At 61.8% G+C, this 57,671-nt stretch carries 48 protein-coding genes (1 of these 48 running past the window's edge); 21 read left to right on the top strand and 27 right to left on the bottom strand.

Annotated elements, in window-relative coordinates:
• From VSX56_RS17475 to VSX56_RS17455, 5 genes are all read right to left on the bottom strand, one after another.
• Positions 1-489, bottom strand: the 5' portion of a protein-coding gene (locus VSX56_RS17475) for a sugar phosphate isomerase/epimerase family protein (RefSeq protein ID WP_339115206.1). 408 nt of this gene lie to the left of the window's left edge; 489 of the gene's 897 nt are visible here — the first part of the coding sequence; its start codon is at positions 487-489; the stop codon falls past the left edge of the window.
• Between the two features lie 70 nt (positions 490-559).
• The gene (locus VSX56_RS17470) at positions 560-1,378 is read right to left on the bottom strand and encodes an ATP-binding cassette domain-containing protein (RefSeq protein ID WP_350938951.1); all 819 of its coding nucleotides are present in this window, start codon (positions 1,376-1,378) and stop codon (positions 560-562) included.
• Positions 1,379-1,389: 11 nt separating this feature from the next.
• A complete protein-coding gene (locus tag VSX56_RS17465; protein WP_350938949.1) occupies positions 1,390-2,391 on the bottom strand; it encodes an ABC transporter permease in 1,002 nt (333 codons plus the stop codon).
• A gap of 10 nt (positions 2,392-2,401) precedes the next feature.
• The gene (locus VSX56_RS17460; protein ID WP_339115209.1) at positions 2,402-3,445 is read right to left on the bottom strand and encodes an ABC transporter permease; all 1,044 of its coding nucleotides are present in this window, start codon (positions 3,443-3,445) and stop codon (positions 2,402-2,404) included.
• 130 nt (positions 3,446-3,575) lie between these two features.
• Positions 3,576-4,460 carry a sugar ABC transporter substrate-binding protein gene (locus VSX56_RS17455; protein ID WP_350938947.1) on the bottom strand — a complete coding sequence of 295 codons (885 nt, stop codon included), beginning with the start codon at positions 4,458-4,460 and terminating at the stop codon, positions 3,576-3,578.
• Between the two features lie 241 nt (positions 4,461-4,701).
• On the opposite strand from VSX56_RS17455, the gene VSX56_RS17450 reads away from it, so the two are divergent.
• Complete coding sequence (locus VSX56_RS17450) at positions 4,702-5,739, top strand: LacI family DNA-binding transcriptional regulator (RefSeq protein ID WP_350938945.1); 1,038 nt, start codon at positions 4,702-4,704, stop codon at positions 5,737-5,739.
• A gap of 19 nt (positions 5,740-5,758) precedes the next feature.
• On the opposite strand, the gene VSX56_RS17445 is transcribed toward VSX56_RS17450, so the two are convergent.
• The 4 genes from VSX56_RS17445 to VSX56_RS17430 all read right to left on the bottom strand — a co-directional run bounded on the left by VSX56_RS17445 (position 5,759) and on the right by VSX56_RS17430 (position 13,162).
• A complete protein-coding gene (locus VSX56_RS17445; protein ID WP_350938943.1) occupies positions 5,759-6,715 on the bottom strand; it encodes a sulfotransferase family 2 domain-containing protein in 957 nt (318 codons plus the stop codon).
• Complete coding sequence (locus tag VSX56_RS17440) at positions 6,712-9,276, bottom strand: glycosyltransferase (protein ID WP_339115213.1); 2,565 nt, start codon at positions 9,274-9,276, stop codon at positions 6,712-6,714. Before VSX56_RS17440 ends, VSX56_RS17445 begins: the two co-directional genes overlap by 4 nt.
• Before the next feature lie 28 nt (positions 9,277-9,304).
• Entirely contained in the window at positions 9,305-10,333 is a 1,029-nt protein-coding gene (gene gmd, locus VSX56_RS17435) for a GDP-mannose 4,6-dehydratase (protein ID WP_350938941.1), read from the bottom strand.
• A 144-nt stretch (positions 10,334-10,477) separates the two neighbouring features.
• Positions 10,478-13,162, bottom strand: a complete 2,685-nt coding sequence (locus VSX56_RS17430; RefSeq protein ID WP_350938939.1) for a DUF4214 domain-containing protein — start codon at positions 13,160-13,162, stop codon at positions 10,478-10,480.
• A 267-nt stretch (positions 13,163-13,429) separates the two neighbouring features.
• Between VSX56_RS17430 and VSX56_RS17425 the strand changes: the two genes are divergently transcribed.
• Positions 13,430-14,407: a glycosyltransferase gene (locus VSX56_RS17425; RefSeq protein WP_339115216.1), complete on the top strand. Its 978-nt coding sequence runs from the start codon at positions 13,430-13,432 to the stop codon at positions 14,405-14,407.
• Here VSX56_RS17425 and VSX56_RS17420 read toward each other — a convergent pair.
• Complete coding sequence (locus VSX56_RS17420) at positions 14,404-15,447, bottom strand: helix-turn-helix transcriptional regulator (RefSeq protein ID WP_350938937.1); 1,044 nt, start codon at positions 15,445-15,447, stop codon at positions 14,404-14,406. The genes VSX56_RS17425 and VSX56_RS17420 overlap by 4 nt on opposite strands.
• Positions 15,448-15,551: 104 nt before the next feature.
• Between VSX56_RS17420 and cysD the strand changes: the two genes are divergently transcribed.
• Both cysD and cysN read left to right on the top strand, forming a co-directional pair.
• Positions 15,552-16,457 carry a sulfate adenylyltransferase subunit CysD gene (cysD, locus tag VSX56_RS17415; protein WP_339115218.1) on the top strand — a complete coding sequence of 302 codons (906 nt, stop codon included), beginning with the start codon at positions 15,552-15,554 and terminating at the stop codon, positions 16,455-16,457.
• Positions 16,458-16,523: 66 nt separating this feature from the next.
• Positions 16,524-18,440: a sulfate adenylyltransferase subunit CysN gene (gene cysN / locus VSX56_RS17410; protein ID WP_350938935.1), complete on the top strand. Its 1,917-nt coding sequence runs from the start codon at positions 16,524-16,526 to the stop codon at positions 18,438-18,440.
• Positions 18,441-18,496: 56 nt separating this feature from the next.
• On the opposite strand, the gene VSX56_RS17405 is transcribed toward cysN, so the two are convergent.
• Positions 18,497-19,510, bottom strand: coding sequence for a LacI family DNA-binding transcriptional regulator (locus VSX56_RS17405; protein ID WP_350938933.1), 1,014 nt, complete (start codon positions 19,508-19,510; stop codon positions 18,497-18,499).
• 346 nt (positions 19,511-19,856) lie between these two features.
• Here VSX56_RS17405 and VSX56_RS17400 point away from each other — a divergent pair, with 346 nt between their 5' ends.
• The 5 genes from VSX56_RS17400 (at position 19,857) to VSX56_RS17380 (ending at position 24,803) form a co-directional block, all read left to right on the top strand.
• A complete protein-coding gene (locus VSX56_RS17400; protein WP_339115221.1) occupies positions 19,857-20,816 on the top strand; it encodes a substrate-binding domain-containing protein in 960 nt (319 codons plus the stop codon).
• 75 nt (positions 20,817-20,891) lie between these two features.
• Positions 20,892-21,917 carry an ABC transporter permease gene (locus VSX56_RS17395; protein WP_339115222.1) on the top strand — a complete coding sequence of 342 codons (1,026 nt, stop codon included), beginning with the start codon at positions 20,892-20,894 and terminating at the stop codon, positions 21,915-21,917.
• A gap of 12 nt (positions 21,918-21,929) precedes the next feature.
• Positions 21,930-22,748: an ATP-binding cassette domain-containing protein gene (locus VSX56_RS17390; protein ID WP_339115223.1), complete on the top strand. Its 819-nt coding sequence runs from the start codon at positions 21,930-21,932 to the stop codon at positions 22,746-22,748.
• Between the two features lie 73 nt (positions 22,749-22,821).
• Entirely contained in the window at positions 22,822-23,847 is a 1,026-nt protein-coding gene (locus tag VSX56_RS17385; RefSeq protein ID WP_350938930.1) for a Gfo/Idh/MocA family oxidoreductase, read from the top strand.
• On the top strand, positions 23,844-24,803 hold the full coding sequence (locus VSX56_RS17380; protein WP_350938928.1) for a sugar phosphate isomerase/epimerase family protein: 960 nt from the start codon (positions 23,844-23,846) through the stop codon (positions 24,801-24,803). Before VSX56_RS17385 ends, VSX56_RS17380 begins: the two co-directional genes overlap by 4 nt.
• A gap of 5 nt (positions 24,804-24,808) precedes the next feature.
• On the opposite strand, the gene VSX56_RS17375 is transcribed toward VSX56_RS17380, so the two are convergent.
• Positions 24,809-25,699 (bottom strand): LysR family transcriptional regulator, encoded by an 891-nt coding sequence (locus tag VSX56_RS17375; RefSeq protein WP_350938926.1) that lies wholly within the window; start codon positions 25,697-25,699, stop codon positions 24,809-24,811.
• Positions 25,700-25,819: 120 nt separating this feature from the next.
• Between VSX56_RS17375 and VSX56_RS17370 the strand changes: the two genes are divergently transcribed.
• The 9 genes from VSX56_RS17370 (at position 25,820) to VSX56_RS17330 (ending at position 35,089) form a co-directional block, all read left to right on the top strand.
• Positions 25,820-26,620 carry a transporter substrate-binding domain-containing protein gene (locus VSX56_RS17370; protein WP_350938924.1) on the top strand — a complete coding sequence of 267 codons (801 nt, stop codon included), beginning with the start codon at positions 25,820-25,822 and terminating at the stop codon, positions 26,618-26,620.
• A complete protein-coding gene (locus VSX56_RS17365; RefSeq protein ID WP_339115228.1) occupies positions 26,617-27,402 on the top strand; it encodes an amino acid ABC transporter ATP-binding protein in 786 nt (261 codons plus the stop codon). Before VSX56_RS17370 ends, VSX56_RS17365 begins: the two co-directional genes overlap by 4 nt.
• The gene (locus VSX56_RS17360) at positions 27,399-28,073 is read left to right on the top strand and encodes an amino acid ABC transporter permease (protein WP_350938921.1); all 675 of its coding nucleotides are present in this window, start codon (positions 27,399-27,401) and stop codon (positions 28,071-28,073) included. Before VSX56_RS17365 ends, VSX56_RS17360 begins: the two co-directional genes overlap by 4 nt.
• A 3-nt stretch (positions 28,074-28,076) precedes the next feature.
• Positions 28,077-29,504 (top strand): MmgE/PrpD family protein, encoded by a 1,428-nt coding sequence (locus tag VSX56_RS17355; RefSeq protein ID WP_350938919.1) that lies wholly within the window; start codon positions 28,077-28,079, stop codon positions 29,502-29,504.
• A gap of 345 nt (positions 29,505-29,849) precedes the next feature.
• Positions 29,850-31,442, top strand: coding sequence for an ABC transporter substrate-binding protein (locus VSX56_RS17350; RefSeq protein ID WP_350938953.1), 1,593 nt, complete (start codon positions 29,850-29,852; stop codon positions 31,440-31,442).
• 67 nt (positions 31,443-31,509) lie between these two features.
• Entirely contained in the window at positions 31,510-32,517 is a 1,008-nt protein-coding gene (locus VSX56_RS17345; RefSeq protein WP_350938917.1) for an ABC transporter permease subunit, read from the top strand.
• A 14-nt stretch (positions 32,518-32,531) separates the two neighbouring features.
• On the top strand, positions 32,532-33,413 hold the full coding sequence (locus tag VSX56_RS17340; protein WP_434096052.1) for an ABC transporter permease subunit: 882 nt from the start codon (positions 32,532-32,534) through the stop codon (positions 33,411-33,413).
• A 3-nt stretch (positions 33,414-33,416) separates the two neighbouring features.
• Positions 33,417-34,253 carry an ABC transporter ATP-binding protein gene (locus tag VSX56_RS17335; RefSeq protein WP_350938913.1) on the top strand — a complete coding sequence of 279 codons (837 nt, stop codon included), beginning with the start codon at positions 33,417-33,419 and terminating at the stop codon, positions 34,251-34,253.
• Positions 34,250-35,089, top strand: a complete 840-nt coding sequence (locus VSX56_RS17330; protein WP_350938911.1) for an ATP-binding cassette domain-containing protein — start codon at positions 34,250-34,252, stop codon at positions 35,087-35,089. Before VSX56_RS17335 ends, VSX56_RS17330 begins: the two co-directional genes overlap by 4 nt.
• Here the strand turns inward: VSX56_RS17330 and VSX56_RS17325 are convergent, their stop codons facing one another.
• The 13 genes from VSX56_RS17325 to VSX56_RS17265 all read right to left on the bottom strand — a co-directional run bounded on the left by VSX56_RS17325 (position 35,090) and on the right by VSX56_RS17265 (position 52,126).
• Positions 35,090-36,439 carry an aspartate aminotransferase family protein gene (locus VSX56_RS17325; protein ID WP_350938909.1) on the bottom strand — a complete coding sequence of 450 codons (1,350 nt, stop codon included), beginning with the start codon at positions 36,437-36,439 and terminating at the stop codon, positions 35,090-35,092.
• A complete protein-coding gene (locus tag VSX56_RS17320; RefSeq protein WP_350938907.1) occupies positions 36,436-37,506 on the bottom strand; it encodes a phosphotransferase in 1,071 nt (356 codons plus the stop codon). Before VSX56_RS17320 ends, VSX56_RS17325 begins: the two co-directional genes overlap by 4 nt.
• A gap of 49 nt (positions 37,507-37,555) precedes the next feature.
• Complete coding sequence (locus VSX56_RS17315; protein WP_350938905.1) at positions 37,556-38,977, bottom strand: amidase; 1,422 nt, start codon at positions 38,975-38,977, stop codon at positions 37,556-37,558.
• A 4-nt stretch (positions 38,978-38,981) separates the two neighbouring features.
• Positions 38,982-40,364, bottom strand: a complete 1,383-nt coding sequence (locus tag VSX56_RS17310) for an aspartate aminotransferase family protein (protein ID WP_350938903.1) — start codon at positions 40,362-40,364, stop codon at positions 38,982-38,984.
• A 41-nt stretch (positions 40,365-40,405) separates the two neighbouring features.
• Positions 40,406-42,031 carry an ABC transporter ATP-binding protein gene (locus VSX56_RS17305; protein WP_350938901.1) on the bottom strand — a complete coding sequence of 542 codons (1,626 nt, stop codon included), beginning with the start codon at positions 42,029-42,031 and terminating at the stop codon, positions 40,406-40,408.
• Positions 42,031-42,870: an ABC transporter permease gene (locus VSX56_RS17300; RefSeq protein WP_350938899.1), complete on the bottom strand. Its 840-nt coding sequence runs from the start codon at positions 42,868-42,870 to the stop codon at positions 42,031-42,033. Before VSX56_RS17300 ends, VSX56_RS17305 begins: the two co-directional genes overlap by 1 nt.
• Positions 42,871-42,881: 11 nt before the next feature.
• Entirely contained in the window at positions 42,882-43,850 is a 969-nt protein-coding gene (locus VSX56_RS17295; protein WP_350938897.1) for an ABC transporter permease, read from the bottom strand.
• 63 nt (positions 43,851-43,913) lie between these two features.
• Positions 43,914-45,482, bottom strand: a complete 1,569-nt coding sequence (locus VSX56_RS17290; protein ID WP_350938895.1) for an ABC transporter substrate-binding protein — start codon at positions 45,480-45,482, stop codon at positions 43,914-43,916.
• 233 nt (positions 45,483-45,715) lie between these two features.
• Positions 45,716-46,675: a LysR family transcriptional regulator gene (locus VSX56_RS17285; RefSeq protein ID WP_350938893.1), complete on the bottom strand. Its 960-nt coding sequence runs from the start codon at positions 46,673-46,675 to the stop codon at positions 45,716-45,718.
• 176 nt (positions 46,676-46,851) lie between these two features.
• Positions 46,852-48,099 (bottom strand): Zn-dependent hydrolase, encoded by a 1,248-nt coding sequence (locus tag VSX56_RS17280; protein WP_350938891.1) that lies wholly within the window; start codon positions 48,097-48,099, stop codon positions 46,852-46,854.
• A 168-nt stretch (positions 48,100-48,267) separates the two neighbouring features.
• Positions 48,268-49,581 carry a c-type cytochrome gene (locus VSX56_RS17275; protein WP_339115245.1) on the bottom strand — a complete coding sequence of 438 codons (1,314 nt, stop codon included), beginning with the start codon at positions 49,579-49,581 and terminating at the stop codon, positions 48,268-48,270.
• Positions 49,582-49,584: 3 nt separating this feature from the next.
• On the bottom strand, positions 49,585-51,369 hold the full coding sequence (locus tag VSX56_RS17270) for a GMC family oxidoreductase (protein WP_350938889.1): 1,785 nt from the start codon (positions 51,367-51,369) through the stop codon (positions 49,585-49,587).
• A gap of 19 nt (positions 51,370-51,388) precedes the next feature.
• Positions 51,389-52,126: a gluconate 2-dehydrogenase subunit 3 family protein gene (locus tag VSX56_RS17265; protein WP_339115247.1), complete on the bottom strand. Its 738-nt coding sequence runs from the start codon at positions 52,124-52,126 to the stop codon at positions 51,389-51,391.
• A 441-nt stretch (positions 52,127-52,567) separates the two neighbouring features.
• On the opposite strand from VSX56_RS17265, the gene VSX56_RS17260 reads away from it, so the two are divergent.
• Positions 52,568-53,596, top strand: coding sequence for a LacI family DNA-binding transcriptional regulator (locus tag VSX56_RS17260; RefSeq protein ID WP_339115248.1), 1,029 nt, complete (start codon positions 52,568-52,570; stop codon positions 53,594-53,596).
• Here VSX56_RS17260 and VSX56_RS17255 read toward each other — a convergent pair.
• Positions 53,580-54,629, bottom strand: coding sequence for a LacI family DNA-binding transcriptional regulator (locus tag VSX56_RS17255; RefSeq protein ID WP_339115249.1), 1,050 nt, complete (start codon positions 54,627-54,629; stop codon positions 53,580-53,582). The genes VSX56_RS17260 and VSX56_RS17255 overlap by 17 nt on opposite strands.
• An 88-nt stretch (positions 54,630-54,717) precedes the next feature.
• Here VSX56_RS17255 and VSX56_RS17250 point away from each other — a divergent pair, with 88 nt between their 5' ends.
• Together VSX56_RS17250 and VSX56_RS17245 are read left to right on the top strand one after the other, a co-directional pair.
• Positions 54,718-55,887, top strand: coding sequence for a phytanoyl-CoA dioxygenase family protein (locus VSX56_RS17250; RefSeq protein ID WP_350938886.1), 1,170 nt, complete (start codon positions 54,718-54,720; stop codon positions 55,885-55,887).
• A 55-nt stretch (positions 55,888-55,942) separates the two neighbouring features.
• Positions 55,943-56,755, top strand: coding sequence for an SDR family oxidoreductase (locus VSX56_RS17245; protein ID WP_350938884.1), 813 nt, complete (start codon positions 55,943-55,945; stop codon positions 56,753-56,755).
• Between the two features lie 48 nt (positions 56,756-56,803).
• Here VSX56_RS17245 and VSX56_RS17240 read toward each other — a convergent pair whose 3' ends face one another.
• Complete coding sequence (locus VSX56_RS17240) at positions 56,804-57,583, bottom strand: TIM barrel protein (RefSeq protein ID WP_339115252.1); 780 nt, start codon at positions 57,581-57,583, stop codon at positions 56,804-56,806.
• Between the last annotated feature and the right edge of the window lie 88 nt (positions 57,584-57,671).

Here is a 57,671-nt window from a genome sequence, read left to right as displayed (position 1 = left end):
GACCCAGTCCTCGGGATGCGCTTCAAGCGACAGCTTGATGCCCTCTTTCTCCAAGAGCGGCACGATGATGTCCATTGCACGGAAGAACTGCATCTCGCAGGTCTCGGGGCGGTGCAGGCCCGAACGGTCGTTCAGCGAGCGGTTCGGCGAGCCACCGCGGCCGAATTCGGAAACGAACATCGGGCATTCCAGCTCGACGGCGAACTCGATCGCGCGTTTCCAGTTGTCGATCGCGTTATCCCATTCGTCCTGATAGGGGCTGGCCCAGCGATACATCGGCTGGATCGTAGCGAGGCCGACATTATTGTCGCGCAACGCCTGTTTGAAGCTCTTGATACGCTCCGGGTAAAGCTTCGGTCGGGTCCACCATGCGAAGAAGTCGGGACGGGGCGACATTTCGACATAGTCATAGCCCAGTTCGGCGACCTTGCGCACCGTGTCTTCCAAAGACAGGTGACGGATCATATGCGGGTCGAGCGTGTGTTTCATGGTCAGGACCTTTAAGAAGCGTTCGAACGGGGCGTCCCTCCTCCGGACGCCCTATCCATTTTCATAGGGCTCAGGCGACAACCTGCGGCGGATGGCCGTCATGGGTTGCCATATGGCTTTCCATTGCCTCGCCCAGATCGGCCAATGCCTCACCGCCTGCCATCAGGTCGGTAATTTCCTCACGGGTTTTCTCGCCGCGTTTGAAGTTTGCGGCAACCGCGCCGCGGATCAAAACCGCGTAATGATCGCCAACGGCCATCGCGTGGGTCACCTGGTGGGTGATGAAGATCACCGCGATGCCGCGACGCTTGGCTTCCATGATGATGCGTAGGACGTGGCTTGCCTGTTTGACACCAAGGGCTGCGGTCGGCTCGTCGAGGATAAGGACGCGGGCGCCGAAATGGACGGCCCGTGCGATGGCGAGCGACTGGCGCTCCCCGCCCGACAGACCACCGATCAGACGGTCGCCATCATCGATACGGGTGATGCCGAAGCTCTGGACCGCTTTGACGGCAACTTCATTCGCGGTCTTGCGGTCGAAGAACTTGAAGGGGCCGATCTTTTTGACGGGCTCGACACCCACGAAGAAGCTGCGGCCGATGGTCATCAGCGGGAAGGTGCCGCCGAACTGGTGCACTGTGGCGATCCCACGATCGGCGGCGTCCTTGGGCTTGTCGAAGCTGACCGCCTCGCCATCCATGAACATCTCGCCGGTGGTGGGCTTATGGACCCCTGCGAGCGTCTTGATGAGGGTCGATTTCCCCGCACCGTTATCACCCAGCAGGCAGAGCACTTCGCCCGCTTCGACTTTGAGAGAGATATCGTGCAGCACGTCGATCGGACCGAAGGACTTGTTGACGTTGCGCAGTTCCAGAACCGGGGTGATCATGATCCGTGTCCTCACTTCTGAGTTTTCTTGGACGGCGCGCTCAGCGCCAGTTTACGGAAGCCGTTATTCATCAGGACGGCCACAAGCAGCATCGCGCCGAGGATCAGGCTCGACCAGTTGCGGTCGATATCGGTGAAGTAGATCCCCTGGCTGACGATGGCGAAGGTAATGGTGCCGACGAAGATCCCCATGATGGAGCCGAAGCCACCGGTCAGAAGGACGCCACCCACAACCACGGCCACCACCGCGTTGAAGATATAGTTCATACCACCGGACACCTGCGCCGAGTTGAACAGGATCGCCCCGCACATGCCGACAAAGGAGGCGCTCACAGCCGAGAGGATGAAGAGGCCGATCATCAGGCGGTCGGTGGGGATACCGGCGTTACGGGCCGAGACCTTGTCGCCACCGAGAGCAAAGATCCAGTTACCGCGGCGCGAATGGTGCAGCACATAGACGAAGCCGATGGTCATGGCGATCCACCACACGATGATCACCTGGTAGCTGCCGCCGATAAGCTGGCCAAAGAGGAACTTGGCCCATCCCGGCGATTGCAGCGCGACCGAGGCGGAACCGGTGAGCAGCACGGAGGCCGAGAGCACGATCCCCTGCATGGCCACCAGCGTGCCCAGCGTGATGATCAGCGTCGGCACCGTGGTGCGGGTGGCCAGAAGACCGTTGATGGTGCCCACGATCACGCCGAGACCGATGGAGCCCGCCATGCCCACCCAGATCGGCAGGCCGTAATAGCCCGAGAGGATGGCGACGGTCATCGAACCCGCGGGGATCATCGCGCCGATCGAGATATCGAGCTCGCCTGCGATCATCAGCAGACCCATCGGGATGGCGACGATACCGAGATTGGCCGCGAAGTTGACCCAGGAGGCCGAGCCCACCAGATTGCCCAGATTGACACCGCCAAAGATCACGAAGAAGGCGAAGACGGCGATGAGGCTGAGGACGGAGCCCGCTTCGGGGCGGCGGAGGAAGTCGGAAAAGACAGAGTTTTTCATCAGATCACACTCACTTCTTCTTCGTCGCGTAGCTGAGCGCAAGCTTGCGGAAAGTATCGTTCATCAGAACCGCGATCAGGAGAAGCGCACCGATGATGACAGACCCCAAGTTGGCATCAAAGCCCGTGAAGTAGATCCCTTGGTTCACCATGGCGAAGGTGATGGTGCCCAGAACGATCCCGAGGATGGAGCCGAAGCCACCGGTCAGAAGCACGCCACCGATCACGACACACATGATGGAGTTGAAGATGAAGGACTGGCCACCGGCGACCTGCGCGCTCTGGTAGACTATTACCTGGCTGACGCCGACGAAAGCTGCGGCAAAACCCGAGAGCATGAAGAGCGAGATCGTCACTTTCTCGGTGGGGATACCGGCGTTGCGCGCCGAGATCTTGTCGCCACCAAGCGCATAGATCCAGTTGCCCCAGGGCGAGACGTGCAGGATATAGGCCAGCACCACCGCGAAACCGATCCACCAGAAGATGGTGACCTGGAACATGTAGGCGACGAAATGACCCAGCAGCGTGGTGGTCAGCGGATCGGGCGACAGCGCGGTCGCGGTCGAGCCGGTCACGAGAACCGAAAGGCCCAGCGTCAGACCCATCACCCCAAACATCGACCCGATGGTCACGATCAGCGAGGGCACGGCGGTGCGGGTCACGACCAGACCGTTGACCAGACCGACCAGCACACCGAAGCCAAGGCCACAAGCGATACCGATAATATCGGGCAGACCGAAATAGCCGGAAACCACGGCGACCGTCAGCGAAGAGGCCGGAATGACCGAGCCGATCGAGAGATCCAGCTCGCCTGCGATCATCAGGATACCGATGGGCAATGCCACGATCCCGATCTCTGCGGCGACGTTCAACCAGCTGGCAAAGCCTGCAGGCGACAGGAAGGCCTGACCGGCGAAAATAGCGAAGAAGATAAACACGGCAAACATGCCGAAAAGCGACCCGGCCTCAGGACGACGAAGATGACGCCCCAACCCCGAAGATTTTGCGCTGCCACCGGACACTGCGGGTGCGGCTCCTTGAGTCTCGGAAACCATTCGATTTTCCCTGTACGAGGTTCGAAAGGAAGGCGGGTGGCCACCATTTTGGTGACGACAGGGCTGTCGCCCTTCCGCCTCTCGGGGTGCCGACCGGACAGTCCGGACGGCACAGTCTCACTGGCTTTGCTTAGCGGACGCCTTGCTTCAGGCCGTCCATGGTCGCATCGACATTTTCCGCGTCGACAATGCCCGGGCCGGTGAGGATCTCACGGGTCGGGATCGACAGGCCGAAATTGACATGCGCGTTCAGGATCGACGCGGCCATGTAACCTTGCATGTAGCCCTGTTGATCGATGGCAAACATCTGCTTGCCGGCCTTGATGTTGTTCAGGATGGTCTCGTTCATGTTCAGGCCACCGACCTGGACTTTGCCCGATTTACCCGACTGCATCACACCGTTGATCGAGGCATTCGCATCCACGTCCGACACGGTATAGATACCGGTAACTTCGGGATTCTGCAGAAGATAGGCTTTGACGGCCTGTGCCACAGCAGTCTGGTTGCCGAAGGAGGTCGCCGGAAGCGGCAGAACCTCACCGCTACCACCTGCTTCGGTGATCCCGTCGGTCAGGCCTTTGCAGTTCGCTTCGATATTTGCAGCACCCGGCAGGGTGTTGATGCAAACAACGTTCTTGATGTCATGTTTGGCAAAATAGCCGCCGGCCGCTTTGCCGTTCTCGTAATCATCCGAGCCGATATAGTTCATAGCGCCGAGCTTGTCGGCGGCGTCCAGACCACCGGCATTGATGATGATCAGCGGGATGCCTGCATCGACCACTGCCTTGAAGGCAGGATCCATCGCTTCCGGAACCCAATCGGGTGCCGCGATTGCATCGGCGCCCTGGCTGATCGCCTGACGGATCAGTTCGGCGGCGTCGACGCCGAGATTGTCATAGTTCTGCGGGCCGAGCCAGGTGACGGAACCGCCCTGCTCTTTAGCCAGCTTGCCGGCATCTTCCGCGCCACGCTTCACGATCGACCAGAAGGGATCGTCAGGCTTGCCACCCACCACGAAAATATCCGCAGCAAAAGCTGCACCAGCATAGCAACCCAAGGTCACGACGGTCGCGACACTTGCCGCGAGACGGCTGAATTTTGTCATAGATTGTCCTCCCTAGACCCCAAACCTCCTCTGGGGCCGAACATCCTTTTCTTACCCTTATCTCCGAGAAGGTGAAATAATATTCTTGAGTAAAAGAAACTTTTGTTTCATAACGTGTCATTCACGATGATATTCAGGCAACGGTGACCCTATGAACAGACCTACGATATCCGATCTGGCCAAAGCGGCGGGCGTTTCCGTGTCGACCGTCAATCGCATTCTGGCGGGCGCCGGAAATGTGCGCGACACCACGATCCAGCGCGTGCAGGAAGCCGCGGAAAATATTGGGTTTTACGGGGTTGAATCGATCAATCAGCAGCTGCGCAGCACCCTACCCGGTATCCGTCTCGGGTTCCTCCTGCAGCAAGGCAATCGCGAGCTTTACCAGATCTTCGGGCGTGCCATTGTCACGGCCTGTCGCGCGAGGCGTGACGCGATCGTTGAACCGGATGTGGAATTTGTGGATGTGCTCACGCCAGATAATATCTCATCGCGCCTCACGGCTTTGGCAGAAAGATGTAATGCAGTTGCCATCATCGCCGCCGACCATCCCCTGATCGGCCAGACGATTCGAAGCCTGCACGAAAGGGGCAAACCGGTTGTAGCCTATATCACCGACCAGTCCGCACCCGAACGGGCAGGCTATGTCGGGGCGGATAACTGGAAACTCGGACGGACGGCGGGGTTCCTTATTGCCCAGACGACAAAAAACGCAGGCCGGGTTGCCGTCTTCAACGGCAACCACCGCTATCAGTGTCAGGATGTCGCCGATGCCAGCTTCCGCTCCTATATGCGCGAACATGCTCCGCATCTGCATGTCGATGAAAGCCGCGCGACACATGAGGAATCGGATGTCGCCTATCAGATGGTGACCGAGCTTCTGCAAGATAGCGACGAGGATCTGCGGGGGATCTTCATCGTCGGGGGCGGAATTTCCGGCGTTCTGCGGGCGCTGCGCGAGACAGCACCCGAACGACGCGCGAAAATTCAGGTCGTATGCCGCGATATGGGCCCCGAAATCCGAAGGGGATTGTCCGAGCGACTGATTACCGCAGCGCTTTGCCATCCGATCGGACCCATCTCCAACCTTCTGGTGCAGAGCATGCTCGATTCGCTGTCGCAACAAGGGTCCGGCACAACAACGCAATATGTACTTCCGTTCGAGATCATCACCCCCGAGAACCTCTGACGGGGGCATGGCACGGCCACTACGAAATCTTCTCGGCCATCAGCGCGAAATCGCGCGCGTAATACTGGGAGATTCGTTCCTTAAGATCCTCCGTCAGGAAGGATTCCGCATCGATCATCGGCAGCCGGTCCAGCACTGCGGGCAGAAGCTGCTCGGCGCCGAAATGCGTCACCCCCTCGCCGCTCCCCGAACGGTTGACGGGCGGCTGGCTCAGCTCGATGCCCGACATGGCCTCCAGATCGCGCACGGCCTGCGCGAGATTGTCGAAATCATAGAGCGCGCTCCAGTGATGGTCGCCGAGATAGAGATATTGCGGCCGCCAGTGGGGATCGAGGGTTTCGGGCGGCTGTGCGGTAATATGCAGGATGAAATCCCGAAAACGGATGCCTCGCGCGAAATCCGGCCCGGGTAACCCTTGCGCCTTCTGTACAGCCTCGATGAGCGGGCCGGTGTGATAAGTCAGGTTGGCGCCATCCATGCGGTTCACCACGAATTTCTCGATATAGGCCGATAGCAGCCGCCGGTAGGGGTCGCGCAGGATCGCGAAGCTGTAGAGATCGGGATCGCGCCAGATCGCGGAGATCTCGCTCTCGGTGTAATCCGAAAGCTGCATACCGGTGCGGATATGGTCGGTCAGCTGGTGGATCGAGCGATCAAGGATGTGACGTCTGGGATGATCGGCAAGATGGACCATCGCGCGTTTGAAATAGCTGCAGGCGTTCTTGCCGATCGGACAGTAGAGAATTCCGAGCTGGCGGGCGATAAAATACTGCCGCTCGGGCCAAGCCAGATCGGTTTTCTGTGCCCGCTGCGATGTCAAGAACTCCTGCGAGCCGAACAGCGTCCCGAGCAGGCCACCGAAATCGCCGAATTGCGCCTCGGGATTGGGGTCGCGCGCAAGAAACAGCTGGAATGTGTCGCGCACCAGAGCATGCGGTAGGGCCGCGGGCAGATCGGTCGGAGCGGCAAGGGTCATTCTGCGGCCTCCCGTGAGGGGTGATCAAGCTGGTCAAGGATCTGCTCGAGCCGCACCTTATAGCGCGCAGCAATCGGCGTGATCGAGAAATGCGTCCTGATAAAGTCGAGCGCATAGGCGGTCTTGCGCTCGCGCGCCGCGGGATCCTCATAGACCTGCCGCAAAAGGCGCGCCGCCGTTTCGACATCCGGCTCGGCCCAGACCGCGCCCTTGGGCGTGAAGATATAATCGCCCTTCGAGAGCGCAGCCTCGGTGCAGGGCACGAGCCATGCGGTATCTTCAGTGCAGAATTCAAGATTGCCCGAATAGGCCGAACAGACGACCGGCACACCGAGGCTCATCGCTTCGATCATCCCGAACCCCCAGCCTTCCGAACGATGGAGCGACAGATAGCAATCCGCCCCTTTCTTCAGCCTCAGCAGGTCACGGTAACTGAGCGTCTCGTTCATCAGCAAGATCCGGGGATCGCGGGACATGATCGCCTCCATCTCGTCCCAAATCCGGATCTGCACGGGATCGAAGACCGAATGCCGGTTCTGGGTCTTCACGATCAGGCGTGCCTCCGGCACGCCCTCGAAGGCCTTCTGGAAGCTGCGCAGGGCATTCAGCGGGTTCTTGCGTTGCACGAAGGAGAAACTGTCAAAGGCTACAAGACAGACGAAATGCTTGCCCGACAGCCGGAACCTGCGTTCCACGAAGCGGCGCGCGCTCTGCCGGTCGATATCGTCATTGGGCTCGAAACACATCCCCACATTGCGGATAGGGCCATCGAAATGCGGCCGATAGATCTGCACACCATAGTCCGAGGACAGCCAGATCTCGTCGAGCATCTGGAGCGCAAGATAGTGGCAGGCCGCCGGACGGTCGAGCTCCCAGTAGAAATAGCCAATATTATAGCTGTGGGAGAACACATCGGGTTGATAGGCAAAAGCCAGAGGCACCGATTCCGCATTGAGATGGATGAGATTGATCCTGGCCGGACCATAGCTTTCGATCAGCGTGCCATCGGTACTAAATCCTTCCGGTGCAGGATTATCCATATCGAAATCGACGCAGCGCAGATGCGTGCCGGTCTGCGCCAGAATGCTGGCCGAAAGCCGTGCGGCCTGCCCCAGCCCCGAGGCCTTCGCCAGAGGGCCGATCAGCTGGATATCGGCCAGCGCGCCCTTCGGCACCGGAAGCGCGGCCGCTTCCAGCCGGTGCCCGTCCTCCGTCAGGGTCAGGAAACGCAGGCTTTCAAGGTCGAAGCCCTTCTCGCGCAGTGCATGGGCATAGCGCTCACGCGCAAAAGCAACGCTATTGCGCCCCGTCACACGCGCGAGGAACGTCTCGAGTTCCGAACGCCCGCCCGATTCCACCGGTAGAAGCAGTGCATCACACAGCCGCCGCGGCATGTAGCGCAGGATATCGGGCCGCTTCAATGCCCTCACCAAAAGGATGAGATAAAGCTCCTTGCGGCTTTCGGCACTGCGCCCCGGCGCAAGGAAATGCAGAGCCACGCTCGCATTGAAGACCCTTTCGGCAAAGGTCGTCAGCGGCCAGTCGTCGAACTGGCGCGAGGGCGCAATGCTGCGCAACAGGTCAGCCATGCTATCGGTGACCAGACAGTCCTCGACCCCCAGATGCGCCGCGTCCTGCCATGCCCACCAGAACACGAGCCGCGTATATGAGCCGCGGTCATTGAGATCGAGTTCGGCCAGAAGATCGCGCCTCTGGGCAAGGCGCCACCACATCATTCGCGTAAGCCGCTGCCGCGCCCCGCCCATCGAGAGCGTGGCATTGAGATAGGCAATATCTGCAGCACTAAGCGGGACGCGCTGGCGGCGGGTCGCGTTATAGGTGGTCAGATAGAAATACAGGAAGCGATCGCGCTCGGAACTGTCGGGCACAACCTGAAACTCTTCCTCGACCCTGTTGCGGTGGCGCGTAAATTCCTGATACGCGGGCAGGCCGCTTGGCACGCAATCAGCCACCGGAACCAGTGGGCGGGTCTCGAATAGAGCCTTATGGGGCACGAGATCCGGCACGCCTTCGGAGAAGGGCTCCGGCACGGGTGCCTCAAGCATCGCGTCGATATCGGCCAGATCCTCTGACAGGAACCGTGCGATGAGGGCGGTCAGATCGACAGGATCGGTGTCAGGCCCCGATTGCACCATCAGACCGAGCTGCCCGATCTCGCGCGGTTCGGGCCCGACGATACGGACGCTGACCACACCGCCCGCCTGCCGGATCGGCGCGATCAGCGCCTCGGACAGAGGAAAGGCAAATCCGCATCCCAAGGCACAGCCATGATGCGCGGCTACATCGGCGCGCGGTTGCTCGACCGTCACCACATCCAGTAACGCGCCTTGCGCATAGAGCCCGACCTGCAACCCTGTCGCACGGGGCGCGCGCTCATCGAAGACCCAGCCCCTGATCGTATCATCCGCGATATGCAGCCCCTCGAGATTGCCGATGAACGGCGCCTGAATGCGGCGGGTCTCGCGCCGGTCACGGAACCGGCGCAGACGGGACAGGATTTTGCGGACAACAAGCCGCAGGATGGAAAACAGGCGACGCATGGGCATCCTCCGCGCGTGAAAGTAAGGCTTAGCGCAGATGCTGCGCCTGTGCGTCGAAATCGGCCCGCGCCATCATCGCGGCCAGCGCCCGCACATCGGTGCGCGCCTCCCAGCCCAGCTCGATGCGGGCCTTGGACGGATCGCCCAGCAGCAGCTCCACCTCGGCCGGCCGGTAGAAGCGGGGATTGACCTGCATCAGCTGACGCCCCGAGCGGCGGTCATAGGCGGCCTCCTCCGCGCCCTCCCCTTCCCAGATCACTTCCATATCCAGCGCCTCGCCGACATAGGTGAAGAAGTCGCGGATCGTGGTGCTGGTCCCCGTCGCCAGCACGAAATCCCCGGGTTTGTCACGCTGCAGCATCCGCCACATCCCCTCGACATAATCGCCCGCAAATCCCCAATCGCGTTTGGCGGCCATATTGCCCAGTTCCACAGGCGCATTGGCCCCATGCGCCAGCGCCGCAAGCCCCATCGAGATCTTGCGCGTCACGAATTCCTTGCCGCGCAGCGGGCTCTCATGGTTGAAGAGAATGCCGGAAGACGCATGCATCCCGAAGCTCTCACGGTAATTCACCGTCATGTAATGGGCAAAGACCTTGGCCACACCATAGGGCGAGCGGGGGTAGAAGGGCGTGCTTTCCAGCTGTGGCACGGCGCGCACCTCGCCGAACATCTCGGAGGTCGAGGCCTGATAGAACCGGCAGTCGGGACGCAGGGTGCGCAGCGCATCGAGCATTCGCACCACCGCCATACCATCCACCTCGGCGGTATAGACCGGCACATCCCATGAGGCTCCCACAAATCTTTGCCCGGCAAGGTTGTAGAACTCGTCCATTGCCACATCGCGGATCGTGCGGAAGATATTGTTGGCGTCACTCAGATCGAAATCATGCAGATGCAGATGCTGCGTGATTCCCAAAGTGTCGAGCCGCATCATGTCCGGCTGTGAGATACGCCGCACACCGCCATGAACTTCATAGCCTTTTTCGAGAAGAAGACGCGCCAGATAGGCCCCGTCCTGCCCTGTGATTCCGGTAATGAAAGCGATCTTTGTCATTCGTCCCTCTTTGAAAAATCAAGGATGTCACACGAAGAATTGGCTTATCGAACGCTAGGGTAAGAATGGTTAACAAAACCTTTCTTAGTAAACAATTTTCTCCTTTTGGTTGTATAAAAATACCCTCCGTCATAATCGGCCTGCTTAGTAGGAGAAGCTGTCATAGGCGATTTCGTTCACCGATATGTTACGCAGAACCACTTCGACATCTTGGTCGGCAAAGACCGCATCAGCACCGTCCTGCGTGAACTGGGCCTTGATATCGGCCACGCTCGCATAGCCGAACCCCTCGAAGGACAGGGTGTCCCAGGGCTGGTAATCGACCACCAGATGCGAACCGGGTGTCTCGGCCGAGAACACGAACCGGTCGGCCATCATCCCCCCGAACAGGATATTCTCGCCACTGCCGCCATCGAGCTGGTTCCACTCGCCCTGTGCCTTCATCCAGGCCTTCAGTGGCGCGGCCATCTGCGCCACGAATTCGGCACTTTGCGAAAAGCCCTCGACCACCTCGGCGCGGGTCCAGCCCTGATCCATACGGGCACACCAGTCACTCAGCCCCGCCGCATTCGGCGCACGACCCAGAACATTTTGGTAAAGAAGCGTCACGAAGCCCGCATCATCGACATTGCCATAGCTCTGCTGGAACTCGGGCGAGTTGACGAACCCGTCGACGACGTCCCCGAAGGATTTCCCCTGCGAGAGCGCCGTCGTCCAGACCGTCAGGCCGGCCAGATCCGGTGCGCGCCCGAGCGTCGCCTGATAGAGCCGGAACACGTCATCTGCCCAGCTTTCCTGATAGCCCGCGCGCGACATATCCAGCACTTCGGATTGCATATTTCGGCTGAATTCCGTGCTTTCGGAAAAGCCTACGACTACATCGGCACGGCTATTGCCCTCCTGCCCCAGAAACGTGGTCCAGCTTTTCAGACCGGCGGCATCGGGCGCCCGCCCCAACACGTTCTGATAGAGTTGGGTAACAAATTGCGCATTGGTCAGCTCGCCATAGGTGGACTGGAACTCGGCCGAATTCACAAAGCCCTCCGCCACTTCGGTGAGGGTCTTCTCGCCCGTCAGGATCTGGGTCGTCCAGTCCAGATGGCCCGCCGCATTGGGCGCACGGTCGAGCGTCGCCTGAAAGATCCGCACCACCTGCGCCGAGGCCGCATCGAATTTCCCGTCCTCGATCTCGCCCAGAAGGAGATCATCGCCAGCGCCCCCCAAGAGCGTATCGGCGCCGCGCCCGCCGGTGACCGTATCGGCCCCGCGATCGCCCTCGAGCCACTCGTCCTCCGCCGTGCCCACGATATGTTGCGGCCCGAGCGTGAGATAGCTGATATCGATATGCCAGATATCGCGCAGATCCTCGGCACTGAAATCGGACGCCTTCAGCGACCGCCCGTCAGCAGACATCACCGTCACCGTCTCCTCGCCCAGCGTGATCCTGGCGCCGCCCGTGATGGGGGTGATGGTCAGCGCATCGACCGTGTAGAAGCGCCCGATCTGCGACAGGTCGATCCGGTCGATCCCGACCTCGAAATCCTCGATCCGGTCGGTGGTGCCATCCTTGGTCAGAACGAATGTATCGGCCCCCGCGCCCCCCCACATCCGGTCGCTGCCCGCGCCGTCCATGATGACATCATCCCCCGCACCGCCGCGCAGGGTGTCATTGCCCGCACCGCCCGAGAGGATGTCATCGACGCCCGCGCCGGTCAGCGCATCCGCCGCCTTGGTGCCGCTCAGGATCGAGCCCGGATCAACATCGATACTGAACAGCGAGAGCGCCGAGAGCCCGTCCTCGCCCTCGCCCTGTCCTGCCACATAGAGGCGCAACTCGCCATCGACCACCGCCAGCTCCAGCGCCGAAGGGTCCTCGATCGCCATGCCTTCGGTGTCGGCGACCGTTTCCAGATGCAGGAGCCGCCCGTCGGGCAATAGCGTCAGGAGCGAGAGCCCGTCATCCCCGCCCCCCGCCACGATATAGGCGCGGCCCTCGTATTCGACCGCCTCCAACACGGTCAGCTGGCCGAAACGCGTCGTCAGGTCATCATTCACCTGATCTGTCACCGTCAGCTGGCCCGCAGCATCGATCCTCGCAACCGTCACCGAGCTGGACCCCTGCGCGCCCACCAGCACATAGACCTGTCCCGCCAGCGTGACCTGCGTCAGCGCGACAGGGTTCGAGATCGCCAGACCATCGGCCAGATCAAGCCCCGCCTGCGCGCTGACCTTGCCCGTGGAGGAGAGCGCATAGCAGCCCAGTTTCGGATCGTCATCCGACAGGGTCAGCACATAGGTCGCACTGCCAACGGTCACCGTCTCGATATCGCGGAGAGTGCCCGCCGCAAGATCCGCCCGCGCCGTCACCGACAGCGCCCCGCTCGTGCCGAGCGTATAGACCGTGAACCCGTTTTCCTCGCGCCCCGCCGTAATCAGAAGATCGGTGCTGCCAATCGACACGGTTTCAAGGATATTGATCGCGTCGAGGCTACTATTCTCGAGCGTGAATGCCTGATTGAGCGTGCCGTTACTGGCCACCCAATAGCCCGCCACGCCACTGATCAGCGGGCCTGAGGCGAGAAGGGCGAGCTTGCCGCCAACCTCGCAGAGCGCCAGATCGACCGTGCCGTAGAGGCCCGAGCCTGCGGGATAGAGCGCCAGATCGAGTAATTTGGCCCCCGTAGCCGCATCGCGCACGACGACGCCGCCGCCCTCGCCCGAGGCCTGATAGAGCACGCCCCCGTCGAGCGACAGGAGCAGGTCGTCGATCGAACTCATATACTTGGTGGCACCCGTCGTCGCCATTCCCAGATGTGTCAGATAGCCCATCCGCCTCGCCCCAAACCTCCTTGCAGACGCGCCACCGGTTATCCTGTCCCGATACTGTGCCCGATGGCGCGCTGGCTGTTCCCACATGCGCAAGATGGACACAAAGCCTGCCCGAAAGCGGATCAAAATGGGAACAAAACATGGCTTTTACCGCCGATTTGGCTCAAATGCCAACGGTCGTGCCCTCGGCAGCATGCTGCCGCCCAGCCTTTGAAGATGTCGCAACACCGCTGGACAATCCGGAATGGGGCGCGCAAATATACCGGCATGGAAAACCCTGTTTCGTCCCTGATTTCGGCCACCCAGACGCCCCATATCCGCATCATCATGGCCTGCCGGAACGGCGCCGCACATCTGCCCGACCAGCTGGCCAGTTTCGAGCGCCAGACCCATCGCAACTGGTCACTCGATGCCAGCGATGACGGATCGAGCGATGCCACCACCGATATTCTCGAGGCTTTCCGCAAGCGCCATCCCTCTCGGGTGCGGATCTTTGACGGGCCCCGCGCGGGTGTGGCCCCCGCGTTTCTCACGCTGGCCGCCCGCGCCGCCAAGGATGCCCCCGAGGCGGCCCTTGCGCTCTCCGATCAGGATGATGTCTGGTCGAAGGTAAAGCTCGCGCGCTCGGTGCGCTGGATGAAGCGCGCAGGCGATCCCGCCCGCGACCCGCTCGTCTATGCCAGCAGAACCATCCTGACCGATACGCACCTCAAGAAGCTGGGCCTGTCGCATCTGCATATGCGCGGACCGTCCTTCCGCAACTCGCTGGTGCAGAACATCCTCGGCGGCAATACGATCGTGCTGTCGGCACCGGCTGCCGCCATTCTGGGCCAGTCAGCGCAAGCCGCGATCTCTGCCCGAGTGCCCTATCACGACTGGTGGATCTACATGATGATGGCGGGGGCAGGCGCGCAGATCTTCAACGATCCCAAACCCACGCTCTATTACCGCCAGCACGGCTCAAACCAGCTGGGCCATCACGGACCGGTGCGTGGCCGTCTCAAGCGGCTGGGCACAGTCGCCAAACGCCATTTTTCCGGCTGGCTGGATGCCAATATCGCGGCGCTCTTTGCCAACCGCCTGTCGCTGACCCCCGAGAACGACGCACTGCTGATGCGGTTCCTGTCGGCGCGCAAGATGGGCGGTGGCGCCTACGGGAGAGCACTGCGCGAGCTGGATATCCACCGCCAGACGCTACAGGGCGACCGCGTGCTACAGGTGATGGCGCGCACCGGACGGCTCTAGAGCCAGAGCCCTCCCGACCATAGGAGCCGCACGACAGCGGATTGCCCGGCAACGCCCAGTTTTGCGTAGAGCTGCTTGGAATAGCTACGCGCGGTCTCGCGCTGCCAGCCGAGCGCCTCGCCCGCCTCCGCCAGCGACAGCCCGTCCCCCAGACAGATCGCAAGCCGCGCCTCGCTACGGGCGAGCCCGTAATGCTGCATCAGATGGGTCTCGCCCATCTCCCCGATGGCGCGCGGCTGGCGCAGATAGGCCATGATCGCCCCCTCCTCCATACGCAATACCATCGCAAGCGGGCGCGTCTCGGAGAGATCGAAGGCGGCCCATCCCGCCGCGCTCCCCCCGGCTTCGGGTCTCTCCGCGGCGCCCAGTTCGGCCAGACGTGCACGGAACCGCCGCGCCAGATCGGGCGAGGTGAATGCGAGCCAGCCCTGCTCGGTCAGCGTCATGGCCGTGCCCTCCAGCCGCGCCGGAAGATCCGCAGATTGCGCGACCACCCGCCCCGCCGGAGAGATCTGCATCCAATACCCCCCCAGATCGCGCGCAATCCTGCTATCACGGGCGTGGCGGGCCCGTTCGGCCCGCAGCGCCTGATAGCTTTGCAGCGCAGGCCCCAGATAGGGCGCAAGCCGAGACAACCCGACCCCGTCGCGCGCGCGGAAATCCGCAATGCCGTGATCCACACCATTACGCCCGATCCACACAAGCGCGTGGCTTGTCGCATCGATCCGGCTGCGCAGCGCCCGCAAGGGAAGGTCGGGATTTGCCAGATCGGAGAGCTCGCTCTGGCCATAGATCCGCCCGCTGCGCATCCTCTCGATAAGGGCGCGGGAAAAGACCGGTACCGGCCCGCCCCATGACCATGCGCCCGTGACCTCGCCACCCCGCAAGGACAAGAGCCCCGCCGCATCCGCGCCAGTCATCTGCGCCAGGCCACGCAGGAAATCGGACCACAATTCGAAGGGCGCTGCGGCCTCGCCCGCGCCATAGCCGGAGGCGGCAGAAAAAAGTGACGCGATAACAGCTTCTTCGCTGGACGCCATGGCGGAAAATCTCCGAAAAAGCATTTAGCCCCCATTTGGGGGGTGCTGCGACAAACTGACAGGCTTACCTCTGGTGTCAACACGAAGTTTGAACCGAGAGCATCATGACCAAGACATCTCTTACCCACCTTCAGCGGCTGGAAGCCGAGAGCATCCATATCCTGCGTGAAGTCGTGGCCGAGGCGCAGAACCCTGTAATGCTGTATTCCGTGGGCAAGGACTCGGCGGTCATGCTGCATCTGGCAAAGAAGGCCTTCTATCCCGCACCGCCGCCTTTCCCGCTCCTGCATGTCGACACCACCTGGAAATTCCAGGCGATGTATGCGCTGCGTGACAAGGCCGCAAAAGATGCGGGGATGGAGCTGCTGGTCCACCAGAACCCCGAAGCCATCGAAAAGGGCATCAACCCCTTCGATCACGGCTCGCTGCATACAGACATGTGGAAGACCGAAGGCCTGAAACAGGCGCTTGATAAATACGGGTTCGATGCGGCCTTCGGTGGCGCGCGCCGCGACGAGGAGAAATCCCGCGCGAAAGAACGTGTGTTCTCCTTCCGCACCGCCCAGCACCGCTGGGACCCCAAAAACCAGCGCCCCGAGCTGTGGCGTCTGTATAACGCCCGCAAGAACAAGGGCGAGTCGATGCGGGTCTTCCCGATCTCGAACTGGACCGAGCTGGACATCTGGCAATATATCCATCTCGAGGGCATCGAGATCGTGCCGCTCTATTTCGCAGCGCCCCGCCCGACCGTGGAACGCGATGGCATGCTGTTGATGGTGGATGACAACCGCTTCCGCCTGAAAGATGGCGAGGAGCCGGTCATGCGCTCGGTGCGTTTCCGCACGCTGGGCTGCTACCCGCTGACCGGTGCTGTCGAAAGCCAAGCCACCACGCTGCCGGAGGTCATTCAGGAAACCCTTCTGACCACCACCTCCGAGCGTCAGGGCCGTGCGATCGACCACGATCAGGCCGCCTCGATGGAGAAGAAGAAGCAGGAAGGCTACTTCTGATCGCGCGCGCAGGGGCCGCAAACGGCCCCGCTTCTCTCCGGATTTATGAATTTCAGGTGCACTCACATGACTGCAAACCAACAAGACCCGATCTACAAGACCGACGCGCTGATCGCGGAAGATATCGACCAGTATCTGAAGGTCCACCAGCACAAGACCATGCTGCGCTTCATCACCTGCGGCTCGGTCGATGACGGGAAATCCACCCTGATCGGCCGCCTGCTCTATGATAGCAAGATGATCTTCGAGGATCAGCTGGCAACGCTCGAAGCCGATTCCAAGCGCGTGGGCACCCAGGGCCAGGAGATCGACTTCGCGCTCTTGGTCGATGGTCTTGCCGCCGAGCGCGAGCAGGGCATCACTATCGACGTGGCTTACCGCTTCTTCGCCACCGAGAAGCGCAAGTTCATTGTCGCCGATACTCCCGGCCACGAGCAATATACCCGTAACATGGTCACCGGCGCCTCGACCGCCGATCTGGCCGTGATCCTGATCGATGCGCGCAAAGGCGTGCTGACCCAGACCAAGCGTCACTCCTATCTGGTGAAACTCTTGGGCATCAAGAATGTGGTGCTTGCGGTCAACAAGATGGATCTCGTGGGCTATTCGCAGGAGACCTTCGACCAGATCGTGGCCGATTACACCGAATTCGGCAAAACCATCGGCCTGACCGATTTCGTGCCGATGCCGATCTCCGGGTATAAGGGCGACAACATCACCACGCCGTCCGAGAACATGCCGTGGTTCACTGGCACGCCGCTGCTGCCGCATCTGGAAACGGTCGAGATCACCTCGTCGCACGAACCCGTCGACGCACCCTTCCGTATGCCGGTGCAATGGGTGAACCGCCCCAATCTCGATTTCCGCGGCTTTGCAGGCCTCGTGGCCTCGGGCCGGATCGCACCGGGCGACGAGATCCGCGTGCTGCCCTCGGGCAAGACCTCCAAAGTGGCGCAGATCGTGACTTTCGAGGGCAATCGCGACGAAGCGATTGCAGGCGAGGCGATCACCATCACGCTCGAAGACGAGATCGACTGCTCGCGCGGTCAGGTCATCGTGGCGGCGCAAAGCCCGCTAGAAGTGGCCGACCAGTTCGAATCGACCATCATCTGGATGGACGAGGAAGAGATGATCCCCGGTCGCGCCTATTGGCTCAAGATCGGCACCCAGACCGTTTCGGCCACCGTTCAGGCGCCGAAATACGAGGTGAACGTCAACACGCAGGAGCATCTTGCGACCAAGACGCTGGATCTGAACGCGATCGGCGTGGCCAATATCACCACCGACCGCGAGATCCCCTTCGCGCCCTATGAGGAGAACCACGATCTTGGTGGCTTCATCCTCATCGACAAAATGACCAACCAGACGGTCGCGGCCGGCATATTGCATTTCGCGCTGCGCCGCTCGACCAATGTCCATTGGCAGGCCACCGACATCTCGCGCGAGAGCCATGCGTCGATGAAGAACCAGAAGCCAGCCGTGCTCTGGCTCACCGGCCTCTCGGGCTCGGGCAAATCGACCATCGCAAATATCGTCGAGAAGAAACTGGCGCGGATGAACCGCCACACCTTCCTGCTCGATGGCGACAACGTGCGCCACGGCCTGAACAAGGATCTGGGCTTCACCGAGGCCGACCGGATCGAGAATATCCGTCGTGTGGGCGAGGTTGCCAAGCTGATGACCGATGCCGGTCTCATCGTGATCACCGCCTTCATCTCGCCCTTCCGTTCGGAGCGTGACATGGTGCGCGGGATGATGCAGCCGGGCGAGTTCGTCGAGGTCTTCGTGGATACGCCGCTGGAAGTCGCCGAAGAGCGCGATGTGAAAGGCCTTTATAAAAAGGCCCGTTCGGGTCAGCTGAAGAACTTCACGGGCATCGACAGCCCCTATGAAGCCCCTGACAATGCCGAATTGCGCATCGACACGACCGAGATGACGCCGGAAGAAGCTGCCGATCTGATCATCGCGCGTCTGATTCCCTGATCCGGTTCATAGCACCAACAAACGCCCCGCCCGAGAGAGCGGGGCGTTTTGTTATGTCAGTTGCAGTTGTAACGGGTATGGATCAGGATCGAGGAGGGTGCGGGCTGGCTTTCGATACCGCGCAGACGCTCGTCGATGGCCCGCACGGCCTGGACCAGCTCGGCGGCCGAATCATGCGAGATGACGTAATCCATCGTGCCTGCCTCAAGCAGAACCCGCGTGAATGGCGTCAGCTCGTGACCGATAAAGACCGTTTTGCCACTCAGTCCTGCATATTCGAGCGCTGCCCCTACGCCGCGATTGGCCCCCGCCACGTTATAGATCGCACCGGGCGGGCGGGCCGATGCCAGATGGCTCGCCAGAAGTTCCTCGGTGCGTTCGACATTGTCATTCGAGATCACCCGCTCCTGAATGCTCAGATGCGGGTAGTCCTGCCGCAGCACCCGGCGGAACCCCATCTCGCGCTCCTGCTGGCAACGGAACGGCACGCTCATCACCAGCAGGATATGTTGCGGAACCGGCGGGAGAATCTGTCCGATCAGCTGCGCGGCCACGCTACCCGCCGCATATTGGTCATTGCCAACATAGACCGTGCGCCGCGAACTGGGCAGATCCGAGGTCAGGCAGACCGTGGGCTTGCCGAGGGCCGCGATCTTGCGCAGCGCGCCGTTGATGGCCGGATGCTCGTAGGCAATGACGATCACCGCATCCAGCTCGCGCCCCGCCTGTTCCAGTGCCGCCGCAAATCGCCCCGGTTCGATCTCCTCGGTGGTAAAGAACTGCCCCGTTAGCTCCACCCCGGCGATAGAGGCATTCACCATCTGCATCGCCTGTATCATCTGTCCGTTGAAGGACGGGCCGGAAATACAGAAAAACCCGATCTGACGCAGATCCTGCATCCGGTGATCGGCAGCCAGCTTGTCGAGTGCCGCCATCACGCGGTTTCGGGTCGTTTCTTTGACGCCGGGCCGGTTGTTGAGCACGCGGTCGACGGAGGCCGGCCCCACACCGGCAAGGGCGGCAATCTGCGCGATATTCGGGCCTTTCCAGTTCTTGCCAGCTTTCGGCATCCACAGCGTCCTTAATGATCCGTTTTACATCGCCGGCATACACCGCCCGATAAATAGGCAAATTTCAAACTTACATTGCAAGCGAAACAAACGACTAATTTTGATGTGAATAACATCGTATTATTATCACAAGCCCGCTAGCTTTGATTTAATAAGATCATTTATTACTCAGACAGGGAGATTTCGTTTCAGAAAATGAGCTTTGGCGGTGGAGGTCGCCATCAGCCTCATGGTGCCTAGCACGGGCAATTCTGAGGTGAAGAAAATCAAACTACCGGAAGAGATGTGGTTTCGGCCACGCATGTCGCGCCGTCGGAGGAGACGGCGTCAGTGGAGGAGTGTCGACATGAAATTCAAATCTGCCCTGCTTGCAGCATCGGTACTGGCGCTAAGCGCCTCGGGCGCCATGGCCGCCAACATCGCGGTGATCGCGGGCTCCATCGAGGACGGGTTCTTCAACCTGATCAAGAAAGGCGTCGATGATGCGACGCTGGTCGTCGAAGCCAATGGCGGTCAGGTCAACTACCTGCGCACGCCCAATTACGACAATTTCGGCCCCGATCTGGTAACGCTCATTAATCAGGCTGTCGCACAGGGTGTGGACGGGATCGCGATCCCCGTCTGGGTACCCGAGGCACAGGTTCCTGCCCTGCAGGCAGCCGCCGATAAAGGCATCAAGATCATGATGTATAACTCGGGCTCGGATGTAAAAGAGGATGTCCACGGCATCAACTATTTCGGCTCGGATGAGTTTGTCGCCGGTGTTGCGGGTGGCGAATACATGGCCGAACATGGTGCCAAGAAGATCCTGTGCCACATCCACACGCCCGGTGCGGTGAACCACGAAGCACGCTGCGCGGGTGTGGTCGAGGGAGCCAAGAAAGGCGGCGCCGAGGTCAATATCCTGCGGACCCCGGCCAATCTTGATGGCGATGTGACCGGCACCGCCGAGTCGATCAAATCGGAACTGGTCGCCGACCAGGGCATCGATGCGGTCATCACCCTTGCCGCGTGGTCGGCAGATGCCGCGGCCAATGCCGTGGGCCAGATCGGCGCGCAGGACCGTGTGAAGATCGGCAGCTTCGACATGAACCCCGCGGTGCTTGACCGCATCAAGGGGGGCACCCAGACCATGGCGATCGACCAGCAGCCCTATCTGCAAGGCTTCCTCGCAACCTCGATGCTGGCGGCGCATATCGATTTCGGCACCGAACTGGCGACCGATCCCGTCCTGACCGGCCCCGCGATCATCGATGCCAGCAACATCGATACCGCCCTGCAAGGCGTCGCCAAAGGCGCGCGTTAATCCGTCTGACACCGCCTGACGGGCACCCCCGCGCGGGGTGCCCGATTGCCGCTTCTGTCGCATGAGGACCTGTCTATGCCCCCGAAACCCGATGCGCCCACATCTACCCCGTTTTCCGTCTCCGGCCTGTTCCGACGCCCCGAAATGGGCGCCTTCATGGGTATGGTGCTTGTTTTTATCTTTTTCAGTATCTTCGGATATGATCGTAACTTCCTCTCGCCCTTCGGCACGTCCAGCTGGATGAACGCGGCTTCGACCATCGGGATCATTGCTATTCCCGTTGGTTTTCTGATGATCGCAGGTGAGCTTGATATCTCCATCGGTGCTATGGTCCCCGCAGCCAAAATGGCGATGGCCATAAGTTGCGGCTATTACGGGCTGCCTTTCGTGGTGGGCCTTGTGCTGACCTTCGCGATTGCCGCAGCGGTGGGCACGGTGAACGGGCTTCTGGTCACTCGCACCAAGGTGCCCTCACTCATCGTGACGCTGGCCACACTGTTTTCCGTAGCCGGCCTGACGCTCTTCCTGTCGCTCTTCCTGACCGACACCACAAGCCAGGCCATGCCTTCGCCCGAATGGGCCAAATTCGTCTTCGGCTCCTATCATATCTGGGGTCTGCAATCCTCGGTCTTCTGGTGGTTTGCACTGGCCGCGATGCTCTATTTCTTCCTGCATCAATCGCCCTGGGGGAACTGGATCTTCGGGATGGGAGGCGACAAGGAAAGCGCACATAATGCGGGCATCCCTACCGACAAGTTGAAAATCGGCCTCTTCGTGCTGACCGCGATGGCCGCCGCCCTCTCGGGTATCTGCGAGGCAACGCTGGCAAACTCGGCCACCACCACCACCAACTTCGCACTGATCTTCAACTGCATTATCGCGGTCGTCGTGGGTGGCGTGCTGCTGACAGGCGGCTTTGGCACCGTCTCCGGGATCTTCTTCGGCACCGCGACCCTGGCCATCGTCCAGCAGGGCATCGGCTACACGCCCTTCGACCGTAATCTCAGCTCGCTGATCATCGGGGTCATGCTGCTGATCGCGGTTCTGATGAATGACAGTTTCCGCCGTATGGCGCTGTCGATGTCCGGCAAGAAGAAATAAGGAGATCCGCTCATGACTGCTCCCGTTCTGGAAATGCGCAAAGTCGACAAAAGCTTCGGGCCGATCGACGTGCTGCACGAGATCTCGCTCAAGGTGCATGCGGGCGAGGTGCTCTGCCTTCTGGGCGATAACGGTGCCGGCAAATCCACGCTGATCAAGACCCTCTCGGGGGTCCACCAGCCCAGCTCCGGCGAGATGCTGATGGATGGCAAGCCGGTTTTGTTCAACACGCCCCGCGAGGCGCAGGATCACGGCATCGCCACCGTCCACCAGTTCGGCGGCACCTATCCGCTGATGTCGGTGGGGCGCAACTTCTTCATGGGCGCCGAGCCCACCAAGGGTTGGGGTCCGTTCCGCCGCTTCGACCGCCATGTGGCCAATAGGATCGCCGTGGAGGCCGTGCAGAATTTCGGCATCACTCGGATCACCGATGGCGACCGTCTGGTGGGCGCGCTCTCGGGCGGCGAACGGCAATCGCTGGCCATCGCACGCGCGGTGCATTTCGGGGCGCGCGTGCTGATCCTCGACGAACCGACCGCCGCACTGGGCGTCAAACAGGCGGCCCACGTCCTGCGTATCGTCAACGAGGCCAAGCGCCGGGGTCTGGCCGTGATCTTCATCACCCATCAGGTCATGCATGCGATGGCCGTAGGCGACCATTTCGCGGTGTTGATCCGCGGCGCGATTGCCGCAGATTTCCGCAAGGGAGAGAAAACCCGCGAGGAGATTGCCGATCTCATGGCAGGGGGAGAGTCCATGTCGGCTCTGGAGGCCTCGATCGAGGTCTATCAGGACACCCATGACGGGCACAGCCCGCAGACCGCCGGCTGATCTTCCCACTACCTGACCCGACAGGACCGCCGCTCTGGCGGCCCTGTCCTCTTGCGCCAAGAAGGAGATTTCCATGACCATCCGATTAGGCCTGATCGGCGCGGGCCTCATGGGTGCGGACCACGCCCGCATCATCGCCCTCGATCTGCCTGACGCATCCTTGCAAGTGGTCTGCGACATGGACCCGACCCGTGCGCGCGCTGTGGCCGATGCCTGTGGAGCCGCCGATATCGCCAGCGACCCCGAGGCGGTGATCGCCCGCGAGGATGTGGATGCGCTGATCGTGGCGAGCCCCGATTTCACCCACGCGCCCTTGTCGCTCGCCTGTATTCATGCGGGCAAGAAGGTGCTGATGGAAAAGCCTCTCTCGCAATCGCCTGCACAATGTCTGGAAGTGATCGGGGCCGAGACCCGCAGCGGCGCGCGCCATGTCATGCTGGGGTTCATGCGGCGCTATGACCGCGCCTATGCAGAGATGCGCGCGGCCTTGGGCGCGGGCCGTCTGGGACGCCCGCTGATGATGCATAATTTCCACCGCAATGTCGAAACCCCGGCGGCGGATTTCACCGGCGCGATGGCGATCACCAATTCCGCCCCGCATGAGTTCGACGTGGCGCGCCATGTGCTGGGGTGCGAGTATACGAGCATCTCGGCTTCGCAACCGCGCCGGTCCGATAGCCGCGTGGCCCCTGTCGTGATGGTGCTGGAAACCGGAGACGGGCAAATCGTCACGATCGAGGTGAACAATAACGCAGCCTATGGCTATGATGTGCGCGCCGAGCTGGTGGGCGAGACGGCCTCCATTTCTATGAACCATGTGGCCTATACCCGCATGGAAGGCGCGCTTGCCAGCAGCGCCGCCTATGACGCCGATTGGCGCGGACGGTATCACGAGGCCTATGTGGCACAGAACCGCGCCTTTCTGGGCTTTGTCGAAACCGGCCTCTTCCCCGAGATCGCCGCCGATTGCTGGGATGGCTATTGCGCCGCCCTCGTGGCCGAGACAGGAGCACGGGCTCTGGCCAGCGGTGCCAAAGAACCCGTAAACATGGCTCCCCGCCCTGCCTTTTATGCATCGCGTAAGGGAGACGCCCTATGAAACTGGGATTTGTGACCGACAGTCTTGGTGGGATGGCATTCGGGGATGTGCTCGAGCACGCGCAGCGGATGGGGGTCTCGGGCCTCGAGATCAACACCTGCGGCTGGTCCACCGCCCCACATTTCGATCTGGCGCGGATGGCGGGGGATGCGGGCGTCCGCAAGGATTTCCTCAAACAGGTTACCGAACGCGGGCTCGAGGTGATCAGCCTCAATGCCAATGGCAACCCGCTCCACCCGACCGATCCGCGCCAAGGTGAAGATCTGAGGACCACAATCCGGTTGGCGGGTGAAATGGGCATCAAGACCGTCTGCACCATGTCGGGCCTGCCTGCCGGATCGCCCGAGGACCGGATGCCCAACTGGGTGGTGTCTTCATGGCCACCCGAGACCCGGGAAATTCTGCATTATCAGTGGCACGAGAAGCTATTCCCGTTCTGGCATGAAATCGCGGAGCTAGCCCGTGAAAGCGGGGTGGAACGGATCGCGCTCGAGCTGCATGGCAATCAATGCGTCTATAACGTGCCCTCGCTCCTGAGGCTGCGCGCCGAGATCGGGCCGGTGATCGGAGCGAATCTCGACCCTTCCCATCTGTTCTGGATGGGGGCAGATCCGCTTCAGGCCGCCGAGGCACTGGGTGAGGCGATCTACCATGTCCATGCCAAGGACACCTTCCTCAATGCGCCGGTTCAGGCCACCACGAGCCTTCTAGAAAACGGTTCCCTCATGGATATTCCGGCACGCAGCTGGTCCTATATCACGCTGGGCTTCGGTCACGGGGAGGAGTGGTGGCGTCAGTTCTGCTACCGGCTTAAAATGGCGGGCTATGATGGCTGGTTATCTATCGAACACGAGGATGTCCTGCTGAACTCTCTGGAAGGGCTCGAGAAATCTGTCGCGCTTTTGCAAGGCGTCATGCCGGTCGCTGCCTCGGATTTCAAACCGCAGGCAATCTGAGCCCTCTATCCGGCGGTGCCAAATTCCAGCCCGCCCAGTATGTCCAGCAATGCGCGCATTTCGGGGCGCTGCGCCGTGGTCTCGCCTATCGCCGCCAGAAGGCTGACCTCCATGCTGGGCGTGACAGGCCGCCACGCAAGCCCCTCCTTTGGAGGATCGAACGTAGTAAACCCGTCTACCAGTGTCATCCCCAGCCCCTGACGCACCAGATTGACCGCGATATTATAGCGGTTAGTTTCGAGACTGCGCGAGCTGCGCCGGTCGAAACCCGGAACATTGCGCATCAGCATCGCCACGATATCCCGGTCGGTGGTGATGGCGACCAGATCCTGACCGGAGATATCTCCGGCCCCGATCTCGGCATGCACGGCCAGAGGATGATCCTCAGGCATGATACAGATGATGCGCCCCCCTGCGATCTTGAGCGTGCCCGGCAACGGGTCCGCGCCCGCCTGCACCATCAGCCCCAGATCATATTGCCCCCGCTCCACCGCCGCCGTGATATCGTGATTGGGATGCATGTCGAAGATAAACCCCTGATCGCCATGCCTTTCGCGGTAAAGCCGCGCCAGCACCGGTAACAGACCCAGCGAAAGCGAGGGGGTCGCCGCCACGCGGATCAGACCAGGGCGCATCTGGCGGATCGTGTCCACATAGCGATCAAAGCGTGACAGCTCCGCCTCGAGCCGCGACGCCTCTCCCAGAAGCTGACGGGCGGCCTCTGTCGGGGTCAGCCGCCCCTTGTGACGCTCGAACAACGAGATGCCATGGCGACGCTCGATCATGGCGATGGCTTTCGAGACCGAAGGCTGTGCCATGTTCAAAAGGCGCGCCGCCGCGGACACGGATCCGAGTTGCATGACAGTGACGAATACCTCGATCTCGCGCCGGTCCATCTATTCCCTTTGGCTATAGGATACCTAAAATAAAGTATTAGACAGAATGAATTTTGCCGATCCATAGTCAAGCCTAAGAGAACCAAAATCTAAAAAACTGGTCCAACAGAGAGTAAGCACATGAAACTGAACAGACGTGCGGCGCTGATGGCGGCCGCAGCCACTGCCCTATTGCCCAAACAGCTTCTGGCGCAAGGCAAGACCGAATGGGCTGGGATTAAGGCGGCAGGCAAGGTGCGTGCCGGCGCGGTCGAGGCGAAACCCTGGTTCACACAGGATTTCGCAAGCGGTGAATGGAAAGGCCTCGTGCCCGATATCCTCGAGGCGGTGTTCGCGCCCGAAGGCATCTCCGTCGACTATATCGACACCCAATGGGGCACTGCTGTGGCGGGTCTGCAATCGGGCCGCTTCGACCTGATGGGCGCTTATAATTCCACGCCCGAACGGGCCGAAGCCATCGATTTCACCAAGGCAATTGGCGGGTTACGCCTGACGATCCTGACGCTGAAAGACAACGCCGCAAGCTTTGCCAACTGGGACGCGATCGATAGTCCCGATGTCAAACTTGCCGTGATAGACGGCTCGGGGGCGGCCCGCATCCTGCAGCCCAAACTGACCAAGACCACATGGGTCGCCACGCCCTCGAGCGATACCATGTTCCTCGAACTGGAAAGCGGGCGCGTCGATGCCATCGTGACCTCGGATGCGCAGGTCGCCGATTACATCGCCAGCCGCGACCGTGGCACCATGGTCATCCCCGAACCGGTCGAGCGTCAGCCCACCAATATCGGCCTGCGCAAATCCGAGGACCACGAGCTTCTTGACTGGCTCGATACCCGCATTGCCGCCCTCGAAGCCGATGGCACAATGGACAAGATCTGGGCGAAATACACCAGCGTCGAGGGTTCGACCAAGTCATGACCGGAACGGACCCCATTCTTCGTATCGAGGATCTCCGTAAATCCTACGGTGTCTTCGAAGTGCTCAAAGGTATCTCGTTTGATGTGTATCCCCGTCAGGTCGTGGGGCTTCTGGGGCGCAGTGGCTCCGGCAAGTCAACCTTGCTGCGCTGTCTGAATTTCCTCGAACAGCCCAATGCCGGACGAATTTTTCTCGAGCAGGAAGAAGTGGGCGTCCGCAGTGCCGCCGGAGGGCGCAAGCCTGTTCCGGCGGCACGCCTTGCCTATCAGCGCCGCCAGATGGCAATGGTGTTCCAGAACTTCAATCTCTGGCCGCATATGACAGTGCTGGAGAATATCACCGAAGGTCCCGTCAAGGTGCTGGGACTGTCCAAGGACGAGGCCGTGGCCGAAGCGCGCAGCCTCCTGGTCAAGGTCGGCATGGAAACGAAGGAAGACCAGTATCCGATCCGCCTGTCGGGTGGTCAGCAGCAGCGCGTGGCCATTGCCCGTGCGCTGGCGATGCGACCCAGGCTGATGCTGTTCGACGAGCCGACCTCCTCGCTTGATCCCGAACTGGTGGCCGAGGTGCTCAAGGTCATGCGCGATCTGGCCGATGCGGGCACCACCATGCTGGTTGTGACCCACGAGATGGCCTTCGCGCGTGACGTCTGCGACCGCGTCCTTTTGCTGCATGAGGGCCAGCTGATCGAGCAGGGCCCGCCCGCCGAGGTCATGCTGCAATCGCAAAACCCTGTCGCCGCGTCCTTCTTCGCCGGACTGCGCGAGGAGGCCGCACAATGAGCTATGATTGGGATTTCGGCGTCTTGTGGGAATATCGCGGACTTCTGGCACAGGGTGTGCTGAGGACCGCCAAGATCGTGGCGCTTTCGGTCGTGCTCGGCATCCTGATCGGGATGCTTCTCACACCTCTGCGCATGTCGGAACGGATCTGGTTGCGCTGGCCCGCCACCGCCATGATCGAGGTGTTCCGCTCCTGCCCGCCTCTGGTGCTGGTCGTCTGGACCTATTACTGCCTGCCGATCATCGCAGGGCTTACACTGCCTGCCTACTGGACCTGCGTCTTCGCGATCTCGGTCTATTCGGGCGTCTATTTCGCCGAGATCTTCCGCTCGGGGGTGCAGGCTGTTGATCGCGGGCTGGTCGAGGCCGCGCAATCGGTCGGCATGCCGCGCTGGCGTATCCTGCACCGGATCGTGCTGCCGCTTGCTTTCCTGCGCATCATGCCGCCCTTTACCGGCCAGTGCATCATGGCGATCAAGAACTCGGTTCTGGGCAGCTATATCGCGGTGGGCGAGATCCTCTATGAAGGACAGAGGCTCAGCACCCATAGTTTCCGCCCGCTGGAGGTGCTCAGCTTCGTCGCCTTCTTCTTCATCTGCACGATCATGCCGCTCTCACTGATTGCGGGCGCCATAGAGCGCAAGATCCACCGTCGGTATTTCAGGCGCTAAACGATGACCCTTCCCTTCGATCCGCCAACGGGGCTTGCCCCGCGCCTGAGCCTTTTTGCCAGTGAGACGCCCGCCGAGGCGATTCCCGATAGCGTGATGCAGTCATGGGTTCTGCATCTGATCGACACGCTGGCCTGTGCAGCAGCCGGTAGCAGGCTCCCCCTTGCGCAGAGTGTGGCCACCTATGCCCGCCAGCAGGGATCGGGTCGCCCGCTCATCGGTGGCGGATCGAGCGGGCCGATGCTGGCGGCCTTCGCCAATGCCTTCGCGGCCAATCTTCTCGATTTTGATGACGGGTTCGAGCATGATGGCAAAGGTATGGGCCATCCGGGAGCCTCGCTGGTGGCCGCAGGGCTCGCGGCTCTGGGCGATGCGCCGGTAACGGGGCGCGCGTTTCTGACCGCTCTCGTATTGGGGGCAGAGATCAACAACCGACTGATCCTCTCGGTCCAGCCGAGTGCCAAACGCTTCGTGGAAGTCTACGGCATCGGACAGCATCAATCGGTGGGTGCTGCGGTCACCTATGCGCGGCTCAAGGGGTTGGGCGCGCCGCAGATGTCCAACGCGCTCAACCTCGCGGCCAGCCTCAGTGCGGTGCCGAGCCTGCACAAATATAACTGGTTCACCCGACCGATCATCAGCCTGAAGGATTTTGTGGCCCCATCCGCCCAGGCGGGCGTGCAGGGCGTCGATCTGGCGCTAGCGGGGTTACAGGGGCCGGCGGATATCTTCGAGGGACCACAGGGGTTCTGGCGGATGGTGGGCTCGGACCACTTTGCGCCCGACCTGCTGACCGAGGGATTGTGCCACGACTGGTATGCTGGGGACGGTGCGGTCAAGACCTATCCCGCCTGCCGCTGGATCGCGCCTGTGCTGGAGGCGTTCGATACAGTTCTGGCCGAAAGCGGCGCGCCTTTTGACCGGATCGCCCGTATCGAGGTCCATTCCTTTGCCGATGTGGCCGCCAAGATGGCATATCCCGCGCCTGCAAATGCCATCGATGCCCAGTTTTCCCTACCGCATCTGATGACCTGTCAGGCTCTGGGGCTCGAAGCTGGACTGCCCTGGTTCACGCCAGACGCCCTCGACCAGCCCGAGACCGCCCAGCTGGCCACCCGGCTCTCCTTCCATACCGATCCGGAGATGGATGCCGCCATGCGCGGGGTCGGTCGCAGACCACAGGCGCGCGTGGAGCTGACCCTGACCGATGGCGGTCACCATAGCTGCCGGATCGACGCTCCCCTAGGGGGAGCACTACGTCCTGTCAGCGCCGAGACGGTCCATGCAAAGGCCGCGCGTCTCATGGCACAGGCGGGTATACCACATCCCGAAACCCTGCTCACCTCGCTCGCGGACATCTCAGAGGTCGAGGATATTCGCCCGCTCATTGCACCTTTCTTCACCCAGCCAGACGCGCCACGGTTCTCCTAAGCACCCGACGGATTCTCCGCCATGCGCCGCGTCCTGTGAGCGCGGTTGATCTCCCCCTTCCCGACGCTAACTGGATATCATGCGCATATGGAGAGGTTCCGTTTGAACGGAAATTCCCGAAATCTTGTCAAATTGGCAAGTTTTGTGATGACCTGCTGCAATATGTCGCAATATAAAATTTTCTTTCACAAAATGCCCCTTTGTAAGCAGATACTCCCTTGCCAGCTTCGATCGAGCCGATATTTTTCCATTGTTGACCGGTAAGTCAAAAAACCGCGAGACCGGACCGCCCCCGCCAATGAGGGACAGGTTCGTCAACGACAGAGAGGGGAAATTATGTCGAAGATGACGCGTAGCCTTTTGGCTGCTTCTGCACTCATGCTCGGGCTTTCGGCACCGGCATTCGCAAAAACCTTTGTATATTGCTCGGAAGCCTCGCCCGAAGGCTTCGATCCGGCGCCCTATACCGCCGGCACCACCTTCGATGCCTCGGCGCATCCGGTCTTCAACCGTCTGGTGGAATTCAAGAAGGGCACGACCGAGATCGAGCCGGGTCTTGCGACCTCATGGGATGTCTCCGATGACGGGCTGACCTATACGTTCCACCTGCGTCCCGATGTGAAATGGCAGTCGGTGGATGGTTACGCGCCCACTCGCACGATGAATGCCGATGACGTTATCTTCAGCTTCGACCGTCAGGGCAATCCCGACAATCCGTGGCATGATTACCTGCCCGGCATCACCTATGAATATTACTCGGCGATGGAGATGGCCGATCTGATCAAGTCCATCGAGAAGGTCGATGACATGACGGTCAAGATCACCCTGACCCGCCCCGAGGCCCCCTTCCTTGCAAACCTCGCCATGCCCTTCATGTCGATCGTATCGAAAGAATATGCCGATACGCTGGCCGAAGACGGCAAACAGGCGCAGTTCAACCAGGTGCCCGTCGGCACCGGCCCCTTCCAGTTCGTGGCCTATCAGCAGGATGCCGTCATCCGTTACAAGAAGAACGCCGACTACTGGGGCACCGCGCCCAAGATCGACGATCTTGTCTTTGCCATCACGCCCGAGGCCTCGGTCCGTCTGCAGCGTCTGCAGGCCAATGAATGCCAGCTGATGCCCTATCCCTCGCCTGCCGATCTGGACGCGATCAAGGCCGACAGCAATCTCAAGCTCGACCAGCAACCAGGCCTGAACGTGGCCTATCTGGCCTATAACACCACCATCGCACCTTTCGATAAGCCCGAGGTCCGCAAGGCCCTGAATATGGCGATCAACAAGCAGGCGATCATCGATGCCGTCTTCCAGGGCGCGGGCGAAGTGGCCAAGAACCCGATCCCGCCGACCATGTGGTCCTATAATGACAGCATCCAGGACGACCCCTATGACCCCGAAAAAGCCAAGCAGATGCTGGCTGATGCGGGCGTGAGCAATCTGGATATGGAGATCTGGGCGATGCCCGTCCAGCGCCCCTATATGCCCAATGCCCGCCGTACCGCCGAACTGATGCAGTCCGATCTGGAGAAGGTGGGCGTGAAGGCCTCGATCGTCTCCTATGAATGGGGCGAGTATCTGAAACGCTCCACCGATCCGGCGCGCAAAGGGGCGGTCATCATGGGCTGGACCGGCGATAATGGCGATCCCGACAACTTCATGGGCGTGCTCCTGAGCTGTGCGGCCACCGGTGATGGCGGCTCGAACCGCGCACAATGGTGCAACGAGGACTTCTCGGAGCTGCTGACCAAGGCCAAAGCCACCACCGATCAGGCCGAGCGCGCCAAGCTCTACGAGCAGGCGCAGGTGATCTTCAAGGAACAGGCCCCGTGGGACACGCTCGCGCATTCCACCCAATATGTGCCGATGCGCGCCAATGTTGAAGGCTTCCAGATGAGCCCTCTGGGGGATTTCACCTTCGAGACCGTCGACCTGAAATAAGCCTCGCGTAAATCCACATCAGGCGCGCGGGAGACCCCTCTCGCGCGCCTCTTTGCAAGGCGATGACATGATCCGCTTCTTCTTCAACAAGCTTCTCTACCTGATCCCGACCCTGATCGGCATCACCATCGTGGCCTTCGGCTTCGTGCGGGTGCTGCCGGGCGATCCGGTCACCCTTCTGGCGGGCGAGCGCGGGATCACCCCCGAACGCCATGCCGAGCTCGCGGCCCAGCTGGGCTTCGACCGGCCCGTCTGGGCGCAATATCTCGATTTCCTCTGGCGGCTTCTGCATGGCGATTTCGGCAATTCGATCGTCACCAAACAGCCCGTGCTGAGCGAATTCCTGCAGCTCTTCCCTGCCACCGTCGAGCTGTCGCTCTGCGCGATTATCCTTGCCACGCTGATCGGCGTGCCGGTGGGGGTGCTGGCGGCCGTCAAACGCGGCAGCTGGTTCGACCAGATCTCGATGACCACGGCCCTTGTGGGCTTCTCGATGCCGATCTTCTGGTGGGGCCTTCTGCTGATCATCTTCTTCTCGGGAACGCTCGGCTGGACGCCCGTTTCGGGCCGGATGTCGCTGATGTTCTATTTCGACACGCCCACGGGGTTCATGCTGATCGATAGCCTCCTGTCGGGACAGGACGGCGCGTTCACCTCGGCGCTCTCGCATCTGATCCTGCCCTCTGTCGTGCTGGGGACCATTCCGCTGGCGGTCATCGCGCGGCAGACCCGCTCGGCCATGCTCGAGGTGATGGGCGAGGATTACGTCCGCACCGCCCGCGCCAAGGGTATGTCGGGCCGACGCGTTGTCATGGTCCATGCGCTGCGCAATGCGATGGTGCCGGTGGTGACCACGATCGGGCTGCAGATCGGCCTTCTGATGGCCGGAGCCATCCTGACCGAGACGATCTTCAGCTGGCCCGGTGTGGGCAAATGGATGATCGATTCCATCTCGCGGCGCGACTATCCGGTCGTGCAATCGGGTCTGCTGCTGATCGCGGGGATCGTGATGATCGTGAACCTGATCGTCGATCTGACCTATGGCCTCATCAATCCGAGGATCCGTCACAAATGAGCACTACTCTCCAGATGACCGACGGCCAGATCCGCCGCAAAATGATCGCGGATTTCTGGCATGATTTCCGCCGCAACAAGGGCGCGGTGGTGGGGCTTTGCGTCTTTGCGCTGATGGTTCTGATTGCCGTCTTCGCGCCGCTGATCGCGCCCCATGACGCAACAATGCAATATCGCGACGCCCTTCTTGTGCCGCCCTCATGGTCCGAAGGCGGCCAGTCCGAATTCCTTCTGGGCACCGATGCCGTGGGACGAGACATGCTCTCGCGCCTGATCTACGGCTCGCGCTATTCGCTGCTCATCGGCGTGGTTGTGGTGCTGGTCGCGCTTTCGGGCGGGATTATTCTTGGCCTTCTGGCCGGCTTCTTCGGCGGTTGGGTCGATACCGTGATCATGCGGATAATGGATATCATCCTGGCCTTCCCCTCGCTTCTGCTGGCACTGGTGCTGGTGGCAATCCTGGGGCCGGGCCTGACCAATGCGATGATCGCCATCGCCATCGTCTACCAACCGCATTTCGCCCGCCTCACTCGCGCCGCGGTCATGGGCGAGAAATCGCGTGATTATGTAGTGGCGGCGCGGATGGCAGGCGCAGGGCCTCTGCGGCTGATGCTGAAAACCATCCTGCCCAATTGCCTCGCGCCCCTCATCGTGCAGGCGACGCTGTCATTTTCGTCCGCCGTGCTCGATGCCGCCGCCCTGGGCTTTCTTGGCATGGGCGCACAGCCGCCCTCGCCCGAATGGGGCACCATGCTGGCCGAGGCGCGCGAGTTCATTTTGCGGGCATGGTGGGTGGTCACCTTCCCCGGTCTGGCGATCCTGATCTCGGTGCTGGCGATCAACCTGATGGGCGACGGGCTGCGCGATGCCCTTGACCCGAAACTGAAACGGAGCTGATCCATGGCACTGCTATCCATCAAGAACCTGACGGTCAGCTTCGCCACCTCATCGGGGCCCTTCAAGGCCGTGGACGGGATCGACGCCTATGTCGATGCCGGCGAGGTTCTGGCCATTGTGGGCGAGAGTGGCTCGGGCAAATCGGTCTCGATGCTGGCAGTGATGGGGCTTTTGCCCGACACCGCCACCGTCACCGCCGACGAGATGACCTATGACGGGCGCGACCTGTTGCATATGTCAAAGGCCGAACGCCGCCGCCTGATCGGGCGCGAGATCACGATGATCTTCCAGGAGCCCATCGCCTCGCTCAACCCCGCCTTTACGGTGGGCTTCCAGATCGAGGAAGTGCTGCGGATCAACAAGGGTCTGGGCAGGCGCGAGGCGCGCGCGCAGGCAATCCACCTGTTCGAACAGGTGGGCATCCCCGAGCCGGAGGTAAAGATCGACGCCTATCCGCACCAGATGTCGGGCGGCCAATGCCAGCGGGTGATGATCGCGATGGCGATCGCCACCGGCCCGAAGCTGCTGATCGCCGATGAGCCGACGACCGCGCTTGATGTGACGATCCAGAAGCAGATCCTCGATCTGTTGATGGAGTTGCAGGAGGCGCATGGGATGGGGCTGATCCTGATCACCCATGATATGGGGGTGGTGGCCGAGACCGCCGACCGCGTGATGGTGCAATATAAGGGGCGCAAGATGGAAGAGGCCGAGGTGCTCTCGCTCTTCGAGGCGCCGCAACATCCCTACACGAAGGCGCTTTTCTCGGCACTGCCGGAACTGGCCACGGGCGACAGGCTGCCCACGGTCTCGGATTATTATACGGAGGCAGGCGCATGAGCACAGTCGTTGCAGGGCGCGGCCTGACGCAGGATTACCATGTGTCGGGCGGTCTTCTAGGCCGCGCGAAGACCGTGCGCGCCGTGAAAGGCGTCGATTTCGCCGTCGAGAAGGGCAAGACGCTGGCCATCGTGGGCGAGAGTGGCTCGGGTAAATCCACCTTGGCGCGGATCATCGCGCTGATCGATGCGCAATCGGGTGGCACGCTGGAGATCGGCGGAGAGGCTGTCGACATCTCGAAACGCAAGCCTGACCACAAGTTGCGCTCGATGGTGCAGATGGTCTTCCAGAACCCCTACGGGTCTTTGAACCCGCGCCAGAAGGTAGGCGATTGCCTGACCGAGCCGCTTCTGCTGAACACCAAATTCAGCGGCAAGGAACGGCGCGAGAAAGCCGAGGCGATGCTGGAAAAGGTCGGGCTGCAGGCCGCGCATTTCAACCGCTATCCCCATATGTTCTCGGGCGGGCAGCGCCAGCGGATCGCCATTGCGCGGGCGCTCATGCTCAACCCCGAGCTACTGGTGCTGGACGAGGCGGTCTCGGCGCTCGATCTTTCGGTGCAGGCGCAGGTGCTGAACCTGCTCGCCGATCTGCAGGAAGAGCTGGGCCTGACCTATGTCTTCATCAGCCACGATCTGTCGGTCGTGCGCTATATCGCCGATGAGGTGATGGTAATGAACAAGGGGGAGGCGGTCGAGCAGGCCTCGCGCGATGCGATCTTTAGCGACCCACAGCATCCCTACACCCGCCAGCTCTTTGCCGCCACGCCCGTCACCGATCTGGAGGCCATTCGGGCACGGGTGGCGCGCAGGAAGGCCCGCGCGCCCGTTCTGTGATCAGATCTCCCTCAGCGCGGCCTCGACCGTGCTGAGGAGCCGGTCAACATGGCGCGCATTGAAAATCAGCGGGGGGCGGATCTTGAGGATATTCGCCCCCGGCCCCGTTGAGGAAATCAGCACGCCCTTCTGACGCATCAGATTGACGCAGGCGGTCGCCGTCGCGGCATCGGGGGTCTTAGCCGCGTGATCGGTCACGAACTCGCAAGCCACATACATCCCCACACCGCGCACATCGCCGATACGCTCGTCCTCCAGGCTGCGCAGGCCCGCGCGGATGGCGTCCCCCATGGCAACAGCATTGGCCATCAGGTTGTCGTCACGGATCGTGTCAAAGACGGCGCGGGCTGCCGCCACCGCCACCGTATTCCCCCCGAATGTGTTGAAATAGCGCAGATCCTGCCCGAAGGGGGCCACGACCTCGTGGCGCACGGCAATGCCGGCCACCGGATAGCCATTGCCCATTGGCTTGCCCATGGTGACGATCTCGGGGTCGATGCCAAGGCGCTGATAGCCCCACATCGCCTCGCCCGAGCGGCCAAAGCCCGATTGCACCTCATCGGCGATCATGATGCCGCCATGGGCGCGCACCACCTCGGCCACGGGCGCCAGAAGCCCTTTCGGGTCGGAATAGATGCCATCGGAGGAAAACAGGCTGTCGGCGATGAAACAGGCGATGCCATCGCCATGGCGCTCCAGATCCTCGATCTGCGCCTTCACCTCTGCCGCCATCTGCGCACCCAAGGTTGCCACATCGCGGCGGTAGCTGTCAGGCGCGGCCACGCGGCGCACCCATGTGCCCAAGGGCGATTTCGCGCCCAGCGAGGGCGAATAGCCCGCCGTCAGATGCGAGGTGCCGTGATAGGCCTCGGAGGTGATGATCACCCCGCGTTTGCCGGTTTTGTGCATCGCGATGCGGGTTGCCAGATCATTGGCCTCGGACCCCGTGCAGGTGAACATCATATGGCCGTTCTCCGCGATCTGCCCGCCTAAGCTCGGCAGCATTTCCTCGGCCAGATCAAGGATCCCGTCCTGCACATAGCGCGTATGGGTGCATAGCCGCCCCATCTGGGCCGAGACCGCCTCGACCACGCGGGGATGGGCGTGGCCCAGCGAGACCACATTGTTATAAGCGTCGAGATAATCGCGCCCATCGGGGTCATAGAGATAGGCGCCCTCGCCACGTTCGACCGTCAGGGGATCTTGATAGAACAGCCGGTAGGCCGGGCCCAGCAGGCGCGCGCGGCGCTCGATACGCTCGGCCAGCGCGGGGGCAAGATCGGCAGCTTTGGACGGGTCGAACCCGTTGACCATACCGATGGCGGGTTTGGATAGGGTATCGATGCTCATGAGCCTCTCCGGAATTCGGGACGGGCGCGCAGGATCGCTTCAACCTCAGCGGTCGGGCGCGCAAGAAACCATTGGAGCTGCGCCCAGCTGGGCGCGGCATTGCGTAGGATATAGGGGGCATTCTCGGGCATGAGCGCTGCGCGATACTGGGTCATTACCGCCCGCACCAGCACCCGCGCCATGACCATATGCGGGATGATGGCCAGCTCTTCATCGCTCAACGGCGCCCGTTCCAGATAGCCCGCAAGCACCGGATAGGCGTTGGCGAAGATATCCTGATCGGGGGTGAACGCCTTCAGGATCTGCCCCATCAGCGCCACCGCAAGATCAATCGCCACCGCCGATTCCACAACATCTCCGAAATCGATCACCCCCGTCACATGGCCCGTTTCGGGATCGGCCACGATATTGGAGGCGTAGAAATCGTTATGCACCACCTGCCGCGGCAGCGCCGGAATGCGGTGTGCCACCTCGGCCAGCCGCGCGAAGGCCTCACCGGCCAGTGCCTGATGACGGGGCGGCAGGCTGACCTCGCCCAGAAGGGGCCTCAGCCGCATCACATGTTGCACATCCCAAACCAGCTGGCGGCTCTGATGGGGATGGCGGAAGCCACCTAGGGCAAGACGCAGCTCGGCCAGCACCCGCCCGATCTCGGGCAGGGTCTCGGTACGGGTTTCCATCATGTCCAAGGGTGTGCCTTCAACGAAACTGAGCAGCCGGTAGAACCGCCCCGAGGCCGGCTCGCGCAGCATCCCCTCGCCCGTTCTGGCACGGATCAGACGCGGCGCGGGCCGGGTAAAATGCTCCGCAAGATGATCCAGTACCGCGTTCTGCAGATCAAGTTCACCCTGCGTCTCGTCGGGATTGGCGATCTTCAGGATATAGCGGCCCTCTGACGCGCTGATCAGATAGGTATCGTCCTTCTCGGTCTCGAGCCGCTTCATCGCCCCCGAGATCCCGTAAGCCTCTTGGCACAGGCGGGCGGCCTCATGGGGGCCGATACGGGTAAAGCGCGTGGCCAGCCCCCCCTGCCCCGCAAAGCGAAGCGCGTCATTCAGATCTGTCATGTCACTCTCCGGCTCCGGCCCGCCCCGCATCGGGACGGGCCAAGAGCTATCAGCTTCGCGGCGCGCTCACAAATGGTGTCGGATGAGCGGACTGATAGGCAGCCGCCAACGCCAGCACCACCTCGTCCTCGAACCAGCGGCCCACGAATTGCAACCCGATCGGCAGGCCATCGGCATCGAAGCCGCAATTGACCGATACGGCAGGCTGCTCGGTCATGTTGAACGGATAGGTGAAAGGCGACCAGTCGGTCCATTCCGTCATCCCCGAGCCGGGCGGCACATCGACACCCGCCTCAAAGGCGGTCAGCGGCATGGTGGGCAGCATCAGCGCATCATAGCGTTCATGGAACTTGGCCATGGTCACCTTCAGCTGGGCGCGGACCTGATCGGCAGCGATGAAATCGCGCGCGCTCAGGAGGCGGCCCTGTTCGGTGATCGATACGAAACCGGGATCCATTCTGGCGATCTGCTCGGGGCTAGGGTTGACCTGCTCGACCGCCCAGGCCTGAGCGGCATACCACAGATCCAGAAGCGCCTGCTGAGGGCTGGCAAAACCGGGATCGGCTTCTTCGACAATCGCGCCCAGATCGGCCATGGCCCTCGCGGCACGGTCGACGGCCTCGGCCACGGCAGGGGCCACGGGCGCGCCATCCAGCGTGCGGGCATAGGCGATACGCATCCCCTTGATCGAGCGGCGTGTGGCGGCGGCGAAATCGGGCACATCCTTGGGCGAGCGGCCATAAAGCGCATTCACCGAAGGGCCGGACACCGCATTGAGAAACAGCCCGCTATCCTCGACGGTGCGGGTCAGCGGACCACGATGGGCAAGCTCGAAAAGGCCTGTGGGTGCGGTCGAAGGCACCCAGCCGAAGGTCGGCTTGATCCCGAAGACCCCGCAGAAGGACGAAGGGATACGGATCGAGCCCGCCCCGTCCGAGCCCTCATGCAGCACGCCCATATTGAGCGCCGCAGCCACGGCCGCACCGCCCGAAGAGCCCCCCGAGGCACGCGCGGTGTTCCACGGATTGAGTGTGTTGCCGCCCTCTGGTCCATGGGTCAGACCTTTCCAGCCGAATTCCGGCGAGGCGGTGGTGCCAAGGATCGGCGTGCCTGCCTGACGCAGCTTGGTGACGATCTCCAGATCGGTCGGAGACGGGTCCTTCTCACCCAGAACCGAGCCCTTGCGGAACGGAATGCCCTTCACGCGGGTGAGTTCCTTGATGGTGGCAGGCACCCCGTCGATGGGCGAGAGCGGCTCGCCTTTGGCCCAGCGGGCCTCCGAGGCGCGCGCCTCGGACAGCGCCTCCTCGGCCACCACATAGACGAAGGCGTTGACGTCGCCGTCAAACCGTTCGATCCGGTCGAGCGCGGCCTGCACCGCCTCGACGGGCGACGCCTCTTTGGCCGCATAAGCGCGGGTCAGTTCGGTGGCGCTCATCTCGCCCAGATCGGTTTTGTCGATCACATCCATAATGTTACGCCTCCTCAAGCACGCTGCGGGCCAGATCGGTCTCGGCCAGCGCATCCAGCGCGCGTTTCATCGCCGCCATCATCTCGTCCACCTGCTCGGCGGTAATGATCATCGGCGGGCACAAGCAGATCGCATCCCCGATGGCCCGCACGATCAGCCCTTCTTCCAGCAGGCAGGCTTGCGCCGCCTGACCCATCTGGCCAACTTTCTCCGTGCCCTTCAGCTCGAGTGCGCCGATCAGCCCCAGACCGCGCGACCAGAGCGCCATCGGATGGCTCTCGAGCGCCTTCAATCCTGCCAGAAACTGGCCTTCAAGGCGGGCGGCATTGCCCACCAGATCGCGTTCCTCGATGATCTTGATATTCTCGAGGCCCACAGCCGTGGCAACGGGGTGGCCCGAGGCGGTATAGCCATGGCCGAACACGCCCAGACGGTGGCTTTCATCCGCGATGGGATTGTAGAACTCATCGCTCATCAGGATCGCGGAAAGCGGCATATAGGACGAGGAGATCTGCTTCGAGGTCACCATCACATCGGGAGTGATCCCGAAGGTCTCGCAGGCAAACATCTTCCCCGTCCGGCCAAAGCCGCAGATGACCTCATCGGCCACCAGAAGGATGTCATATTTGCGCAAAACCGCCTGAATGGCCTCCCAATAGCCTTCGGGCGGCACGATCACGCCACCTGCGCCCATCACCGGCTCGCCAAACATGGCGGCAATCGTCTCGGGGCCTTCTTTCAGGATCAGCTCTTCGAGCGCCTCCGCCATACGGGCAGAGAATTGCTCTTCGGTCTCGCCGTCCAGATGGTCGCGCGGATAATCGGGCGTGAGCGTATGGATCATCCGGTCGAGCGGCAGATCGAAGCTGCCGTGATTGGCCGGAATACCGGTGACCGAGCCTGCCGCGATCGTCACCCCGTGATAGCCCTTCACCCGCCCGATGATCTTCTTCTTCTCGGGCAGACCCAGCGCATTCGAGCGATACCAGATCATCTTCACGACCAGATCATTGGCCTCGGATCCCGAGGAGGTGAAATGCACCTTCGTTAGATGCGCGGGCGAGATCTGCACAAGTTTCTCCGCCAGATCGACCGAAGGGCCATGCGCCTTGTAGTTGAAGCTGTGGTAATAGGGCAGTTTCTGCATCTGCGCATAGGCCACATCGGCCAGACGCTTCTCGTTGAAGCCCACAGCCACCGACCAGAGCCCTGCAAGCCCCTCGATATAGCGCTTGCCCGACTGGTCGAAGACATAGATGCCCTCGCCACGGTCGATGATCAGCCCGCCTTTTTCCTCATAGACCCGCAAATCGACCGAGGGGTGGAACTGATAGGCAATATCGCGGGCCTCGATGGAATTGGGCGCAATGGTTTTCGATTGAGACATCTTTGTCGTCCTTGGTTCCGGCGCCTTAGCGCCATAAGATTTCAGCTGAAGGCCAGATCCCAGTCCTTGCCGGGAATGGCCTCGATCAGAGAGCGTGTGTAGGGGTGCTGGGGGGCGTCGAACACTTGCGCGCCCGGCCCGATCTCGACGCAACGGCCCTTTTGCATGACCATCACCCTATCACAGATCTGGGCGGCCACGCGCAGATCATGGGTGATGAACACAAGGCTGAGGCCCAGCTCGCGTTTGAGCTCTTCCAGCAGCTCCAGCACCTGCGCCTGAATCGACACATCAAGCGCCGAGACCGCCTCATCGGCCACGATGATCTCGGGTTTCAGCGCGAGCGCACGGGCAATCCCGATCCGCTGGCGCTGCCCGCCCGAGAATTCATGCGGGAAGCGTTTCGCCGATCCGGGAAGGCCCACGCGGGCCAGAAGCGCCTCGGCCTCGGCCAAAGCCTGTTTGGGCGGCGTGCCATGGGCGATGGGGCCATCGGCAATCGTCTGCCCCACGCGGATACGCGGGTTGAGCGAGGAAAACGGGTCCTGAAAGATCATCTGCACACGGGCGCGCAGCTCTTGCAATGCGGGGCCTGTGGCATGGGTCATATCCTGCCCGTCCAGCACCATCCGGCCCGCATCCAAATCCTGCAGCTTCACCAGGCAGCGGCCCAGAGAGGATTTCCCCGAACCGCTTTCACCAACAATCCCAAGGGTTTCACCGCGTCCGATGGTGACGGTGATATCCTTCACCGCCTCGACCACACGGGCCTTGCGGAACATGCCGCCGCCTGTGCGATAGGTCTTGCACGCGCCTTCCACCTGCATCAGGGGCGGGCGTTCGGGGCATGCTGCCCGTCCTGCGCGCAGCTTCGGGATCGCATCGATCAGCCCGATCGTATAGGGGTGCTCGGGGTGGTGGAGAACCTTCTCGGCGGGGCCTTCCTCGACCACGCGGCCCAGTTTCATCACCGTCACATAATCGGCGATCTCCGCCACCACGCCGAAATCATGGGTGATGAACATCACCGCCATGTTGCGGCTTTGCTGGAGGTTGCGGATGAGCTCAAGGATCTGCGCCTGCGTGGTCACATCGAGCGCGGTGGTGGGCTCGTCTGCCACCAGAACCTCCGGCTCGAGGGCCAGCGCCATGGCGATCACCACCCGCTGACGCTGCCCGCCCGAGAGCTGGTGCGGATAGGCCCTCGCTGCGCGTTTGGGGTCGGGCAGACCCACCTCGGTCAGCAGATCCAGCGCACGGGCACGACGCTCGGAGGGCCGCAAGAGGCCATGCGCCTCGAAGACCTCCGCAATCTGATCTTCGATCCGCATCAGCGGATTGAGCGCCGACATCGGTTCCTGAAAGATCATCGCGACGCGCTTACCGCGCAGAGCGCGCATTTCGGCCTCGGTGACACCCACAAGATCCTGATCGCCCAGCCGGATGCGACCATCATTGACGCGCAGCCCCTCGGGCAGGAGCCCCATCAGCGCATTGGCCGACATCGATTTGCCAGAACCGCTTTCGCCCACCACGCACAGGATCTTCCCGGGCCAGAGATCGAAGCTCACGCGGTCCACCGCATAGAGACGGTCGGCCCCTTCGGGCAGCGCGATCTTCAGCCCCTCGATGCGCACCGCAGGTTTGGTCATGGTTGCATCCAGCATCACGCTCTCCTTTTGGCAAGGCGCGGGTTGAGGGCGTCGTTGAGGCCCTCGCCGATCAAGTTGAAGGCCAGAACCGTCAGCAGGATTGCCACTCCGGGGAAGAAGCTGATCCACCAAGCCTGATTGAGCACGGTCCGCCCCGCGCCGATGATATAGCCCCAGCTCATGATATTCGGATCTCCCAAGCCCATGAAATCCAGAGCGCTTTCCGTCAGGATCGCGGTGGCCACCATCATCGAGGCCAGCACGATTACCGGAGAGATGGTGTTGGGCAGAATCTGGCGGCGGATGATGGTCAGACCCGACTGGCCCGAAAGCTGCGCGGCCTCGATAAACTCCCGGTGGCGCAGCGCCATGACCTCGCCGCGCAAGAGACGCGCCACGGGCGGCCAGCTGACAAGGGCGATGGCGGTGATGATCGACCAGATCGAGGGCTCGAAGATCGCCACCAGCACCACGGCAAAGGCGAAGGAAGGGATCACTTGGAAGAACTCGGTGATGCGCGAGAGGACATCATCCACCCAGCCGCCGAAATAGCCCGCCAGCGCCCCGATCGGGATACCGATGGCCAGACTGACCACTGTGGAGATCACCCCCACCAGCAGCGACACATAGGCCCCATGCGCCAGCCCCGAGGCGATATCACGGCCCAGAGTATCGGTGCCCAGAGGCGTCATCTGGTCCTGGAACGGCGCCACGAAGGGCATGTTGACCATATCCCAGGGCGAGGTCGGAAAGAGGAAGGGCGCAAGGATCGAACCCAGCAGCACCACGGCCAGAATGACGAGCCCCACAACCGCGCCGCGATTGCTTGCATAGGCTTTCCAGAAATCTTTCATCGCATGCTCCTTCAGGCCAGCCGGATACGCGGATCGACCACGCGGTAGACGAGATCGGTGAAGAGGTTGAACAGCAGCACCAGCGCCGCCGAGACGGTGAACACGCCCAGAAGCAGGTTGTAATCGCGGCTCTGGAGCGCCTCGAACATCAGCCGCCCGATGCCGGGCCAGGCAAAGACCGTCTCGATCAGCACCGCGCCGCCGACCAACTGGCCCGCATGCAGACCCGCAAGCGTCACCACCGGCAGGATCGCGTTGCGCAGCACATGGCGGCGCTGGATCACCGAAGACTTCAGCCCCTTGGCGCGGGCGGTTTTCACGAAATCGAGCCGGTTGACCTCGAGCATCGAGGCGCGGGTGATACGCACATAGGTCGCCATGAAGAACAGCCCCAGCGTCACCGCAGGCAGCACGAGGTGTTGGGCGATATCCCATGCGCGGGCGAGACCCGTGTAGTTTGATGCCGCCGTCTCGTAACCGAAGGCCGGAAACCAGCCGAAATTAACAGAGAAAAGCAGCACCGCCATCAGCGCCATCCAGAAGAGCGGCGTGGCATAGAACAAAAGCGCGACGGTGGAGATGATGCTGTCGGACCAGCGACCCTGACGGGCTGCGGCCACCACACCTGCCAACACACCGAAGGCCAGCGAAATGACGAAGGCCGAGATCGACAGGATCAGCGTGGCCGGCAGCCGATCGAGGATCAGCGAGGCGACGCTCGCCTGCTGGCGGTAGGAATAGCCCAGATCGCCTTGCGCGAAATGCGCCAGATAGGTCCAGAGCTGCACATAGAACGGCTGGTCCAGCCCGAACTGGCGGCGCAGGTCCTCGATGAATTGCGGGTCGGCGTCACCGGCCTCGCCCGCCATTACCAGCGCGGGATCGCCGGGGGCCATATGGATCAGACAGAAATTCAGGACGGTAATGGCGAAGAGGATGATCACGATCTTCACCACGCGCCCGATCAGGAAACGTAGCATGAGAGGGAGGCTCGTTTTGGTCGGGGGGGGGGGTCCGGGCGCGCGTGGCGCCCGGCAAATATGTTACTTCTCGATCCAGGTGTCGCCCAGCGAATTGCCAATACCGAGGCCGGTATTCACCAGATCATGGACCTTGCAATCATAAAGCGTGGGGAAGCTGAGCTCCTGCAGCCATGCCACCGGCACATCTTCCTGCAGCTTGGTCTGGATCTTGGTGTAAAGCGCCTGACGCTCGTCGTCACTTGCCGCGACCGCCGCCTCATCGAACCATTTGTCGATATCGGCATTGGAATAGCCCTCGACATTGGCAAAGGGATTGCCCTTTGTGATCTGGCTCGTGATGTAGTTACGCGCAACCCCCAGAGCCGGATCGCCATTCTCGTAGAGATAGGTAAAGGCGATATCGTAATCCCATTGCGAGGTCTTCTGGTTCCAGCCCGCCACATCGGTGGATTCGATCTCGACCGGAATACCGACCGCCGAGAGGTTCTGTTTCACCACCTCGGCCCAGCGTTGCCACGTCTCACCGTAAGGCAGCGGCAACAGGCGCAGCGGCTTGCCGTCATAGCCGATCTCCTTCAGGAGCTCTTTGGCCTTTTTCGGATCGTAGTCATATTGCGGATCGACCTTGTCATAGAAGGGGATGGTCGAGGTAATCGGGCCGCTGGCCACCTTGCCATAGCCATTCCAGACGACTTTCTGCATCAGGGGGCGGTTGAGCGCATACATGACCGCCTGACGGAACTTCACGTTATCCATCGGCGCGGTTCGATTATTGAGCCACAGGAAGGACATGGGCGCGTTATATTCCCATCCCTTCTCGGTGGTGCACACGCCCTCTTCCTTGGCCAGACGCGGAATGTCGAAGTTTTCCACCGAGCCCCCCGGCAGGACCGAAACGGTGCGGGTCTCGAAGGCGGTTGCACGCGAGGCGGCATCGGGGACAACGTGATAGACGACCTCATCCAGATGCGGCTTGCCCGCCGCCCAGTAATCGGGGTTTTTCACCAGATCGATATAGGCGCCCTTTTTCCATTCCTTCAGCTCGAACGGACCGGTGCCCACGGGGTTGTCGTTATTGGGGTTCTTGGCGAAATCGGTGCCCTCGTAGAGATGGGCAGGGATCATCGGCGCCAGCGTATAGGCGAAGGACCGGATGAACGGACCATAGGGCGCATTCAGCTTGAAGACCACCGTATGGTCATCGGGAGCATCGATAGTCTCGACATGGCGCATGACCTCGCGCCATTTCGGGTTGGTCTCGGGGAGAAGCTTGGTGAAGGTGAACATCGCGTCCTTCGACGAGAAGGGTTCGCCATCCGAGAATTTCACGCCCTGACGCAGATGGAACGTATAGGTCAACGCGTCATCGGAGACCTCCCAGCTCTCGGCCAGAGAGGGCATCGGCTCGAGTTTGTCATTATAACGCAAGAGGCCTTCATAGATCGAACCCGCCACCAGAAGGCTCGGACCATTGGTAGTAATGCCGATAAAGAGGCTGGGCGGTTCGGGCTGCACGACCAGATCGAGACGTCCACCCTCGACGGGGATATCCTGCGCGGTAGCAACACCGGCGCTCAGGCAAAGCGATAGCGCCAACGCTCCTCGGCGGAGCGCAGTAGAATAAATCATGGTTTGGACCTTCCTGTTGATATGGCCGTGTGGTCCGGCCTTAAATAGGGGCGGCACATACGCACCTGTCCCCGAGGGTCATTCCCGAATTGCTGTCAGGGCGATGGGCGTCACCCTGGAAGAAAGCTTGCGATGGCCCATCCGCGTTGTCGAATTATATCGGGCGATCCGTCCCATTAGTCTGCGCTATGGGGGATCGGATGCGGTTATGGGCCGGTCGTAAAAGGCCCTGATCACAGGACGGAACGGCCATAGACACGATCCTCGGGAGGACGGGTCTCGACCTGTTCGGTGAAGATGCGGTGCAATTCCTCGGCGATGCGTGAACGCAGCGGGGCTGGCTGTGTTACAAAATAGACCCCCGCCTGCGGGGTGCTTTCATAGGGCGGCAGCCGCCAGAGCCTGCCTGCCGCGCAGTCGCGCTCGACCACATGCACGGGCAACGGGCCGATACCGAAGCCCGCAATCACCATGCGCTTGATCTCCTCGAGATTATGCGAGCGCCCTACCAGATCGGGGTTGAGCCCGCAGCGCTGGCGCAGCGCCGTCAGTTCGTGGAGCGCACGGTTGCTGCTTTCGGCAAGATAGCCCACCGAGGAAAACCCCTCGAGATCGCTGACCGACAGGCCCTCGCGCCCGAAAAGCGGATGGGTCGGACCGCAATAGAGCCCGAAATGTTCCTGAAAGAGCAATGTATAATCGAGCTGCATATTATTACTATCACCCACGACACAAACGCCCATATCAGCGCGTTTGGCCGCGACCATGGCCAGCCCCTCGCGCGAGGCCTCGACCTGAAGCGTCAGCCGCACCTGAGGGTGGCGCTGATGGAAGGTTGCCAGGGCTGCATCGAAATCGGGGCTTTCCACATGCGAGGCCAGAACGATGGTCGCGTCTCCACTCAACACTTTCTCGGCCTCGCCCAGAGAGGCAGGCAGCCGCGAGACGGTGGCTGTGATCTCGAGCGCCTCGCCCAATAGCGCACGGCCGGCCTCGGTCAGCTCGAACATGGTCGAGGACCGCTCGATCAGCCGGTAGCCCACCTGTTCCTCGAGCCGCTTGAGGCTGCCCGAGACGGCGGGCTGGGTCAGGCACAGCCGCTGCGCGGCATCGGTAATCGAACTGGATTGCGCGATGGTGACGAAACTGCGCAGCAGGTTCCAGTCGAGATGCGAAAAGCCGATATCTTTCATCCGGAAAACCCCCTTCTGCTCCGGCGCGGTAGCACCAGAGCCTGCAATATGCTCAAGGGCGCCAAAGAGCGGCACTCCGGTCAAGGGGATCCTGTATACAACCCGAGGGCAATCAGCGCCGAAAACGGATCTGCTTAACGAAGAGGCAGCGCTCGGGGCTGACTGCGCTTAATCCATCACTCGGACTCAGCCGCCTCCTGCACCAGATCCAGCAAGATATCCGCCCCTTTCGCCGCCTGATCGGGGCTGCACCATTCGGCCTCGCTATGCGAGATCCCGCCCTCGCAGGGCACAAAAACCAGCGCAGTGGGGCAAAGTGCGCAGAAACTCAGCGCATCATGGGCGGTCAGTGTGGGCATCCGGGTGGCGGCATATCCGCGGGTCGCGGCGGCCTCCAGCCCCTTGCCGATCAGAGCCTCGTCAAAGAGGCAGGGCTCGCGGTAATGGCGGTGATCCAGTTCGATCACCAGCCCCGTCTCGGTCGCGATCCCGGCGCAGGCGGCCTCGATCCGCGCAACGGTTGCCTCGCGGATTGCCGGATCAAACCCCACGATCGCCCAAGACAGCTTGCTCAGATGCGGGATGTTTACGCGGTTATTGGGCCAGTTCTCGATGACCGAGGCGCTGACCATCCCATGAGGTTCGATACTGGCACCGATCGCATCAATCGCCAGCACCAGCTTCGCTGCCGCGGTCAGCGCATTGCGCCGTTTGGACATGGCCAGCGTCTGGGTATGGCCGTTCTCGCCACGGATCGTGGCATAGCCCGAGCACATGGCCGAGGAGCGCGTGACCATCGCGATGTCGAGGCCCGCCTCTTCCAGCTCCGGCCCCTGCTCGATATGCAGCTCGAAATAGCTGTGCGGCACAGCGCCCGGCACGGGGGTCGTGCCTGCCGCGCCGATCCGTGCCAGTTCGCCCTCAACGCTCGCACCCGTCGGATCGGTCCGCGAGAGCGCCTGCGTCAGATCCAGCGCGCCGGTATAGACCGCCGATCCCATCACGCCCGGCTGGAACCGCGCGCCTTCCTCATTGGTCCAGTTCACCACCTCGATCGGGCGGGCCGTGACAGTCCCTGCCGCATCGAGCGCACGACACACCGCAAGCCCCGCAAGCACCCCCAGAGGCCCGTCGAACTTCCCCCCCGGAAGCTGGGTGTCGAGATGGCTGCCAATCACGACAGGGGCCGCCTGCGGATTGCGCCCCTCGCGGCGGGCAAACATATTGCCGATCCGGTCCACACGCAGCGCGAGCCCCGCCTCCCTTGCCCAATGGGCAAAGAGTGCGCGCCCCTCGCGGTCAGCCGAGCTGAGCGCACCGCGCATCGAGCCACCCGCCGCTGTGCCACCGATGGCACCCAAGGTCATCAGATCCGCCCAGAGGCGCTCCTTGTCGATCCCGCCAAGCTGTGTCCTGCCATCCATATCCGCGCCTTTCCCCTAGCTTTCGCCAAAGGGAAACACGGAATGCGGCACAGCGCCAATCAGGACGCGCGATAGGGGCCATCGGCCAGATCTATGCGAAGGCCGGAGCACCAATGAAAAAGGCGCGGAGACATGCTCCGCGCCTTTCAACGTTCTGGTGCTGGTCGCTTAGTTGGCGCGACGCGGCTGGGCGGCATCCAGCTCCTTGCGCATCTCGGTGACCTGATCGACCGAGACGGGCTTGGCGCCATTGCCCCAGCTGTTGCGGACATAGTTCAGGATATCCGCGATCTGCTGGTCGTTGAACTTCCACGCGAAGGAGGGCATGCCCGCCGCTGTCTGACGATACTGGGTATAGGGCGCGCGGGCCCCCACCAGCATCGCGTGGATCATGCTGGCCGCATCATCCGACTGGAAGCCGGTATTGCTTGCAAAGGCGGGGATCATCCCGTCGATGCCTTCACCGTCAAGACCATGGCAGGCCGAGCAGTTGACTTCATATGTGTCGGCCAACGCGGATTTGGCATCGCCCAGATCCATCGGTTCGGCGGCTTTGTTGGTCGAGGCCGGAACCGATTTCAGATAGGTGGCCATCGCCATCGCATCATCTTCGGTCATGTATTGCAGCGAATGCTCGACCGCTTCGGCCATCGGACCACCGGCAGCCCCGAGGCTGTTGATGCCCGTGCGCAGATATTCGGCGATCTCCTCGGGCGAATGCTGCCCAAGGCCGACCGCGTCATTCGAGGTCAGATCGGCTGCATGGTAGCCTTCCAGCGGCGCACCCCAGAGATACTCGTCCGATTTCTCGGCGCTCAGGAGGTTACGCGGGCTGTGGCAGGCCGAGCAGTGGCCGGGGCCATCCACAAGGTATTTGCCGCGGTTCCATGCCTCGTCCTTGGACGTATCCGGCTCGAAGCCGTTATTGTCGAAGAACAGCATATCCCAGCCAGCCATCGCTAGGCGGATATTGAACGGGAAGCTCATACCGCCATTCTCGTCGATATCATTCTTCACCGGCTTGATCGTGGACATATAGGCCCAGAGATCATGCATGTCCGCATCGCTCAGCTTGGCATAGGCGGTATAGGGCATAGCCGGATAGAGGAGACCATGCGAGCCGATGCCCTGACGGACGGCGTTGAAGAAATCCCGCTCGGTCATCTTGCCGATACCGGTATCGGCATCGGGGGTGATGTTCGAGGAGACGAGCGTGCCGAAGGGCGTCTCGATCTTGTAGCCACCGGCGAAATCGCCTTGGCCTTTGGTGTGGCAGGCCGCGCAATCGCCCATACGCATGACATACTCACCACGCGTGATGGCGTCTTTGTCATCCGAATGGAAATCGGCCAATGCCACTTTGTCATCCGCCACCGAGGAGCGCTGCGTGTTGAGCGTATTATACGCCCAACCGCCTGCAACTACCGCGCCGACCACGACGATCGCGCCAATCGTGACGCCAATTTTCTTGCATTTCGACATGGATCAGCCCTCCACCAGCGGTGCGGGATTGTTGACATATTTCTCGTGGATTGCCTGTGCGGCACGCACGGCAAGTGCACCCACGGTCACGGTCGGGTTGTAGCCGCCATTGTTCGGGAAGGCAGAGGCGCCGACGACGAACAGGTTATGGCAGTCCCAGCTTTGCAGATAGGGGTTGAGCGCCGAGGTCGAGCGATCCGCACCCATGACCGCACCACCGATGGTGTGCGAGCTATGCTGCTTGTAGGGATTCCAGCTTTCGGCCGCCTGGTTATCGGTCGAGATGCCTTCGGCACCCGCCTCGATCATGATCTCCTTGGCCTTCGCGGTCATATAGGCAGCCATGTCACGGTCGTTGCGGTTCCAGTCGAAGGTCGTGCGCAGAAGCGGCTGACCATGACGGTCCTTATAGGTCGGATCGAGCGACAGATAGGCATCGCGGGTCGATTGCGAGGTGCCCTGAACGAAGATGTTGCCCGCTTCCTGATAGTCGCGCGCATAGGCTTCTTTCCACTCCGAACCCCAACGCTTGGAGCCGGGACGCAGACCGTTCATCTTGGCGATCGGACGCCCGTCGGTCGAATAGCCCATGATGCCCGCACCGCCGATGAAGTTCAGACCGGTATGGTCGAAGTTATCGCCGTTGAAGTCATCGATCTGCACGCCAAGCGCACCGGCACCGACAAACGGGTTCATTTTCGCGCCCGGGAAGAAGCCCGAGACAGAAGCGCAGGTCTGGTAGTTGTAGTTACGACCGATGGTACCCGTCTGGGTCTCGGGGTCGTATTGGGTGCCGACCTGGCTCAGCAGCATCAGGCGGACGTTGTCCATCTGATAGGCGGTGAAGACCACGATATCGGCCTCCTGGAAGCCTTCCTCGCCCTCGCGGGTGACGAAGTTCACGCCTTTCAGGGTCTTGCCGTCTTCATGCTTCACGCCATGCAACACTTCGGTCTCGGTCAGAACGGTGAAGTTCGGACGACGCATCAGCACCGGCAGGATACAGGCCTGCGGCGAGGATTTCGAGAAGTTGCCACAGCCGTGGAAGTCGCAGAAACCGCAATAGGTGCACGGGCCCATGGTGACGCCCAGCGGGTTCACATAGGCCTGGCTGAGGTTACCGGCGGGAATGGTGAAGGGATGGTAGCCCATGCCGTTCACGGTCTCGCGGTATTTTGCCATCCATGCGCTGTCTTTCAGCGCAGGCGTCGGATACTCGCGCGAACGCGGACCTTCGAAGACGTTACCACCCTCGAATTTCTGGCCCTTGATATTGCCAGCCTTGCCCGAGGTGCCCGCGATCCGCTCGAAACGGTCGTAATAGGGTTCCATATCCTCATAGGTGACACCCCAGTCCTGCAGGTGCAGGCCCTCGGCGCGCAGGCTTTCCAGCTTGGCCGAACCGTAACGCTTTGCGGTCTGGGTCGCGACCTGGAAGTCCCACGGCGTGAAGCGCCAGGACATCCCTGCCCAGTGGGTGCCGGCACCGCCGACGTTCCATCCGAACTGGTAGGCGTTCCAGTTGCGCACCGGAGCCGCGGTCTGGCCCGAGTTGTTACGGAAGGTGGTGGTTTCCACGCTCATCGGCTGCAGCATGGAACGGCGGGTATGCCATTTCAGCTCGTCAGGATCGACGGCGGGAGGGAAGTCGGTCGAGGTATCGCGCCATGCGCCACGCTCGATCGCGACCACGTTCAGACCTGCGCGGGTGAGCTCTTCGGCCATAACCGAACCGGCCCAGCCGAGGCCCACGATGACCACATCGGCCTTAGGACGTTCAATCGTCATAATAGTATACCTTCCGAGATCAGTTCGACGGGATCAGGGAGACGGTGGTCAGCCCCAGATCCTCGTTGTGGCGGTCGATATAGGGGCGGTAGTCATAGCGCGCGCCGGGGAAGCCGATCATCTTCCAGCCTGCCATATCCTTGTTGCCACCGTAGATCGGGTCCGCCAGATAGCCTTCGCGGGCGTTCTGCAACATCAGCTCGAAGAAAGCCTGACCGTTGACGTCATCGCCAAGATCGATCTCTCCGGCTTCCAGACCGCTCAGGATCTCGTCGATCCGGTCGGGCGAGAGCGCATGGAAGGCTGCGTTATCATTGGCCTGTGCATAGGCTTCGAGTGCCTTCAGACCCGTCTCGTAACGCTCGCGGGGCGAAGTCAGGAATTGCGGCGAGCCCATCAGCATCTCTTCGTTCTCGGGGCGCAGCGGGCCCTGAAGATAGAGTGCCTTGCCCGAACCGTAATCTCCTGCAAGCTGGGCATCCAGGAAATCAACGCAACCTGCGTCGCTTGCCGAGGGGCCGTTATCATCTGCGGGGATCAGGCGGTCGAAGACAGCAGTGACGGTCTTGCGGTCGGTCTCATTCGTAAGGACCTGCATAGCACCACCGCGACGCACAGGCGTCGTCAGGTGATCCGCACTTTGTGCAGTCTGGGCGGGAAAGCCCGAGAGTTCGGCAGCGGAGGATTTGCCTGCCAGAACCGTGGTCGTACCGGCGGCCAGTGCGCCAAGAGACCAGAGCGCTTCACGACGATTCATTCGGTTGGCTCCTGTTATAGGTTGCATCGTTCAAGCCAGATAGCGCACATTCACCGAAGATCACGCAGGCGTGAGGTGCGGTTTTGGCGTGGCAGACCGGAGCCAGAGGTCCAAAGCCATGAGGGGCTTGCGCTTCCGTCGGGGGGAGCCGACAGTGGGGAAGACAAGTGGTGCAGGCGACTGGACCCGCAACACCGGATATCCAAGCTTTGGCCGCTCTGTAGAAAGCGGAAGAGCGTTCAACAAGGTCTCAACTGTATAGTTTTGTATACCGCCGTCATTTCACTTCTTCGGGCCATCTAAACATCTAACGCTGACACATCATTTTGAGGCGAAAAATGATGTATACGCAGCTTATCAATTCTGATGTCGCCGAAACATTGACATATCGCGCGTATTTTTACTACTTGCTCGATTGATCCATCACATGGCCGAGTCACAATGAAACGCGCAACGATTGCAGATCTCGCACGCGAGTCGAATGTCAGTAAATCCACCATTGACCGGATCCTGAGCGGTCGGGGGTCGGTGAAATCGACCACCGTCGAACATGTTCTAGCTGTCGCCGAACGGATCAATTTCCATGCGACCGGCGCGATCCGGACGCAGCTCAATGACGGCACCGAGCCACGCGTTCTGGGGTTCGTCCTCAACGCGCGCGAGCGGGGCTTCTACCGCGATCTGGCCGAACATGCCCTGCGCCGCGTCGCGCGTCAGCCACGGATGCGTGCTGTGGTGCGTCATGTGCCCTCGCCCGACCCGGACCTGATGGTTTCGGCACTGATGGAACTGGCCCAAGAATGCGATGCCATCGCCTGTGCCTCGGTCGATGATCCGGTGATCAGCGAGGCGATCTCCGAGCTTGCGAGCCGCGGCATTCCGGTCTTTGCCCTGATCACCGATCTCTCGGCGCCCGAACGCGCGGGATTTGTGGGAGCCAATGAATGGCAGCTGGGGCGTAGCGCGGGATGGTTCATGTCGCTCCTTGCCCCCGAGGGTGGCACCATCGCGGTGCTCGACGGCTCGCATCGCTATACCAGCCAGCAATCCCAGAATGTCAGTTTCCGCGCCTTCCTGAACGGCGCACCCGCACAGTATCGCATTCTCGACAGCCGCTCGACGCAGGAGAATGACGGCATGGCACAGCGCATCATGACCGAGTTGCTGGAAGAATATGGCGCCGATCTGACCGGTCTGTTCGTGACAGGCGGCGGCATAGACGGGGTGATCGCCGCCCTTGAAGCGGCAGGTCCGCGCGGCCCCCGCCTGCGCGTCATCGCCAACGAACTGACCGAGCGCTCGCGCTCCGCGCTTCGGCGCGGACTGATCGATGTGCTTCTGGTCCATCCGGTGCAGGATATGATCGATGCCTCGATCGATGTGATGGACGAGGCGATCCGTGCGCCCGACAACGCACGCCAGATCCAGCGCACCCTGCCCTTCCGGATCATGATCAGCGAGAGCTGCTGACCTCCGGCCCGCCGAGATCCAGATAATCGCTGGGCAGCGCGATCTGGATCGCCGTCTCCTCGATCTCCACACCTTTCGGCAGGATCCGGTGATGACGGGCGAAATGCTGTGCCACCCGCCGCGCATCGAGACGGAAGTTGTGATGGAGCACGAAACTCAACCGACCCTGACGCAGGAGCGTCTCGTTGGTACGGTCCAGATCATGCGCCGCAAAGACCTGCGGACTGCGCCCCGCCTCGTCGAACGCCTCCAGTATCGCGCGGTTGGCGCCACCAGTGGAATAGACGCATGAAATGTCGGGATGCGCGGCCAGCGTCTGCGCCACGAGCGTCCTGGTGGTCCGGTTGACGCCCTGCCCGTCCGACAGCGTGACGCAGCGCATCTGTGGCGCGATCTGCGCCAGACAGGCCAGAAACCCCGTCCGGCGGCTTTCCTCGCCCTCGAACATCTGGCTCGATTGCGAGATCAGCACCCGTGCGGGCCCCGGCCCCATCATCTTCGCCATCAACCACGCAGCCCTGGCTCCCGCGCGGCCATTCTCCATGCCCACATAGGCCAGACGGCGGGCGGGCGCGAGATCGGTGACATAGCTCACCACCGGAATGCGCTTGGCGGCCAACAGATCCAGCTGTGCCTCGATGGCAGGCGTGGCCGGTAGCTTCACCATCACCCCATGGCTGCCACGCTTGGCGATGGCCGCGATCTTGGCGAGGATCTCGCGCTCGGTCATCACCTCGGCCAGATGGAAGCGCGCACGGATGGCGGCAGGCTTGGTCAGCGGCAGCTCGCTCTCGAAGGCCGCACGCACCGGATTGGTAAAGCGCAGCGGCGCCTGCATCACGATATCGATGGTCAGCCGCGTGCCCAGAGCCTGCGCCTCATGGGCCTGCGCCTCCAGCTCCTCGATGGCCTGCGCGACCCGCTGCGCGGTCTGCGCGCGCAGATGCGCCCGCCCATGCAGGGCACGGTCGACGGTGGCGGCGCTGAGCCCCGACTGAAGCGCGATTTCCTTGACGGTAAAACGATGGGCCATCTTCCGATTTGAGGTGATTTTGAGGTGAATGGCAACTACCCGTTGCACCTTTTGCACGACACTCTGGGGCCATCAGGAGGAGGACCCCATGACCATTCACCACGCCACCCGCCAACCCCCCGTCTGGATTAGCGCAAAGGATGCCGATTTCGCGACCTTCAGGGCGCAGGTCGAGCAGAGCACCGATCCCGCCACCGTGCCCCGTGCCAGCGAGGTGGTCTGCAACATACCGATCTATGAGGGCGCATTCGTTGAGACCTGCGCCACCAGCACCGATGCCGGACGCGATCTGATGGCCGAATGGGCGCGGGTCTTTGCACACGGGGCGGGGATCATCGTGATCCGGCAGGCTGTGCCCGACCACGCCGTCATCGACCGCGCGAGCGACGTTTTCGATGCGGTCATCGCGCACGAAAAGGCGGCGGCCATGGGCGGCGGCGACCATTTCGCCAAACCCGGCGCCAATGACCGGATCTGGAACAGCCTCGAGAAACACTGCCTTACCGACCCCGAGAATTTCGCCCGCTATTACGGCGCGAGCGCGCTCGCCATGGCGGCGCTGGCATGGATCGGGCCCGATTACCAGATGACCGCGCAGGTCAACCGCGTCAATCCGGGCGGGGCGGCGCAGACGGCGCATCGCGATTACCATCTGGGTTTCATGACGCCCTCGCGCATGGAGGACTATCCCTCGCATATCCATCACGTCTCGCCGATGCTGACGCTGCAGGGGGCGCTGGCGCATTGCGATATGCCGCTCGAGACGGGGCCCACCCTGTTCCTGCCCTTCTCGCAGCTCTTCTTCGAGGGCTATCTGGCCTATACCGAGGCCCCCTATCAGGACTATTTCGCGCAGCATCACGTCCAGCTGCCCTTGAAGAAAGGCGATGCGGTCTTCTTCAATCCGGCTGTGATGCACGGGGCGGGCCGCAATGTGACCGAAGACAGGTTCCGGCTCGTGAACCTGTTCCAGATCTCCTCGGCCTTTGGTCGTGCGATGGAAAGCGTCAATCGCGACGCGATGGTGCGCGCGCTCTATCCCGCACTCTCGGGCATGGCCCCCGATATCCGCCGCAATGCGGTGGCTGCCGCGGCCGAGGGCTATGCCTTCCCCACCAATCTCGACAGAAATCCTCCGATTGGCGGGCTTGCGCCGAAATCACAGGCCGCGCTCATGCTGCATGCCCTGGAGGAGGATCTGGACACGGCGCGCTTTGCCGCGATGATGGACGATCTGGTATGGAAGAACAAAAGCTGAGCCATAACGGGCCATGTGAAGCGCATGGCCCGTTCCATGGGGGGGGGAAAAAACGATGAACAGAATTGACGGAGCGATCGCGCTGGTGACAGGCGGCACGCAGGGACTGGGCGCTGCGATCGCGCGCTGCTTTGCCCATGCAGGAGCATCAGGGATTGCCATTGTCGGGCGCGATCAGGCCAAGGGCGAGGCCGTGGCCGCTTGTATCACACAAGAGACCGGCATTCCGGTGCTGATGATCGCGGCGGACCTGTCGGACCCGCAAACGCCCGCGCGGATCGTCAAGGAAGCACGCGCGCGGTTCGGGCGTGTGGACATTTTGGTGAATGCCGCAGCCCTCACCGATCGCGGCACGATCCTGTCGACCGATGTCGCACTTTTCGATGCGATCTTTGCCACCAATGTGCGTGCGCCCTTCTTCCTGATGCAGGAGGTCGTGCGCCAGATGATCGATCAGGGGATCGAAGGCCGGATCGTGAATATCGGCTCCACCTCGGAACATGCGGGCCAGCCCAATCTGTCGGCCTACTCCACCTCGAAAGGTGCACTGGCCACGCTCACACGCAACACGGCCTTCGCGCTGATGCGCAACCGGATCCGCGTCAACCAGCTCGATATCGGCTGGATGGCCTCCGATCACGAGCGCGCGCTCCAGATCGCCGAAACAGGAGATCCCGACTGGGAAGTGAAAGCCCGTGCCAACCTGCCCTTCGGTCGACTGGTCGATCCCGAGGAGGTCGCGCGTGCCGCACTCTATCTGGCCTCCCCCGATAGCGGTCTCATGAGCGGGGCTGTGATCCATTTCGACCAGTCGGTCTGGGGTGGCTATGACGGGCAGGCACCAGTCCCCGCGCAGCCACTGCAATAAAAAGAGCGCGCGGGGTGACCCGCGCGCCAGTCAGGGGATGGCGGACTGTCAGAGCGTGAAGGCTGCGACAAAGGCGTCGACGGCCGCATCGCTCTCGCCCTTGGCCCAGGCCTCCATTGCGACAGGCCCGCGATACCCCATCGCCTGCAACCCTCTGGCCACGCCTGCATAATTGATCTCGCCGGTTCCCGGCTCGCAGCGGCCCGGATTATCGGCCACCTGCACCTCGCCGATCCATGGCAGGCATTTCTCGCACCAGCGGATCAGGTCGCCCTCGCCGATCTGGGTATGATAGAGATCGAGATTGATCTTCAGCTGCGGCCGGTTTACCGCAGAGACAAGCGCCAGAACATCCGCCGTCGATCCGAACGGACAGCCCGGATGGTCCATCGGATTGAGGTTCTCGAGCGTGAAGACGACACCCTCCTCCTCCGCCATATCGCAGATCCGCTCGAGCGTCTCACGCGCCTTCAGCCACATCGCGCCCGTGACGACCTCGTGCTTCCAGATCGGAATGCCGCCATCGCCCAGACCGGTGCCGTGCAGGTTGAGGCGGCTGACCCCCAGCCGCTTGCCGACCTGCACCGTCTCGCGCGCCGAGGCAAGCAGCCTGTCGGCCCCCTCGCCATCGGCCAGACGGCCCTCGATATAGCCATTCATGATGGTGTAATTGGCGCCGACCTTCTCGAGCTTGGCCAGATCATGTTCCGGCCAGTTCCAGAGCCCGACGCCCAATCCGCGCTCGGTCAGGCGCGCCGCCCGCCACTCGATGGGCTTGTCGAGCCAGAGCATCTCAGCGCAGGCTGCAAGTTGGAAATCCTGTGTCATTCTGTATCCTCCCTGAAGTCTTTGGCCCTCAGGCCTCGACCGGTTGTTTTTGAGTGTTTGTCAGGCCGACCTCGTTTGCGATGCGTTT

This window comes from Thioclava kandeliae (genome assembly GCF_040297545.1).
GTDB classification, from domain to species: Bacteria; Pseudomonadota; Alphaproteobacteria; order Rhodobacterales; family Rhodobacteraceae; genus Thioclava; species Thioclava kandeliae.
Note: the sequence above shows the minus strand (reverse complement) of the source record. Positions and strands in the feature narration are given on the sequence as shown.

What these genes read in the sequence shown, in the direction of transcription:
- VSX56_RS17470 (WP_350938951.1), bottom strand. Translation starts at nt 1,378, where the DNA reads ATGATCACCCCGGTTCTGGAACTGCGCAACGTCAACAAGTCCTTCGGT.
- VSX56_RS17465 (WP_350938949.1), bottom strand. Translation starts at nt 2,391, where the DNA reads ATGAAAAACTCTGTCTTTTCCGACTTCCTCCGCCGCCCCGAAGCGGGC.
- VSX56_RS17460 (WP_339115209.1), bottom strand. Translation starts at nt 3,445, where the DNA reads ATGGTTTCCGAGACTCAAGGAGCCGCACCCGCAGTGTCCGGTGGCAGC.
- VSX56_RS17450 (WP_350938945.1), top strand. Translation starts at nt 4,702, where the DNA reads ATGAACAGACCTACGATATCCGATCTGGCCAAAGCGGCGGGCGTTTCC.
- VSX56_RS17445 (WP_350938943.1), bottom strand. Translation starts at nt 6,715, where the DNA reads ATGACCCTTGCCGCTCCGACCGATCTGCCCGCGGCCCTACCGCATGCT.
- VSX56_RS17440 (WP_339115213.1), bottom strand. Translation starts at nt 9,276, where the DNA reads ATGCGTCGCCTGTTTTCCATCCTGCGGCTTGTTGTCCGCAAAATCCTG.
- gmd (WP_350938941.1), bottom strand. Translation starts at nt 10,333, where the DNA reads ATGACAAAGATCGCTTTCATTACCGGAATCACAGGGCAGGACGGGGCC.
- VSX56_RS17430 (WP_350938939.1), bottom strand. Translation starts at nt 13,162, where the DNA reads ATGGGCTATCTGACACATCTGGGAATGGCGACGACGGGTGCCACCAAG.
- VSX56_RS17425 (WP_339115216.1), top strand. Translation starts at nt 13,430, where the DNA reads ATGGAAAACCCTGTTTCGTCCCTGATTTCGGCCACCCAGACGCCCCAT.
- VSX56_RS17420 (WP_350938937.1), bottom strand. Translation starts at nt 15,447, where the DNA reads ATGGCGTCCAGCGAAGAAGCTGTTATCGCGTCACTTTTTTCTGCCGCC.
- cysD (WP_339115218.1), top strand. Translation starts at nt 15,552, where the DNA reads ATGACCAAGACATCTCTTACCCACCTTCAGCGGCTGGAAGCCGAGAGC.
- cysN (WP_350938935.1), top strand. Translation starts at nt 16,524, where the DNA reads ATGACTGCAAACCAACAAGACCCGATCTACAAGACCGACGCGCTGATC.
- VSX56_RS17405 (WP_350938933.1), bottom strand. Translation starts at nt 19,510, where the DNA reads ATGCCGAAAGCTGGCAAGAACTGGAAAGGCCCGAATATCGCGCAGATT.
- VSX56_RS17400 (WP_339115221.1), top strand. Translation starts at nt 19,857, where the DNA reads ATGAAATTCAAATCTGCCCTGCTTGCAGCATCGGTACTGGCGCTAAGC.
- VSX56_RS17395 (WP_339115222.1), top strand. Translation starts at nt 20,892, where the DNA reads ATGCCCCCGAAACCCGATGCGCCCACATCTACCCCGTTTTCCGTCTCC.
- VSX56_RS17390 (WP_339115223.1), top strand. Translation starts at nt 21,930, where the DNA reads ATGACTGCTCCCGTTCTGGAAATGCGCAAAGTCGACAAAAGCTTCGGG.
- VSX56_RS17385 (WP_350938930.1), top strand. Translation starts at nt 22,822, where the DNA reads ATGACCATCCGATTAGGCCTGATCGGCGCGGGCCTCATGGGTGCGGAC.
- VSX56_RS17380 (WP_350938928.1), top strand. Translation starts at nt 23,844, where the DNA reads ATGAAACTGGGATTTGTGACCGACAGTCTTGGTGGGATGGCATTCGGG.
- VSX56_RS17375 (WP_350938926.1), bottom strand. Translation starts at nt 25,699, where the DNA reads ATGGACCGGCGCGAGATCGAGGTATTCGTCACTGTCATGCAACTCGGA.
- VSX56_RS17370 (WP_350938924.1), top strand. Translation starts at nt 25,820, where the DNA reads ATGAAACTGAACAGACGTGCGGCGCTGATGGCGGCCGCAGCCACTGCC.
- VSX56_RS17365 (WP_339115228.1), top strand. Translation starts at nt 26,617, where the DNA reads ATGACCGGAACGGACCCCATTCTTCGTATCGAGGATCTCCGTAAATCC.
- VSX56_RS17360 (WP_350938921.1), top strand. Translation starts at nt 27,399, where the DNA reads ATGAGCTATGATTGGGATTTCGGCGTCTTGTGGGAATATCGCGGACTT.
- VSX56_RS17355 (WP_350938919.1), top strand. Translation starts at nt 28,077, where the DNA reads ATGACCCTTCCCTTCGATCCGCCAACGGGGCTTGCCCCGCGCCTGAGC.
- VSX56_RS17350 (WP_350938953.1), top strand. Translation starts at nt 29,850, where the DNA reads ATGACGCGTAGCCTTTTGGCTGCTTCTGCACTCATGCTCGGGCTTTCG.
- VSX56_RS17345 (WP_350938917.1), top strand. Translation starts at nt 31,510, where the DNA reads ATGATCCGCTTCTTCTTCAACAAGCTTCTCTACCTGATCCCGACCCTG.
- VSX56_RS17340 (WP_434096052.1), top strand. Translation starts at nt 32,532, where the DNA reads ATGACCGACGGCCAGATCCGCCGCAAAATGATCGCGGATTTCTGGCAT.
- VSX56_RS17335 (WP_350938913.1), top strand. Translation starts at nt 33,417, where the DNA reads ATGGCACTGCTATCCATCAAGAACCTGACGGTCAGCTTCGCCACCTCA.
- VSX56_RS17330 (WP_350938911.1), top strand. Translation starts at nt 34,250, where the DNA reads ATGAGCACAGTCGTTGCAGGGCGCGGCCTGACGCAGGATTACCATGTG.
- VSX56_RS17325 (WP_350938909.1), bottom strand. Translation starts at nt 36,439, where the DNA reads ATGAGCATCGATACCCTATCCAAACCCGCCATCGGTATGGTCAACGGG.
- VSX56_RS17320 (WP_350938907.1), bottom strand. Translation starts at nt 37,506, where the DNA reads ATGACAGATCTGAATGACGCGCTTCGCTTTGCGGGGCAGGGGGGGCTG.
- VSX56_RS17315 (WP_350938905.1), bottom strand. Translation starts at nt 38,977, where the DNA reads ATGGATGTGATCGACAAAACCGATCTGGGCGAGATGAGCGCCACCGAA.
- VSX56_RS17310 (WP_350938903.1), bottom strand. Translation starts at nt 40,364, where the DNA reads ATGTCTCAATCGAAAACCATTGCGCCCAATTCCATCGAGGCCCGCGAT.
- VSX56_RS17305 (WP_350938901.1), bottom strand. Translation starts at nt 42,031, where the DNA reads ATGCTGGATGCAACCATGACCAAACCTGCGGTGCGCATCGAGGGGCTG.
- VSX56_RS17300 (WP_350938899.1), bottom strand. Translation starts at nt 42,870, where the DNA reads ATGAAAGATTTCTGGAAAGCCTATGCAAGCAATCGCGGCGCGGTTGTG.
- VSX56_RS17295 (WP_350938897.1), bottom strand. Translation starts at nt 43,850, where the DNA reads ATGCTACGTTTCCTGATCGGGCGCGTGGTGAAGATCGTGATCATCCTC.
- VSX56_RS17290 (WP_350938895.1), bottom strand. Translation starts at nt 45,482, where the DNA reads ATGATTTATTCTACTGCGCTCCGCCGAGGAGCGTTGGCGCTATCGCTT.
- VSX56_RS17285 (WP_350938893.1), bottom strand. Translation starts at nt 46,675, where the DNA reads ATGAAAGATATCGGCTTTTCGCATCTCGACTGGAACCTGCTGCGCAGT.
- VSX56_RS17280 (WP_350938891.1), bottom strand. Translation starts at nt 48,099, where the DNA reads ATGGATGGCAGGACACAGCTTGGCGGGATCGACAAGGAGCGCCTCTGG.
- VSX56_RS17275 (WP_339115245.1), bottom strand. Translation starts at nt 49,581, where the DNA reads ATGTCGAAATGCAAGAAAATTGGCGTCACGATTGGCGCGATCGTCGTG.
- VSX56_RS17270 (WP_350938889.1), bottom strand. Translation starts at nt 51,369, where the DNA reads ATGACGATTGAACGTCCTAAGGCCGATGTGGTCATCGTGGGCCTCGGC.
- VSX56_RS17265 (WP_339115247.1), bottom strand. Translation starts at nt 52,126, where the DNA reads ATGAATCGTCGTGAAGCGCTCTGGTCTCTTGGCGCACTGGCCGCCGGT.
- VSX56_RS17260 (WP_339115248.1), top strand. Translation starts at nt 52,568, where the DNA reads ATGAAACGCGCAACGATTGCAGATCTCGCACGCGAGTCGAATGTCAGT.
- VSX56_RS17255 (WP_339115249.1), bottom strand. Translation starts at nt 54,629, where the DNA reads ATGGCCCATCGTTTTACCGTCAAGGAAATCGCGCTTCAGTCGGGGCTC.
- VSX56_RS17250 (WP_350938886.1), top strand. Translation starts at nt 54,718, where the DNA reads ATGACCATTCACCACGCCACCCGCCAACCCCCCGTCTGGATTAGCGCA.
- VSX56_RS17245 (WP_350938884.1), top strand. Translation starts at nt 55,943, where the DNA reads ATGAACAGAATTGACGGAGCGATCGCGCTGGTGACAGGCGGCACGCAG.
- VSX56_RS17240 (WP_339115252.1), bottom strand. Translation starts at nt 57,583, where the DNA reads ATGACACAGGATTTCCAACTTGCAGCCTGCGCTGAGATGCTCTGGCTC.